Here is a 54144-nt window from a genome sequence, read left to right on the forward strand (position 1 = left end):
AAGAAGAGCGGCTGAAGTCGTACCTGCTCGCGAAGGCAGAAGACGGCGAGATGTACTTCAAATCGAAGTTCATCGCCGACGAGGTCGGCCTCTCGCCGAAGGAGATCGGCGCGCTGATGGTGAAACTGAGCGACTCCGCCTCCGAACTGACCGTCGAGAAGTGGTCGTACACGAGCGCGACCACCTGGCGGATCGAACCCGCAGGAAACTCGGCGTAACGCTCCCACCGACCGCGGTGTGTTCGTCCTCGCACCGCCCTGGTCCCCCCTTTTCCCCCGTTTCCACCTGGTAGCCACCGGCTCGCCCTCTCGTGTCGTCCGCTCCTTCTCTGTTGGACCCGACAGCCCCGCTGTCGTGGCGTTTATCCGGACGTGTGCCGTATCTGGTGGTGATGGAATCCCCGGAATCGGCGGCCGAACCGCCGATCGAGGCCCTGCAATCGGTCTTTCACCTCCACGAGACCCGACGCGACGGCGACCGCGTCCTGATCTTCGGGGAGTCGCTGGTCCCAGAGCGGATGCTGATCGAGGAGGCGTGGACGCCGTTCCGCGAGGCCGGATACGAGATACAGGTCACCTCGACGCGGGACGGCCGCGAGGACGTCGTCATCGCCCGTCCGGTCGGTCAGGGCATCGACGGCGTCCCGTGGAAGAACCTCGCGCTCTTCGCGGCGACGATCGTCTCGACGCTCGTCGTCGGCTCGCTGACGTGGTATTACACCCCGCTTTCGGAACTTCTCGCCGACCCGCTCCTGCTCTTTCGGGCGTGGCCGTTCACGGCGGCTATCCTCGGCGTGCTCGCGACCCACGAACTCGGTCACTACGCGATGGGGCGCTATCACGGCGTCGACGTGTCGCTGCCGTACGTGATCCCCTTCATCTTCCCGTTCGGGACCCTCGGTGCAGTCATCCGGATGCGCGGACAGATGCCCGACCGGAAGGCGCTCTTCGACATCGGCGTCGCGGGACCGCTCGCCGGGCTCGTCGCTACGGTCGTCGTCACCGCTATCGGGCTCTCGCTGCCGCCGATCACGGTTCCGGAGTGGGCGATTCAGGGCTCCGGGCAGGTGATCGTGTTCAACAACCCGCCGCTCTTGGACCTCATCGCCGGCGCGCTCGGCCGCCCGACCGAGTACACGGACCCGACGACGGCGGTCAACCCCGTCGTCATCGGCGGCTGGGTCGGGATGTTCTTCACCGTCTTGAACCTCCTGCCGGTCGGTCAGTTGGACGGCGGCCACATCCTCCGCGCGATGGTCGGTGAGTCCCAAGAGCGCGTCGCGGCGATCGTTCCGGCGGTCCTGTTCGGTCTCGCGGCGTACCTCTACTACGGCCTCGGCTACGCGCTCAACGAGTCGGTCGGGCTGTGGGGCTTCTGGGGGCTGCTCTCGGCGCTCGTGGCGTTCAAGGGGCCGGCCCACCCCGTCGACGACTCACCGCTCGGAACCGCGCGGATCGCCCTCGGGGTCGCGACCTTCGCCCTCGGCGCGCTCTGTTTCCTCCTCGTTCCCGTCGAGATTATGTCGGTGTGACCCGCCGACGGCGTGTCTCACTCGTGCGTGTACCCCTCGTCGGCCAGCGGCTCGCCGTCCATCCGGACTCCCTCCTCGACGACGTCGCCGACGACCGTCAACGGCACGCCGAGGGCGTCTCGCGCGTCGTCGACCGCCCCGGCCGGTAGCGTGCAGACGAGTTCGAAGTCCTCCCCGACCGTCGTCGCCATCCGTCGTCGATCCGCCCCGTCGTCGGCGTAGTCGTCGACGGCGTCGTGAACCGGGACCGCCTCCCACGAGACCTCGAACCCGACGTCTGAGGCCTCCGCGAGCTGGTGGAGTGACCGTGCGAGGCCGTCCGAGGAGTCCATCATCGCGGTCGCGTGCGGCGCGAGCGCGACGCCAGCGGCCACGCGCGGCGAGAACTGAAAGAGGTCGTTCCCGCGCTCGACGTCGTCGGCGTCGAAGGCCCGCAGCCCCGCTGCAGTCCGGCCGAGCGCGCCGGTCACGCAGACGACCTCACCCGGGTTCGCCTCCGAGCGGCGGACAGGCGCGTCGGTCTCGCCGAGCGCCGTCGTCGACACGGTGAACTCCGCGGTGGTGTCGAGGTCGCCGCCGACGTACTCCGCGTCGACGGACTCGCAGACGTCGACCGCGCCGTCGAGGAACGCGTCGAGTTCGGACGCCTCCAGCGTCGGTGCTGCGTAGGCGGCGACCGCCGCGGTCGCCGTCGCTCCCATCGCGGCGACGTCCGAGAGCGACGCGCCGACGGCGCGCCAGCCCGCGGTGTAGCGGGTCGTCCCCGGCGGGAAGTCCGCCGACTCGTGGAGCATATCGATCGTCACGACGAGGCCGTCCACGACGGCGGCGTCGTCGCCGGCGGCCGGGAGCAACGCCGCGATCCGGCGGAGCGCCGAGCGTTCGTCCATAGCGGTTCCTGCGATGCGGGCGGGCAAAAAGCCGACGTCACGGGTTTCGTGCCACTGTTTCGATGGCTTGATGCCCCGAGGACCGGACGGTAGACCCATGATCCGCGAGAACCTTCCGGCGACGATCCTCGGATTCCTCGCGGCCGTCGGCGTCTTCGCGCTCCTGTTTTACTTCGCGGGCGTCGACGAACTCGTCTCGACGCTCGCCCTCGCGGATCCGGTCTACGTGGGACTGATCGTCGCCGGGACGCTCGCGTGGCTCGCGGCGTGGAGCGTCTCGCTGAACACGGTCCTCGAGGTCCTCGACGTCGACGTCTCGTATCTGTCGTCGTTTCTGGTGTTCGCCGGGGCGACGTTCTCGAACAACATCACGCCGTTCGGGCAGGCGGGCGGCGAACCGGTGACGGCGTATCTCATCTCCCGCGTCGCCGACGCCGAGTACGAGCGCAGCCTCGCGGCCATCGCCAGCGTCGATACGCTGAACTTCGTGCCCTCGATCACGATCGCGCTCGTCGGCGCGGGCTACTTCGCCTCGGAGGTCGCGCTCGGCACGAACGAGAACCTCATCGGGGCGATCGCGGCCGTCGGCGCGCTCGCGGTCGTCGTCCCGACGCTCGTCTACGTGGGCTGGAAGCGACGCTACCGCCTCGAAGCGCGCCTCATCGACGCCTTGACGCCGGTAATCCGGTCGCTCGCGGGCCGGATTCCGCGGGTCCCGGTCCCGACGCCGGAGGGGATCGAACACCGGATCAACGGCTTCTTCCGCGCGATCGAGCGGGTCGCCTCGAACCCCCGTGGACTCGCGCTCGCGCTCGCGGCGTCGACGGCCGGGTGGCTGTTTCAGATGCTCGGGCTCTGGCTGGCGTTCGCCGCGGTCGGCGTCGACGTGCGGCTCTCGATCGCGCTCGTCGTCGTCCCGATCGCGGCGATCGCGGGCGTCACGCCGCTCCCCGGCGGTGCCGGCGGGATCGAGACCGTGCTCGTGTTGCTGCTTTTGGCCGCGCCGCTCCCGCAGGTGACCGAACCGATCGCCGTCGCGGCCGTGGTCATCTTCCGCGGAGCGGTCTACTGGATCCCGACGGTCATCGGCGGTCTCGTCGTCGCGTGGATCGGAAGCGGCGTCGGAATCGGCCGCAGCGGGTCGTGACGCCGAGCGTCTCGCCGGCGCCTCGCGATCCCGTATCGCCGAGTCCGCGGTCGTTCCCAGATCGTCTGAGAGTCCGTCTCACGCGCCGTAGGCCCGATACGATGGCTTTAAACGACGCGGACAGGAACGAGTACCTATGGTAAGTGTCTACGACGTTCCGGCCGACGCCCTCATCGAGGACGTCGCCGACCGCCTCGCGGATCGAATCGAGGAGCCCGACTGGATCGAGTTCGCCAAGACCGGCGAGACCCGCGAACTCCCGCCCGAACAGGAGGACTTCTGGTTCGTCCGCTCGGCGTCGCTGCTCCGCAAGGTCGCGAAGGAAGGCCCCATCGGCGTCGACCGTCTCTCGACGGAGTACGGCGGCCGCAAGCGCGGCTCGAACCGCTACCGCGTCTCCGGCAACAGCTCCGCCCCGGGAAGCAAGAAGATCATCCGAGAGGCGCTCCAGCAGCTCGAAGAGGAAGGGCTCGTCGAGACGGCGAAGGGGCAGGGCCGCCGCATCACCAGCGAGGGCCAGAGCTTCCTCGACAACGCCGCCGCCGACGTGATGGACGAACTCGATCGGCCGGAACTCGAACGCTACGCGTAAGCGCCCGTTCGCGAGTCGAGACAGAACGACGTAACCGTTTTTAGCGCTGCGACGGAACCATACGACGATGAGTGGAACCCCCGACGACGACCGACTGGAGGAACTGCGCGAAAAGAAGATGCAGCAGCTCCGCGATCAGGCCGAGGGGCAGGGCGGCGGATCCGACGAGGCCGCCCAGGAGGCCGCCCGCGAACAGGCGGAGGCCCAACAGGACGCGATGCTGAAGCAGTACCTGACCGACGGGGCGCGACAGCGGCTCAACGCCGTCGAGATGTCGAAGCCCGACTTCGCGGAGTCGGTGAAGAAGCAGGTGCTCGCGCTCGCACAGAGCGGCCGCATTCAGGATCGCATCGACGAGGAACAGATGAAGGACCTGCTCCGGGAGCTCCAGCCCGAATCGAAGAGCTTCGACATCCGCCGCCGATAGCCGAGTCGTGGACCTCGCACTTCTCTACAGCGGCGGGAAGGACTCGACGCTCGCCGCGCTGTTTCTCGACTCCTTTTACGACGTCCGACTCGTCACCGGCCGCTTCGGAGTCACGGACGACTGGAAACACGCTGAAGCGGCCGCAGAGCGTCTGGAGTATCCCTTCGAGGTCGTCGACCTCGATCGCGCCGTCGCCGAGGCGGCCGTCGAGCGGATGCGCGAGGACGGCTACCCGCGGAACGGCATCCAGCGCGTCCACGAGCACGCGCTCGAACGGGTCGCCGAACTCGACGTCGACGCCGTCGCCGACGGGACCCGACGCGACGATCGGGTTCCGACCATCTCACGGGCGCAGGCGCAGAGCCTCGAAGACAGACGCGGGGTCGACTACCTCTCGCCGCTGGCCGGACTGGGCCGGAACGCGGTCGACCGCCTCGTCGAGGAGCGGCTGACGGTCGAAACGGGACCCTCCGCGGAGATCCCCAAAGGCGATTACGAGGCGGAGTTGCGCGCGCTCCTCGAAGCGGACGGGGGCCAAGAGGCGATCGACGCGGTGTTCCCGGAGCACGATCAGTCGTACGTCCGCGGCCTAGCCGACAGCGACTGAGAAACCAGCCGGGGGTGGCGAACCGGCAGACGGCGGGTCCTCGAAGCCGCTGTCGCGTCGGGAATCGAAGCGGTCACCGACCGCGAATCCGAACACATTTCTCCCGGTGCCGGCCACCTCCGAACGTGTTCTCGCTCTCTCCCGGCATCGGCTACTCTCTCCTCGCGGCGCTCGTCTGGGGGACGTACATCTTCATCCTCAAGCAGTACTTCGAGGGGTATCCGAGCACGGTCATCACCGTCGGCGTCAACGCGGCGGCGGTGCTGTGGTACCTCCCGCTGACGGTCTCGCGGACGGCTCCGGCGGACGTGCCCGACGTCTCGTCATTCGGCGTCCTCGAGGGGCTGCTCGTCGTCGGGACGATCGTCGCGACGGCCGCGGCGTTTCTGGTGTTCCTCGGCGCGCTCGAACGCGGCGAGGTCTCCTACGTCGCGCCGATCAGCAAGATCGTCCCCGTGTTCGTGCTCCCGATCGAGGTCGTCTTCCTGCACGAGCGGCTCACGCCGCTGCAGGTGACTGGGGTCGTGGTGGCCACGCTCGCGGTCTACGTCGCGAACTACCGAACCGGCTCGCTGCTCGACCCGATCCGGAAGGCGGCGACGTCGCGGGCGGCCCAGCTCGGACTGTTGAGCGCGGCGTTCTTCGCCGTGAGCGACGTCGGCAAGCGGGTTGCGCTCCAGGAACTCGCGCTCCCGCTGGAACTGTGGGTTCCGACGGTGCTCGGCGGCGTGCTCGTCGTCGTGCTGCCGCTCGCGGTCCGCGAGTGGGTCCCGATCCGCGACGCCCTCCCGAAGTTCCTCCTCGCTGGCGGGGGCGTCGCGCTCGGCGAGCACGTGACGTCGCTGGCGCTCTCGACCGTCCCGGCGTCGATCGCGTCGCCGATCATCAACACGCAGGCGGTCGTCGCGGTGCTCCTCGGCGGCGTGCTGCTGCGCGAGGACTCGTTCGGGATCCGACTCGCCGCCGCCGCGCTCGCCGTCGTCGGCGTCGGCCTGATCGCGGTCTGAGCGCGGCCGACGGTTTTGTTGGGCCCCTCCCTCAGGGTTCGCTCACGCGGAGCACCGGCTTGATGCTGCTGCCCTCCTCGGAGTCTTCGACGGCCTGCTCGATCTCCTCGAAGTCGTAGTACGTCACGAGCTCGTCGAACGGGAACTTCCCCTGTCGGTACAGCTCGATCAGGTCCGGGATGAACTCCTTGGGGTTGCTGTCGCCCTCGACGACGCCCGTGATCGACCGACCGTTCAGGATGAGGTCGTTGACGTCGTAGCTGGCGCGGGTGCCCAGTGCGGGAGCGCCGACGACCGCGAGCGTGCCGCGCTGGGTGAGCGTGTCGACGGCCTGTTCGGCGACGTCGGCGACGCCGGTCGTCTCGACGGCGTAGTCGGGGCCGCCGTCGGTGACCGCTCGAACGGCCTCGACGACGTCGTCGACGGACTCCGGATTGACCGTCGCCGTCGCGCCCAACTCCTCGGCCTTCTCGAGGCGGTTGCCCTTGATGTCGATCGAGACGATGTCGGTGCAGCCCGTGAGGTTCGCCGCCATCACCGCCGAGAGGCCGACAGACCCCGCACCGAAGACGGCGATCGACGAGCCCGCCTGCGGGTCGAGCGTGTTGATCACCGCGCCGGCCCCGGTCTGGATGCCGCACCCGAGCGGGCCGAGCAGTTCGAGCGGGACGTCGTCGTCGACGGCGACGACGTTCCGTTCGGTCGCGATCGCGTGCGTCGCGAACGACGACTGTCCGAAGAAGCGCCCGCTGAGCGCTTCGCCGTCGCGAGAGAGCGGCGACGTCCCGTCCTCCGGCCGCCTCCCGCCGAAGTTGTGCGCGAAGAAGTCCTCGCAGTACGCCGGGTGTCCGGCGTGACAGCTGGGGCACTCGTCGTCGTAATCGAAGCTCAGCACGACCCGGTCGCCCGGTTCGACCTCGGTGACCGCGTCGCCGACCGCCTCGACGACGCCCGAGCCCTCGTGGCCGAGCACGGCCGGAAGCGGCGTCGGATACAGCTGGTCCCGGACGATCATGTCCGTGTGACACACGCCGGCACCGACGATTCGAACGAGTACCTCGTTGGCCTGCGGTTCGCTCAGTTCCACGTTCTCGATCGTGAACGGTCCTCCTTCCTCGTTGATGACGGCGGCTTCGATCTCCATCGGTACATACCACCGACGGAACTTCCATAAGCGTTCCTTCCAATTCGATCGCCGTCCCTCCGATTCCGCGGTCGCCACCGGCGGGCTTCAACAGTTTCAAGCGCGCCACCGTCGAACCCCGGCGTATGTACGACCGACTCAAGGGCTTTCGGGACTTCTACCCCGAGGAGATGGCCCCCCGGCGGGAGGTCATCGACACGCTGGAGGACGCCGCCGCCGGCTACGGCTTCCGCGAGATCTCGACGCCCGCGCTCGAACGGACGCAGATGTACGTCGACAAGAGCGGCGAGGAGATCGTCGAGGAGCTGTACGCCTTCGAGGACAAGGGCGGCCGCGAGGTGTCGCTGACGCCGGAGCTGACGCCGACCGTCGCGCGGATGGTCGTCGCGAAGCAGCAGGAACTCTCGAAGCCGATCAAGTGGTACTCGACGCGGCCGTTCTGGCGCTTCGAGCAGGTCCAGCAGGGGCGGTTCAGGGAGTTCTACCAGACCAACGTCGACATCTTCGGCTCCGCCGAACCCGAGGCCGACGCGGAGATCCTCGCGTTCGCCGCCGACGCGCTCACCGATCTGGGGCTGACCGGCGAGGACTTCGAGTTCCGCGTCTCCCACCGCGACATCCTCGGCGGCCTCCTGCGCGCCTTCGACGCCGACGTCGACGTCCGCGCGGCGATCCGCGCGGTAGACAAGCGGGCGAAGGTCGAGGAGACGGAGTACCTCGGCCTGCTCTCGGACGCCGGACTCGCCTACGACGAGGCCGAGCAGTTCGACGACCTCGTCGCTACCGGAGACCTCGACGAGATCGCCGAGTTCGGGGGCGAGGACGTCGCAAGCGCCGTCGAGAACCTCCGGGAGGTGCTCGATGCGGCCGAGGACTTCGGCGCGCGCGAGTTCTGTGACGTCTCGCTGACGACCGCCCGCGGGCTGGACTACTACACGGGCGTGGTCTTCGAGTGCTTCGACTCGACGGGCGAGATCTCCCGCTCGGTGTTCGGCGGCGGCCGCTACGACGACCTCATCGAGAGCTTCGGCGGGCAGTCGACGCCGGCGGTCGGCGTCGCCCCCGGCCTCGCTCCGCTCTCGCTGCTCTGTCAGCGCGCGGGCGTCTGGCCGGAGGAGGCGCTCGCGACCGACTACTACGTCCTCACGGTCGGGGACACCCGCGACGTCGCCTCGCGGATCGCCCGCGACCTCCGCGCGGGCGGCAACGTCGTCGAGGTCGACGTCTCCGACCGGAGCTTCGGCGCGCAGATGGGCTACGCCGACGGCGTCAACGCCGAGACGGTCGTCATCGTCGGCGAACAGGACCTCGCGAACGGCGAGGTGACGGTGAAGGACATGGACTCCGGCGAGCAGACGACGGTGCCGGTCGAGGCGTTCCCCGGCGACCGCGCGTCGCCGACGCTCGACGATCTGGTCTGAGTCGGCCCGCGCCGCGGCGGGGTCGGTACCGCAACTCGCGGTGATATTTTACCGCTGCTCGCGAATGAAGGCGTATGTACGAGACGATCCTGGTTCCCGTCGACGGGAGCGCACCGAGCGACGCGGCCGCCGAGCACGCCATCACGCTGGCTCGGGACGCCGGGGCCACTCTCTCGGTCCTCTCCGTCGTCGACGTCCACGCGCTCGAAGCGGCGAAGTTGGACGCCGAAGAACTCGTCGAGAGGTACGAGGCGGAGGCCGAGAAACACGCCGCCGCCGTCGCCGAACGCGCTCGCGAGGCCGGCGTCGACGTCGAGACCGCCGTGGTCCGCGACGCGCCCTACCGCGCGATCCTCGACCGGATCGGCGCCGTCGGCGCGGAACTCGTCGTGATGGGCAGCCACGGTCGGCGGGGCCTCGAACGCTACCTGCTCGGGAGCACGACGGAGCGCGTGCTCAGACTCTCGCCGGTCCCCGTGCTCGTGCTCCGCAGCGACGAGGGCGATTACCGCGACCCCGACGAGGCGGCCACCCCCGACGCGACGGATGCGTAGCGACGGCGACGGGGTCGAACCCGAAGGCGACGGGCCCGACGGTCGCCTGAAACGCGCCTTTCGGATCGCGTACGACGGCCGACAGTTCCACGGCTTCCAGCGGCAGCCGTCGGTGCCGACCGTCGAGGACGCGATCTTCGACGCGCTCGTCGACCTCGGTCTCTTCGACCGTGACGAACGCCACCGGCCACGCGGCTACGGGCCGCCGGCCGGACGGACGCGGGCGTCTCCGCGCTCGCTCAGACGGTCGCGTTCGAGTGTCCCGAGTGGTGCCGCCCGCGGGCGCTCAACGGGGCGCTCCCGCCGTCGGTCCGCGCGTGGGCCGTCGCCGACGTGTCGACGGATTTCCACGCGACGCACGACGCGACCCGCCGGGAGTACGTCTACGACCTCTACGCTCCCGACCTCGACGACGACCGCGCCGCCGACGCGGCGGCGGCGCTGGACGGGGAGCACGACTTTCACAACCTCTCGCTCGACGACTGGGGGACGGTCCGCGACGTCTCGATCGACCTGCGGCGCGACGGCGACTTCCTGTCGATCCGCGTCGCGGCCGGCGGGTTCCCGCGGGAACTGGTCCGGCGGCTCGCGTCGGTGATCCGGAGCGCGGGGACGGGAGAGCTGTCGCTCTCGGCCGTCGAGGGGCTTCTCGGCTCGGAACCGCTCGACGGCCCCGACGGTGTCCCGTCAGCGCCGCCCGAGCCGCTCCTCTTGGCTGCCGTCTCCTACGCCGGTGTCGACTTCGACTGCGATCCGCGCGGCGTCGAGAGCGCGGCGTCGGTCTTCGGGGAGCGACGGCGGGACGCGCTCGTTCGCGCCCGCGTCGCGGGGCGGATCGTCGACGGCGTCGCCGACGGCGAGACTGAAGACTTATCACGCGTTTGACCGACTGCGGAGGTATGAGCTCCCGCTCGCTGCTTCCCTCCACGGGCCAGGCGCACCGCGACGCAGCCTACCGATTCGCCGTCGGCGCGCTCTACTTCGCGGTCATCTCCGGCGTCGGATCGCTGATCGCGCTGCTGTTCGGACCGTTCGGCATCGTCGTGAGCGTCCTCGTCTCCCTCGTCGGCGTCTACTACGGCGGCATCGAGGTCGCCCGCGGCGTCGACATCGTGGTCCGGTACGCACTCGCGGAGTCTCGGGCCGGTGCCGACTCGTTGCGCCGTGGAACCGCCGTCGACGATACGGTTCGAGGCGACGCGGACCAACCGGACGAACCCGATACGCGCCGATCGGCGGGTGACGATGAATTCCCCGACAGCGCCACCGACGACTCCTCTGACAGCGCCACCGACGACTCCTCTGACAGCGCCACCGAGGACTCCTCCGACAGTGCTACCGACGACTGACCCCACGGAGATCCGGTGCGGTAGCTCGATCCGCCCGTAACGATCCCGTACGAACGTTATGTTTCTCCCTAAATATTATCTCGATTCAATACAATCTCCCGAGCGATGCCGAACTGCGAGAACTGCGGGTCATTTGTCACTGCGGAGTACGTGCGCGTGTTCGCGCCGAACGGGATGGAGAACCCGCGGGTCTGCCCGAACTGCGAGGACAAGGTCCGCGACGGGGCCGACGTCCGCGAGGCGCGTGCGACGAGACACTAGCGGATAGCGGCGATTTCACTCGTCTTTTAGTTCTCCGTGCCCTCTCGACGCTATGAGCAAACTCGATGAGTTTCTGGCGGGCGAGCGCCACGACGACGTCGCGCTGTTTCTGACCGAGGCGTATCTCGACAGCCAGGGGAAACTGCCGAAGATGGGCGAGACGGTCGAGTCGGGCTACGTGCTCGTCGTTCCGGGCGACGACGGCCGCCGGGCGTTCGCCTCGGGAACCGGAATGGACGCGATGGAGTTCGCCCGCGGCGCGATGAACGAGCGCGGACACGTCTCGCGGACGCTCGACGGCGGCGAGTGCCCCGAGGCCGACGCCGACGACGCCGGCGACCACGAGGTCGAGTTCATCTTCGCGTTCTCGGAGGCGCAGAACGAGGAGGTCGGCGGGCTCTACGAACGCGGCGAGGTCGTCCACGCCTACGCGCACTGCGCCTGCGGCGCGAGCTACTCGGACAAGTGGGTCGTCGGCGAGGAGACGGAGACGGGCGTCCAGCCCGGGGGCTCCGAGCCGGTCGAAGGGTCCGAGTAGGGGCGGGGAGACGATCGAATAGGGCGAACAGCCGACACCCGCGTTCGACCCGCCAGCGTCGCCGCGGCCCGCGGCGCTGTCGGATCACGTCCGCGTCGGTGGTGTCGGGCAACCGCTGGCCGACGCGGGGCGATCGTCACGTCACGGGGCGTCTGGCCCCGCGATGGGATATAAACGCTCGCCCGGCAGTCCCGTTACTCGCCGTCGGCGTCGCCCTCGCCGTCTTCTGATTCGGCCTCGACCTCGGCGGCGACGCGCTCGAACGCGTTGAGGATGACGCGCTTCGTCGTCGCGCCCTGCGTCGTCCAGTGGTGGGCGTAATCCAGCATATCGTCGTAGATGTCGGGCTTACAGCCCGCGGCCCGCGGGTGGCCGCCGCCGTTGACGTGTCCGGCGACCTCGTGGGCGCGCTCGAACCCCTCCGAACCGCGGATGCTCGCGCTTCCGGCGGGCTTGACGACGACGGCCGCGTCCGCGCCTTGCTCGCGCAGCGCGTCGGCGACCTCGTTCTGCGAGCAGCGGCCGTAGGTGACGCCGACGGTCCACGGGCCCACTCGCTTGATCTCCGCGCGCGACACGGCGGCGTCGATCAGTTCGCGCTTCTCGACGCGGCGCAGTTCGATGTACCGCTCGACGGCTTCGGGGAGGTCGACGCCGAAGTTGCCGACGGCGGCGACGTACTCCTCGGCGTCGGTCCAGTAGGCGTAGTCCGCGAGGTCGTCGCTCCGGGGGTCCTCCTTCAGCCAGAGGTCGTGATCGCGCGTGACCGCGGCGAGTTCGACCCACCGCTCGTCGAAGTCGTGATCGAGCGACCGGAGCGTCACGTCGACGGTGCACTCCTCGTCGGACTCGCCGATCACGAGGTCGACGCCCGCCTCGCGGACGGCCGCGGCGGTCTCCTCGCTCCACTGGTGGTGGTCGAACCACGAGACCGACTCGGCGATCGCACTCGCCGCCGCCAGTTCCTCGGCGATCCACTCGTACTCGTCGGGGCAGAGGTCACAGACGTAGAGGTCGATCCCCTCGGGGGCGTATTCGGCGACGTTCTCCAGCGCCTCGTCGAGCGAGTACGGACCGGCACCGACCAAGGCGACCGTCGAGCGCGGACCCTCGTCCTCGGGTTCGAGGACCTCGTCGGCGACGTCTTCGACCGCGTCGTCGGGATCGTCTTCCTCGGCGGTCTCACCGTCCGGGCGCTCCCAGCGCTCGACGCGCGCTGTCACGTCTTCCTCGAACGCGTCCCACTCGACCGTCGCGCCGTACAGTTCTCGGATCAGCGCGACGCAGCCCAGCCCGTCAGCGTCGGTGTCGGCCACGACGACCGCCTCCGCGCCGTCGACGGCTTCGGCGACGCGTTCCTCGGATCGGTCCTCGTCGAGCGAGTCGGGATAGAAGAACCCCGTTCCCGGAAGCTGCGACTTCCGAGACAGCGAGAGGCTCGCGCTATCGATGAGTTCGTCTTCCATACCTACTCTCGACGACGCCCCCGGTGAAAACGGACGTGGTTCTACCGCCGGCCGGCCGAGCCGCCGGGGCAACGGTCCGAACGCGTGCTGTCAGCCCATCTCCGGCGTTCCGGCCAACTCCGACTCGCCCTCGTCGGCGGCGAGTTGGCGAACCGTCAGCACGGGGATCGGACACGTCCTGACGACGCGCTCGGCGACCGAGCCGATGAGAAACCGGTTCTCGCCGTGTCGCCCGCGGGTGCCCATCGCGACGACGTCGGCGTCGACCTCGCGGGCGTACTCGTCGATGACGGAGGCGGGCCGTCCCTCCTCGATCGCGGTGACGACGTCTCTTCCCGTCGACTCGCGGACCTCGTCGATCGCTTCCTCGCCCCGTTCGACCAGCGCCGCCTGCATCTCCTCGCGGAGTCGCTCCGGCGCCGAGGCGACGTCGCCTTCGTCGACGACGTACAGGCAGTGGACCTCGGCGTCGAAGCGGTCGGCGAGATCGAGCGCCACGTCGACGGCCCGTCTGACGCTCTCGGAACCGTCGGTGGCGATGACGATCGTCTCGAACATACGCGACCGTTCGCCGCCGCCCGAAATAAAGCCCGTCGGCTCGGTGCGACCCCGCCGCGTCTCGCCGAGGCGGTTCTGTCTCCCGCGGACGGTCTCACTCGGAGACGCCGTCCCCGCCCCGCCACTTGCGGAAGGTGTCCGTGAGTCGCCCGTCCTCGATGCGGATCGCGATCTCGACGCTCGCGACCGCGGTGAGGATCCCCCCGACGACGTCGGTCGCCCAGTGGATCCCGAGGTACATCGTCGAGACGATGATCGAGACCGCCAGCACGGCCGCGATCGGGAGCCACCGCGGGTAGGCGGCGCGGAAGCGGTAGGCGACCAGTGCGACCGTCGCCGACAACGAGGTGTGCAGCGACGGGAACACGTTCGTGTTCACGTTCACCTGCTGGACGAGAAGCTGCGACTGCGGCCAGCTCTGGTACAACAGCGGTTCGACCAGTTCGGGCATGAAGTTCCGCGGCCCGTACGCGACGAACAGGACGTAGCAGACGAAGCCGACGCCGTAGTTGAGGATGTAGGTGAGAAACAGCACGCGAAGCGGGCGCACTCGCTCGTACACCGCGTAGGCGAGGACGGGGAAGGTCAACAGGAACGTGTACCCGAAGACGTACATAAAGCCGAAGTACGCGGTCAACGTCGGATTCGCGTAGCTCTGTACGACCGCGACGAACTCCGACTCCAGCAGGTAGATGTACCCCGTCAGGTTGATCCCGATGAGCCACGAGAGCTCGACGCCGACGTCGCGGACGACCTTGTTGATCGTGAGAACGATCGCGAGGACGCCGAGCGTCGGTATCACTTCGCGGAGGTTCCGCCGCAGTCGATGCCGAAGCAGCGGCGCTCCGGCGGCTGACGGCCGAGGATCCCATCCGACGACGACGAGGAACGCGACGAGGTGGCCGAACGCGACCACGATACCGACCTGGAACAGTACGTCTGCGAGCGCCATTTAGGTTCCCCGCACGAGCTTCCCGTCTTGGTACTGGAACCCTGCGTCTCTGAACTCCGACCGCACCGCTTCGAGGTTCAACTCCCCGTCGACGCCGAGGAACGGCGTTATCGGATCGGACCCGCTCCACTCGAGGTCGTCGGGGGACCACTCGGTCCCGTCGAGGAGGGTCACGGCCGGGCGCATATACCCGTCGAACACGTCCGCGAGGAGAGACGACCGATCCACCAACCGCGCGAGCGTGTTCCTGAATCGCGGGTTCGTGAGCGGCGCGCGCTGCGTGTTGTATCCGAGCAGGTACGCCGCCGACGACCGGTCCACGACGAGGTCGAGACCGCCGGTGCGACCGATCCGCGGGACCAGATCCGCGCCGATGGGCGTTCCGGTCACGTCGCGTCGCCGTCGTCGACGACGCCGACTGCCGCGTCGTCGGATCCGACGACCTGTATCGTCAGTCGATCGAACTTCGGCGGATCGATCCGTTCGGTCCCGCTCCCGTCCGATTCGTCGAACAGGAAGTGGTCCTCGAACGGTTCGAGGACCAGCGACTCTCTGGGGGTGTTCTGGCCGAACCGGATCGGGCCGCTCCCGACGGGCTCGATGTTGTTCGTCACGAGCGCCTCCGTCGCCTCGCCCACTTCGATCCCGCTGACCGAGACCGGAGCCGTCCGGTCCTCCCAGACGTGCTTCGGCAGGATCGGCACGGTGAATGCCCGCACCGCGACGTCCGTCGAACAGTCGGTGAACTGGACGGCGACCGTCGAGGAATCGACGACCACGACGTCGTCGACGAGGTCGGTTCGGCCCTGGAACCGCGGCGCGGGAACGCGAGTCTCCGCCGCGGTCTCGCCCTCCTGCCCCGCCGCGGAGCCGAGAGACGTGTCCGCGAGCATCGCGTACGTGAACTTCACGTCCTCGGCGGTCAGTGGTTCCCCGTCGTGCCACGTCTGGTCGGGGCGCAACCGGACCGTCGCCCGCGGATCGTCGTCCGCGTTCGCGAACTGCCACGACTCCGCGAGCCACGGCCTCATTCCGCTCGGCGTCCGGTGACCGATCGAGTCGTACAGCAGCCCGGTGATGACTCCCGACCGCCGGTACTCGACCGACAGCGGGTTCAGGTTCTCCGTCGGTCTACGGTCGGTTCCGACCACGCGGAGGACCGTCGGATCGTCTCCATCGTCGGTCCCGTCGCCGTTGGTCCCGCCGTCGCCCCCATCGTCAGTTCTCGTTCCGGCGGCTCGGTCGAGCCGCAGATACCCGTATTGGGACTGCACGTCCGCCCCTCGCCAGTTCGAGAAGTTCTCCCGATGTGCGGCCCGGATCTCGTCGGGGAAACCGAGGACCGTGAAGGGCTGGGAGCGCGCGACCGACTCCAAGAGGTCGTCGACGACGTCTCGCCGCCGCTCGCCGGTCTCCGCCCGTTGCTCTTCGAGCCACTCGTCGACGTCGAGGTCGGCGAACCCGAACGGGTTCTGCCAGCCGCGCGTGTCCGCGTACCTCGAGTGCAACAGTCCGTATAAGACGTCCGGGTCGACCTCTAAGCTGGTCGTCCGCGCGAGGAAGATGTCGAAGTCCTGGCCCAAGAGCACCTGTCTGAGGAGTTCCTCCTCGGACACCGGAACGACCTGCGCGTCGATCCCCGCCTCCTGGAACCACGACGTGATCATACGGGCGGCGTGAAGGGCGTAGGGGTCCGCGTCCGCGGGGAGCGTCTTGATCTGCAGGGACACCTGCGTCCTCGAATCCCACCCCGCGACCGACCGGGCGCGTCGAAGACAACCGCCGACGCTCGCCGTCGCTCCTGCCGTGAGCGTGCCGAGGAGGGCTCGGCGTCGGATATCGGGGCCCTTCGACGACTTCACCATACCCGTTCTGTAGCCGCACGATGCTAATAGCCCTTGGGACATCGCGGCTCCACTCGGGTGTCCATCCCGAGACCCATTCCAGACGGTATATTACTCTCTGCCACGATACCCCTCTATGGCTCTCCCGCTGCGGACGACCCGTGCCCTTCTCTTGGTCGTCGTCCTGCTCTCCGCTGCCGTCCTCGTCGGCGGCTACGTCCACGCCGAGCGGACGAACGATCAGGTGACCGGCGATCCGCGCGTCGAGCAGGCGTTCCGGAACGGCGAGCGCTCGCCCGTCGTCGCCCCCCGGCCGAACGGCACCGTCGTCGCGACCGACTCGAACGCGTTCGTAGCCGACGAGAACGACGCACCGCGCGCGCAGGCGGAACTCGTCGCCTTCGCGCCGGACGGCCGGATCGACTACTACGAGAACCGACACACGCGCTACTGGGACGTCGACCCCGTCTCCGGGACCGACGCCACCGTCGAGTTCGTCTACGCCGACCACCTCGACGCCTCCGAGTGCGGCGGTGAGTCCGTCTGCACGCGCAACGGCGTCGAACGCGTCAACCTCACGACCGGCGAGCGGACGGACGTCTTCAGCCGGATCACGCCCGGGAAGCACTCCACGCGGTGGCACGACGTCGATCGCGTCGACGACGAGCGCCTGCTCGTCGCCGACATCGACCGCGACCGCGCGTTCGTCGTGAACACGACGACCGGCCTCACCGAGTGGGAGTGGGACGCGCAGTCGGACTTCGACGTCGAGAGCGGCGGCCCCTACCCCGACGACTGGACGCACATCAACGACGTCGAACACGTCGAGATCGACGGGCGCGACGCCGCGATGGTCAGCCTCCGAAACCACGATCAGGTGGCCTTCGTCGACTTCGAGCGCGGCCTGATGGACGAGTGGACGCTCGGGTCCGACGGCGATCACGACACGCTGTACGAACAGCACAACCCGGACTACATCCCGGCGGAGCGCGGGGGCCCGGCGGTGCTCGTCGCCGACTCCGAGAACAGTCGGATCGTCGAGTACCAGCGCGTCGACGGCTCGTGGGAACGCTCGTGGACGTGGAGCGACGAGCGGATGCAGTGGGCACGCGACGCCGACCGCCTGCCGAACGGGCACACGCTCGTCACCGACTCCAACGGCGACCGCGTCTTCGAGATCGACACCGAGGGCGAGGTCGTCTGGTCGGCGACGGTCGGCTTCCCCTACGAGTCCGAACGCCTCGGGACGGGCGACGAGAGCGCGGGCGGGGAGAGCGCGGCGGCGCTCGACCTCCCGTCGCGAACCGCCGACTCGACCGACGGTTCGGTCCTCGGCCGGATCAGCGACGCGCTCCCGTCGAAAGCCATCAACGGGATCTCGTACCTGTTCCCGCGGTGGGTCGGCGTCGTCGAGGGGGTCGCGGTGCTCGTGCTCCTCGTGACGCTCCCGGCGTGGGGGATCGTCGAGTGGCGTCGGTCCGGGCGGACGCTCGAACTCCAGTCACCGATACGTCTCGGGCGAAAATGACCGGGGACGCCTCCGACTCCCCACCGGACGGGCGGCCCCGTTCGCCGGTAGCGGCGGCTCGAACTGCCCTCGCCGACGCGCGAGCGGCCGCCCCGTTCGACGCGCGGGACCGCCCGTGGCTCGCGCTCGCCTTCCTGCCGGGCGTCGTCGCCGTCGCGGTCTACCTCGCGACGAACCAGTATCCCGCCTACGGCGCGGGGCTGTACGCGAAGATCGCCGCGGAGATCGCCGCGAACGGCTATCTCCTCCCGTCCCGGATTCCGGGCTACACCGCCGACGGCGTCCCGTTCGCCTACCCGCCGCTGCAGTTCTACCTGTACGCGGCCCTCCTGGACCTCGGCGGCGACCCGGTCACCGTCTCCCGGTTCCTGCCGAGCGTCGGGTTCCTCGCGGCGCTGGTGCCCACGTACCTGCTCGGCCGCGACGTCGCCGAGTCCCGGCCCGCGGGGGCCGCGGCGGTCGCGCTGGTGGCGTTGAACCCTCAGATTCTGGAGTGGCACCTCTCGGCCGGTGGCGTCGTCCGCGCGTTCGCGCTCTGCTACGCGATGGTCGCGGTGTACGCCGGATACCGGATCTACGCCGGCGACGACCCCCGCGGAGCGGCAGGTGCACCGCTTCCCCTGCGGCGTCGCCGCGCCCCGATCCTCCTCGGCGCGTTCGCGTTCGGCCTGACGGTGCTCACGCACCCGGTGTACTCGCTGTTCGTGGTCGCGAGTTACGTGCTCCTGTGGCTCTTGGTCGACCGATCCCTCTCGGGGTTCCTGTCGGGGCTGGCGGTCGGACTGGGCGGAGCCCTGCTCGCGTCCCCGTGGCTCGCGTGGGTCGTCGCGACGCACGGCATCGAGATCTTCACCGCGGCGTCGGGAACGCACGGCGGCGTCGGCGGCGGCGCGAGCGCGCTCGCGGGCGAGGTTTCGCCGGGTATCGCCGTCGCGCTGGTTCCCGCACTCTACCTGCTCGTCCGCCGGGAGTACCTCTTCCCGGCGTGGCTGATCGTCGCGGAACTGCTGTTCAAACAGCCGCGGTTCGCCTACACGGTAGCCGCGATTCTGGTTCCGCTGGTCGTCGTGACGGTCGTCCGTGCCCGAGACGACGGCGGTGAGCGCCCCCGACTCGCTACCGCGTCGGAAGCGTTCGACCTCGACGTCGACCGCCGGGCCGCGGCGGCCGCGGTCGTGATTCTCCTCGGGACGGTCGTCGGCGGCGGGTACTTCGCCTACGAGGCGACGCTCGCGACCGATCCGTCGACGCCGGAGTTCCTCGACGCCGACGCGGTCGACGCGATGGCGTGGGCCGCGTCCGAGACCGACCCCGACGCGCGGTTCGTGGTCCTCGGCGACGCCGCCGAGTGGTTCCCCGCGCTCACGGACCGGACGCTGCTCGTCGGCTACTGGGGGGTCGAGTGGGAGGGCCCCGAGGCGTTCGATCGGCAGGAATCGGCCTACGAGTCGGTTTCGTCGTGCCACAGCGCCGCTTGCGTCGAACGCGTCACGGCCGAGGTCGGCGACGAACGGCCGACGCACGTGTACGTCCCGAAGGGGCAGTACACGATCCGCGGCGACCCAGCCGTGCAGTTCGGGACGATCGAACGCTCCTTCGAGCGATCCGAGCGCTGGGAGCGGGCCTACGAGAACGACGGCGTCGTGATCTACCGATCCACCGTCGGTCCGGGCGCTCCTTAGACGAGCCCGAAGAGCGTCGCCACGAGAACCGCCACCCACAGGACCATCCCGGCCCCGGCGAGCGTGCGGTTCTCGTCGGCGACGCCGAGCGTGAACAGCCCGAAGATCCCGACGAGCGCGAACCGGTGCAACACGAGCCGGATCGGGACTACTCGCACGCCCACGCTGCCCCAGTCGAGGACGAACGCGGCCCCTAACCCGGCGGCCGCGAGGAGCGCGATCCGCGTTTCCGGCCTGCCCCGAGCCAGGATCCAACTGGCGACGAACGGGCCCGAGATCAGTATCGGGTAGAGCACCCCGGCGAATATCTTGGGGTTCGTCCCCGGGAAGACGCCCTCGGCGGCGATCCCGGCCGCACGAACACCGAGGACGATCGCGACGGCCGCGACCGGGAGCGTGAGGTCCCGCAGATCGCGCCGCCGGACCGGTGTCGCGGCGACCGCGAAGACGGCCGCGGCGGGGACGAGGCCGGCGACGCCGAGCGTCGTCAGTCGCGCCGAGGCGTCGCCGGCGCGTCGGCGGACGCCGACGGAACCAGTGTCCAGTTCGCCGACGTGATCCGGATCACCGACATCCAGCCGTCGCTCCCGCCGCCGGTGTAGCCGTGGTACACGCGGCTGACGTCCGTGACGAAGGGCTCGTCCCGGAGGTCACGCTCGACGGTCCGTCCGCCGCTCTCGACGCCCGTGACGGTGTGCCGGAGGCGGAACCAGTCCCAGTACTCGGTGTGCGCCTGCAGCGCGGTCCAGTTGTCCGACGGTCCCGGATACGCCCGAATGTGAGTCCGGCTGCCGAGATACGTCCCGGTCGCGAGCTGGTACTCGGACTCGACCCACTCCCCGGAACTGAGGTTGTCCGCGACGTACGTATAGCGCGAGGAGCCGCGCGCCGACTGCCACGGCGAGAGGTCGATCGACTCGTTGAGCTGCGCGAGCGAGTCCGACCCGTTCCGCTGTTCGGTGGTCTGCGCTTCCGTGGTCTGCGTGGCAGTTTCCGTTTGCGCCGTCTGTGGGCTGGACGTCGCTTCGGGGCTCTGGGTCTGATTCGCCCCGCCGAGCGATCCATTGAGCGCCTCGGCCGCCACCGAGCTGTTGACGCCGTGATCCTCGTCGGCCTCCGTCCACTCCAGTTCCGACCGGTCCGTGAGAATCGCGCGGACGTCTTCGGGCGTCCCGACGATCACGACGTTCAACGCGAGAGTCCGACCGTCCACTGAACGGCTTCGGCTCGTGTAGGGCCAGACGTAGCTCTCGGCCTCAGACGGTCGCAACAGCTGTTCCGGTGGGGGATCCGCGCCGCTGACGACGCCGTCCGAACCGACGAATCCGCTCCCCACCGCCCCGGCGGCGACGATCACGACGAACAGGAGCGCCCAGCGGTACCGCACGCTCTCTCTTCAATCGTCTCGCTAATGAGCGTGTCGCCGCGTCACACACCGTCGGTGGCGGTCCGTTTTCTGTCGGTCCGTCCTCGCCCTCGAAGTGAGGATTTTTGCTGCCGGCCGTCACACGTGGTCATATGACCGAACGCCGACCGCTGTCTGTCGACCTCGTGCTCGCTCCCGTCGACGCGAGCGACGAGTCGGCCGACGCGGTAGCGCACGCCGCCGCGATCGCAGCCCAGTACGACGCGACGGTCCACGTCGTCCACGTGCTCGGAGAGAAGGTCGTCCAGGCGATCGAGGACGGCGACGTCGACGACGCGCGCGTCGCCGCCGACGGCGAGGCGATCACCGAGACCGCAGAGCGCATCGCCGGCGAGTACGACGTCCCGCTGTCGACGTCGGTGGCGTACGGCTTCTCGACGACGATGAAGCTCAGACACCCGGGCAGCGTCGTGCTCGACACCGCCGAGGAACTCGACGCGGACTTCCTCGTCGTCCCGCGGGAACCGGTCTCCGGCGATCCCGGCGAGGTGCTCGCGAAGGCCGCCGAGTACGTCCTGCTGTACGCGAGCCAGCCCGTGCTGTCCGTTTGAGATCGGGTTCGCGGCTGCGACAGTCGCTCAGCCGGATTCGCCGTCGCCGAGCCGGATCGCCATCTCCATCTCGAAGCTCTCGGAGTCGCTGATCTCGAAGCCGATCTTCTTGTACAGCCCGACCGCGGGTTGGTTCCACCGCTCGACGGTGAGCCACACCTTCTCGACGCCGGACTCCGCGCCGTAGCCGAGCAGCGCCTTCATCAGCCGCGTGCCGATCCCGGCCTCCTGATACGCTTGGAGGACGAAGATAGCCAACTCGGACGCGTCGCCGTCGGGGACGAGCGTGGCGTGGCCCGCGGCCGTCTCGCCGTCCCACGCGATGACGTTCAGGCAGTCGCCGCCGAGGATGTTGTCGAGCCACTCGCGGATGCGCCGCTCGTCGCTCGGCGGGATCCCCTGCGCGCGGTCGGCCGGGTCGAACTCGTCGTACATCGACGCGAGGGCCTCGTACTCGCGGTCGCTCCCGTCGTATGCGCGGATCTCGATCTCGCGCCCCGCGCCGTCGGTGAACCGAACCGGCGGGCTCTCAAAGGGGCCGGCGACCGTGTCGGGAAAGCGGCGATTGGCACTCATCTGATGAGGGTGACGCTGACGTGGGAGTTCAGGAGGACGAACTCCGCGGTGCTACTGAGCTGGATCTTTCCCATCGGGCTGGTGGTCCCGCCGCTGAGCGTGATCCCGTCGAAGCCCTCCGACTCGGCGATCGAGACGAGTTCGCTCCCGGCGTTTCCTTCGATGTGTCGGATTTCAGCCTCCAGATCGTGCGCGTCGAGCTCGGCTTCGACGTCGGCCTCGATGTCGTCGGCGGAGCGCTCTCCGGTCACCTCCTCGAGGATCGCGACGGTCAGGTCGTCTCCCGCGGCGACCGCGCGCTCGACCGTTTGCTGCAGCGCCTGGAGCGACTCCTCAGATCCGCCGACGCCCAAGAGAATTCTCATATGCTCCGGTGTCGTGGCCGGAGTAGAAAAATCGTCGGGTGCCCGCCACTCGTCGGTCTGCGGGTTTCACGCCCGTCGAAGACCCGAGCGGCGTCGACTGCGCCCGACAGAACCCTTTTTTGCGTCGGCGCGACACGCGGCAGTATGAACGACGACGACGTGGACGGGTCTTCGCCCGGACCCTCGGACGCTGACCCGGACGGTTCCACCCCCGACGCCACAGAACCGGACGCAGACGCGTCGCGGTCAGAAACCGAGGTGTCGGACGCGGACCGATCGGATGCGGACCGATCGGACTCTGAGCAGTCGGACGACAAGAACCCCGGAAACGCCGGGTCCACCCGGGCCCCGAGCGACGACGCAGACGGCGATGGCGTTGGCCCCGACGATGCTGCCGGAGACGACCCGCCGTCGGACGTTCAGAAGTACGCGCGCTTCAAGAAGGTCGACGGCGCGCAGTACGACCGCGTCAACGACTTCCTCCGGGACCGGACGTACATCACGGCCCGCGAGTGGGCCATCGCCCGACTGTGCGCGGACTTCCGCACGGAGACGGGCGTCGAGATGACGAAGATCGGCGAGAACCTCCCGGAACTGGTTCCGTTTATGACCGACACCTACACGCCGCAGGCGGTCAATCAGGCCCGCTCGTCGTTCGAGGGAAAGATCCGGAAGTCGGGCGCGACATTCCTCTACGGGGCGATGTCGGGCTTCTTCACCGCCGAGGAACTCGACGAACTGATGTACGAGGTGAGCGAGATCGCGAAGTTCCTCCTGGAGGTCGAGGGCGTCGACCTCTCCGTCGAAGAGGAACTCGAAGCCGAAGAGCGGATCTCGAGCGTGATGCGGGAGGTCAGAGAGGCGAGCGCGGACCTCCGCACCGAGGAGCTGACCGGGCAGGACGAGGCGGACGCCGGGGCGGACGGGGCCGACGACGAGTGAGCGCCGCCGCCGCGCTCACCAATCCCCTGTTTTCCGCCGCGCTTGGTTGCGTTTACTCCGAATAGCAGAACGACTATTTCCGGACAGCCCGGTCAGTACGTATGCGGATCTCGGAGTTATCGGACTACCTCGAAGCCGAATTCGAGTACCCGATCGACCAGCGGTCGGTGATCGAGCGGATCGGATCCGTCGAGCTCGACTCGCCGGACGTCGACCACCCGGAGACGGTCGAAGGGGTCGTCGGCCCCGTCGGGGAGGAGACGTACGACTCGGCCGAAGAGCTGTTCGCCACGATCGTCGGCAACGTCAGCGACGAGTACATCGGGCGGAAGTTCTACGACGACCGCGGTGGCAACCCGCCGGAGACCGCCTCGGCACCGCGAGACGAGGAAAACGTCTCGTTTTGAGCGCCGGGTGGCCGACGCCGCCCACGGAGAAGCACACAACTGGCTGCGGCCCCGAGAGGGGGTATGGACGTCACGGTGTACGGTCCGCTCCGGAGTGCGACGGGCGGGAAGCACGTCAGCGTCGACTTCGACGGCGGAACGGTGAGAGCGGCCGTTGAGGCGTTCGTCGACGCCTACCCTCGGGCGAGGAACCACCTCTACGACGCCGAAGGACGGCTCGCGTCCAGCGTCCGGCTCGCTGTCGACGGCGAGTCCGCGGGCCTCGACGATCCGTGTCCGGGGGACGCGTCGCTCAGTGTCCACCCGGCGATGCGGGGCGGCTGACGGGGGCGGGTTGTTCGCGGTGACCCGTGCGGCCGCCCTGTTCGCGGCGCTCCTCAGAGCCCGTACTGCTCGCGAACGAGGTGTTCGAGCCCGCGGTCGGCGAGCACGTCCATCGGCGCGAGCATCGTGAGCTGGACGACGCCGGGGAGCCGCCCGATCTCGACGCCGCCGGTGAACGTACACCGGGTCCGGACTTCGCCCTCGCTCATCCCGAGGAGGTCGCCGGCGCGGTCGAAGGCGTTCTCGGTGGCGTCGTTGACGGTCGCGCCCGAGCCGATCACCTGTATCGGGCCCATGTCTGTCTCGACGTCGACGCCGTACTGCTCGCCGAGTTCCCGACCGCGCGCTTTGTCGTCGTCGGTGTAGGGCTTGCTGATGTGCGGCAGGTCCTCCTCGTTGGGGAGCAAGATCGGGCCGTCGATGTCGAGGCCCTCGACCACCTCGACGTCGAACTCGGTGTAGCCGCTGACGTCGGTCGTGTGTAGCGCGAGTTCGCCGTCGCCTTGGTTGGCGTGCAGATCGCCGACGTAGATGCCGCCGCCGTCGACCTTCACCGGACAGACGAGGATCGCGCCCTCCCGGACCGCGTTGACGTCCATGTGGCCGTCGGTGCGGGCGGCGAGTTCCTCCTCGCTGTCGAGGCCCCACTCGTGGCTCGCGCCGATGAGGAACTGCCCGAAGTCGCCCGCGTTGTGCGAGTCGGGTAGTTCGATCGGCGGCGTGGTGCCGATGTTGCCGACGAACGGCCGCAGGTGCCCGAGCGTCCCGGGCATCTCCGCGGGCTCGTAGAGGAGGATCGGGTGCTGTCGGGAGTTCTCCGGGAGCGCGCTCGCCTCCTCGGCTCGTTCTGCGAGGTCGTGTGCGGCTTCTTTATCGACCGTGATGCCGACCTCGTAGTCGTCGTCGAAGGCGGTCGTGATCCCGTACTCGAAGCCGAACGAGGAGGCGTTCGCGCCGCACTCCGCGCAGCGGATCGACTCCTCGCCGGTCCCCTCGACCACGCTTTCCGGCCACTCGGCCCCGCACTCGGGGCACTTGTGATCGACGAACGGGTCGTCGCCGAACGCGCCCTCGCGCTCGGCCATCGAGCCGGTGCTCGTCGCGACGCTCGTCACCTCGATGTCGCGAATTTTGATCGCGATGGCGTCGCCGACCGACGCGCCCTCGACGGCGATGGGCTTGGTCACCTCGTGACCGCCGCGGAACTTCGGCGTGATCATCGGCCCCCAGCACGCCGGCGGGGTGTGCGTCCTGACGGTGCCGCCGTCGGCGACGGTTCCCGCCCACTCCTGGTCGGGACCGACCAGCCCGAGCGTGTACTCGTCGACGTCGAGTTCGCGAACGACTTGCTGAGACATAGTGTATAATCTTTCGTGTGAGATCGGTTAAGCGTTGGCGTGGCGACTGGCGGTTGACGCCATCCAGTCGGGACGTTTGGGTGTTTAGGCAGGTGTACCGGCCTTCCAGTGCCGTTCGGAGTGGGTTTCGGATACAGGCTCGATCCCCGATCGACGGCGTCAAACCGCCCGGGCCAGTTTCTTCTCGCAATGGAGCTCCGGTTTCTGGGCGGCGCACGCGAGGTCGGGCGGAGCGCGATCCTCGTCAACGACTCGCTGCTGCTCGACTACGGGATGCTCGCGGGCACGCCGCCGCAATTTCCCGTCGACGCACCGGAACCCGACGCGGTCGTCGTGAGTCACGGCCACCTCGATCACGCCGGGTTGATTCCCTCGCTGCTCTCGGGCACCAACCGACCGACGATCCACTGGACGCCGCCGACGCGCGAACTCGCGCTGACGCTCGCGCGCGACACGCTCAAACTGCACGGCGGGACGTTCCGCTGCCCGTTCACCGAGACCGACGTCCAGCGCGTCACGCAGGTCTCCGAGACCCACGGCTACGGCGAGACGTTCGAGGCGGCGGGCCACGAGGTCACGTTCTACAACGCGGGGCACATCCCCGGGAGCGCGCACGTGCTCGTCGACGAGGCGGGACGGAGTCCCGCCGGCAGCCGGACGCGGTCCGGCGACGACGGCGACGCGCGACTCCTCTACACCGGCGACTTCCACACCGACGACCAGCGGCTGGTCGCCGGCACGACCGCGCGCCCCGACGCCGACGTCGTCGTCTGCGAGAGCACGTACGCAGACGTCGAACACGACCCGCGCGCGGACGTCGAGTCGCGATTCGTCGAGAGCGTCGAGACGACGCTGTGGGAGGGCGGATCCGTGATCGTCCCGGCGTTCGCCATCGGCCGCACGCAGGAGTTACTGCTGGTCTGCGAGGCCAACGACATCCCGTGTTACGTCGACGGGATGGGCAAGTCGGTCACGAAGATGCTCGGCCGACACCCGGAGTTCGTCCGCGACGCCGACGCGCTCCGCCGGGCGAAGTCGCACGCGCGGTTCGTCACCGGTCGCAACGGCCAGCGCGAGCGCATCGTCGACCAGCAGGCGGCCATCGTCACCACCAGCGGGATGCTCTCGGGCGGGCCGGCGATGACGTACGTCCCGAAGGTCCGTGCGAACCCGACGAACAAGATCACGCTGACCGGGTACCAGGTCGAGGGGACGCCCGGTCGGGACCTCGTCGAGACAGGCAGCGCCGAGATCGACGGGCGGACGATGACCGTGAGCGCGCGCGTCGAACAGTACGACTTCTCGGCACACGCCGACCGCTCCGGCCTCCGCGCGTTCCTCGACGACTACCGGGACGCGGAGATACTGATCAACCACGGCGACCGCTGTGCGGACTTCGCGGCGGAGTTAGAAGCGGCGGGGTTCAGCGCGGACGCGCCGGCGGTCGGTGAGACGCGCTCTTTGTGAGTCGGTTCCGTCGACCGGGCCCCAGCGACCGCCGGGTCACTCCTCGGTCGGAACCGCGCGGACCTCGAACTCGCGGTAGCCGCCGTAGGCGGTCTCCAGCGCGCCGAGCCACCAGTTCCAGCGGTCGGCGACGCTCGAATCGTCGGGCGCGTCTCCGAGGTTGTCGACGATCTCCGCGACCGTCAGCGGTTCGCCGCGGTCCTCGGCGACGATCCCGGCGTCGGCCAGATCGCGGGCCTGTCTGGCGACGACGCGGAACTCCGCGGTTTCGCCCTCGAACGCGGCTTCGAGCGCCTCGGCCAGTTCCTCGGCGGTGAAGCCCGCCGTCTTCAGCGGGAGGTCGCCGCCGGCGTTGCTGTGCTCCGTCATACCTGCAACTACGTTCTCCACCGAAAAGAATCCGCCGCTCGCCCCGGTCGGTTGAGCCGCCGTCGAGACTACTCCCACCACTCGCTGCGGCGCTCCTCGTAGGAAGCGTCGCGGAACGGTGACGGCTTGTCGGCGTCGTCCTCGGCTCCGAGCCCGTACGCGAGCCAGTAGCCGACGTGCCAGCCGACGGCGTCGGTGTCGAGGTCGACGAGCGAGATCCGCATCGACGTGTACGTCTCGATCGCGCCGTCGCCGTCGGGGTCTTCGCCGGCCGTCGCCCCGCAGGACGCCGCCCGGTCGCCGCACGGCGACGACTCGACGGGGCGAATCACGATGTCGGCATCGTCGGGGTCCTCGACCGTCGTGAACGAGAGGTTCGAGGGCATCCCCTCCGGGGCGTCTTCGCCGTCGGGCCCGTCCTCGTAGTACTCCAGGGCGTGCCGGACCTGCGTTCGCATCCCGTCGGGGTCGCTCGCGTTCTCGTCGTCGACGTAGACGGTGAAGTCGGCGTCTCTCCACGGGAAATCGCGTTCTGTCGCGTCCGTCTGTGGCTCGGTGTACAGCACGGTCTGGCTGGTCATTATCTCCGCTGGCTCGTCGTCGTGCGTGAGTCCGAGCGTGTGGCCGAACTCGTGTTCGAGCACGCGGACGGTCGAGTTGTCCGAGAACCCCGTTCGAACGTAGACGGTCTCCGGGCGGTCGATCTGTCGGGAGTCCTCGATCAGCGGCGCACAGCCCGCCGCGTCGGTCGAGTCGTCGCACTCGGGGACCTCGTCGACGAATTCGACGACGACGTCCGGGTCCGACGCGTCCGGTCGGACCTCGTAGTCGACGGGGAAGCCGGCGAAGCGATCGGCGTTGGTTTCCCAGTAGGCGGTCGCCTCCGCGACGAGCGGCGTCCACTCCCGGTCGGTCCCCGCCGTGTCGCAGACGGCGACGACCACCGGCTCAGTGCCCCACGGGTTCGATCCGTCGGGAATCGCCGTCGGCGTCGCGCTGGGCCGATCGGACGTCGAGTCCGCCGTTTCTGTAGCCTGTCCGACAGGTAACGTCGACGTCCCCTCGTCGCCGCCGATTCCTGTCGACGGGAGATCCACCGCCGAACCCGCACAACCGGCGATCGCGATCAGAAGCGCCAGCGAGACGACGACGAGTCCGCGCGACCGCTTCGGCATATACTGTCGGAAGGGAGCTCTCCGACAAGAATGTTCGCTACTGACCGGTTCGTGTCTTCTGATTGTCACTAACTCTCCTGACGAAGCCGTCGCTGGCGAACGTGAGCGGCTGAGAGGAGTAAGCCCCCTTCTGTTCGGCTCGGCATTCGGCTGAGCGGCCGCGCCCTGTCCGGACTACCTTTGCGGCGCGGACTTGCACCGGTGAGGATTCGCCGTTCCATCCGTTCTCGGCCGTTCGCGGCCGCGCTGCGACCGCGCTGTTCGCGGCTGACGCCGCTCACTTTCGGCGATCACGTCGTGATCGCGCTTCCCTCGACGGGTCAACTCCCTCCCCTTACGGGTCGGTTCGCGCGCCCGCGGGTCGCCCCGCGGACGCCGGCGGCGGGAATCCGCCGCTCGCGTCTCATCGGTCGGGCCGAGGGGTCTCGTTTCTGTTCCAGAGCCAGTCGTCTCCGACTCCGGGCTTGCGCCCGGTCACCTGTCCGGACGGTGGGGGGACTTTCCTCATCAGCCTGACGGACCGACGGGAGCCGAGCTCTCTCTGCCACTTACCCGGAGGGGAGAGCGTCCAATAAGCCGTTCGGTCGAACCGCTATCGGATCGCTTGCCGAGCGACGGGATCGCGCAGCGATCGTACATCTATCCTGAATATTTTGGTACATTCCGGCGGCGAACGCGCGTCCGACCGCCGATCCGCTCCAAATGCGGGCCTCGGGGCGTTTAGCCGCCGGAAAGAAGGGAAGCGTTCAAGTCGGACGGGTTCCTGTACGGACATATGTCCGAGGCGCAGACCGTTCGTCTCACCTACGAGGATGGGGCGAGGGCGGTCGAGCTAGCGCGTGAATCGGTCGAATCGTACGTTTTACACGGACAACGCGAGCAGCCGGGGAGCATGCGTGATGCCTTCTACGCACGGACCGGCGCGTTCGTCCGGATCCGATCGACGCGCGGACGCGGTCGACTGCGCGGGTGCGCCGGCGCGTATCGCGGGAACGATCAACTCGGCCACGCCATCGTCGACGCGGCGATCCAGGCCGCATCGGAGAACTCCTGTGGCTCCGAAATCGAGCAACCCGAACTGTCCAACCTCACGATTTCCGTCTGTGTCGTCTGCGATTACACCCAGACGGACCGCCCGCTCGACGACATCGAACTGGGCACGCACGGCGTCGTCGTCGACAAGGACGACAGCCACGGGTGGCTCTATCCGACGATCCCGGTCGAGAACGGCTGGAACGAGGAGCAGTTCCTCACGCACGCCTGCCGGAAGGCGGGGCTCTCGCCGCTGGCGTGGCAGGACGAGGACACGACGGTCACGCTGTTCGACGGGCAGGTATTCCGCGAGCGCGCCGACGGCGGCAGCGTCGAAGAGTTGAACTGACCGACCGCGCTGCGTCCGACTACTCGCTTCTCGCGTCGTCGGCCCCGTACGCACACAGCTCCGCGTCCCGAGCGGCCCGTTCGGCGGCCGCGTCGATTCCGAGATCGACGTCGCCGACGACCTCCCCGTCGCGGATGAGCGGTTCGAGCAGCGCCTCGCCGTCGTCCGGGGCCGACTCTGCGCGCCGCTTCACGTGATGGCCGCCGTCGGGGGTCCGATAGACGGCCTTCGCACCGGTGAGCTTTCCGCGCTTCGCGGCCGGTTCTCCGTCGAGTTCGACGATGTCGAGGGCGAAGTCGACGGGGTCGGCGTTGGAGACGTAGCCCCCGACGCCGAAGCCGTCGGCGACGTCTTCGAGCTTGCGGAGGTCAGACGGCCCGAGCCCGCCGGAGACGAAGATGTCGACGTCCTCGTGGCCGTAGGCGTCGAGCGTCCAGCGCACTTCCTCGATGATGTGCCGGAAGTCGCCGCGCCGTGATCCGGTCGTGTCGAGCCGCACGCTGTCGAGGCGGTCGCCGAGCGCCTCGGCGGCCCGCAGCGCCTCGTCGGTCTCGTCGGAGTAGGTGTCACACAGCGCCACGCGCGGGACGTCCTCGTCGACGGCGTCGTCGAAGGCCTGCCACGCCCGCTCCTGGTTGCCGCGACCGAAGCAGATGAGCAGCGCGTGCGGCATCGTCCCGCCCGCCTCCCGGCCGATCACCTCGCCGGCGGCGACGTGCGAGAAGCCGTCGAGTCCCGCGACGAGCGCGCTCCGCTCGACCATCGCCGCGATCGAGGGGTGGACGTGTCTCGCGCCGAACGAGAGGACCGTCGAGTCGGGGGCCGCCCGGCGCACGTCGAGCGCCGCGGTCGCGACGCCCGAGGCGTGCGAGAGAAATCCGAGCAGCGACGTCTCGAAACGCGCGAACTCGAGGTACTCGCCCTCGATCCGCATCACTGGACCGCCGTCGAACAGCCGCCCCGGGGGGACGACGTCGACGTCGACGTCTCTGCCTTCCAAGAGCGCGGCGGCGTCTTTGACGCCCGCCAGCAGTTCGTAGTCGCCGTCGGGGAACTGATCGGCGGTCACCTCCGCGACGACGCGGGGGTTCCGCCCCGCGTGACGGAGCGTCGTCTCCGTCCGATCGAAGTACGCGTCGGTCGCCGACCCCGCTTTGATGGCGTCGGGACCGACGATGTCGAACTCCATACGCGGCGTTCGCGCGGCGCGTTGAAAAACGCACTCGTTCGCTCCGGGGTTCCGAAGGGGATTCCTCTTCAGTCTCCGGCGGACCCGGTCGTGTCGCTGCCGACTCCCGTCCGCAGTTCAGGACCGTCGCGGCCGGATGTCGTCGAGGTCCTCGACGGTCGGCCCGTTCACGATCGTCACGCGCGTTCCCGAGCGAGTGACGCGGAACGCGTCGGCGAACTGCCCGTCGGGCACGACGTAGGTGTTCGTCGCGCGCTCCTCGGCGTCGTGGGCGTCGAGGATCGCCCGGTAGGCGCGCTGGAACTCGCGGGCGTCGCGCTCGGTGTCCCACTCGGTCGCCCAGACGTAGCCGTACTCGGTCCCCGAGTCGGTCGCCTGCTTGTACGGGAACAAACGGTCGTTCGCCCACCCGGCGGACGGCTCGGCGTCGTAGTTGTAGGTGTCGTAGCGGTTCTCGACGTCGCCGATGGTGCGCGGGTCGATCGTCTCCGCGCCGCTCTGGCGGGCCTGGTACCAGAACATCACGTACATCGACGCCTCGCCCACGGTGTCGGAGCCGTCCTCGCCCTGGTCGGGGAACGTCTCCCAGCCGTTCCGCGCTCGGTCGCGGTACTCGATGGGGACGGGTTCCTCGTCCGTGCGGTGGATGATCTGCTCGGAGGAGGTCGGCGGCGTCTCGAAGCGCTCGTCGATCGCGCTCCACCCCTCGCGCTCGACGAGGTCGTGGACGTACACCGGGCCGTCGGAGTACGGCTGGAAGATCGTCAGGAAGATGCCGAGGTTCGGCTGCCCCCCGCCACCGCCGCCGCTCCCGCCGCTCGACGGCGTTCCGACGCACTCCCACGACTCGCCGCAGCGCTGGCTGTAGCGCTGTTCGACGTACTTCGCGTCGCCCTCGACGAGCCCGTCCGCCGCGAGCTGTTCGTCCTGCGTCTGCCCGCCGTACTTCGCCTTCGTCAGGTCGTACTCCTGGTCCTGTAGCGCGTGGACGAGTTCGTGGACGAGCGTCGCGTTGTTGATCGTCGGCGACTCGGGGGAGTCGGTGATGATCTTGATCTCGTCGTCCGACGGCGAGTAGAACCCGGCGACGGCGGCGCTTCGGGTCTCGCCGATCGCCTCGCCGCTGCTCTCGGACTCGCCGGTCACGAACAGCGCCTCCCACACCTGATCGTTCCAGCGCTCGTATTCGTTGGCCTCACCGTCGCTCGACCCGCCGGACGAGCGGTTTCGGTACTCCTCCCGGGAGATCACGTTCACGGGGACCTGCGAGTCGAACTCCTCGCCGCGGATGTACTCGACTCTGGCCATCGACCGCGCGACGTAGGCCTCCAGTTCCGCGTCGGAGAGTCCGTCGGACTGGTCGACGTCGATCGACTCGTTGTGCCAGTAGCCGTTCTCCCAGCCGAGGACGTCGCGGTCGGGATCGTCGAAGTCGGCGTTCGGCGACGCCGCGGCGTCGCCGCCGGCGGGTGCGACGGGGTCCGATTCCATCACCGGGGCGCTGCACCCCGCGAGGACGAGCAACAGGGCGAGGGCTGCGGCCAGAACGCCGCGGTTCTTCGTCATTGCCGGCGAAAAGGACCACGCAGGGAAGTACCTTTCCGCAGCGATTCGGTCACCGTTCGCGTCGCTCCCGGCTCGCACCTCGTCGCCCGCCGCTCGTCTCCTGACTTCACCTCGCCGCACGCCGTCGACCGAACGCCTTTCTCTCCCGCAGCGCTACGGTACCGTATGCCGATCGAACCGTTCGATCCCGACCGCACAGCCGTCATCGTCGTCGATATGCAGAACGGCTTCTGTCACCCCGACGGGAGCCTCCACGCTCCCGCGAGCGAGGCTGTCGTCGACGACGTGGTCGACCTCGTCGCCGACGCCCGCGACGCCGGCGCGCGGATCGTGTACACCCGCGACGTCCACCCGCCCGAGCAGTTCGAGGACGCGCACTACTACGACGAGTTCGACCGCTGGGGCGAACACGTCGCCGAGAACTCCTGGGAGGCCGAACTGGTCGAGGAACTCGACGTCCACGAGGAGGATCACGTCGTCGAAAAGCACACCTACGACGCCTTCTACCAGACGGAACTCGACGGGTGGCTGTCGGCGCGCGGCGTCGACGACCTCCTCGTCTGCGGCACGCTCGCGAACGTCTGCGTCCTCCACACCGCGGGCAGCGCCGGACTGCGCGACTACCGCCCGGTACTCGTCGAGGACGCCATCGGAGCCATCGAGGACGACCACAAGGAGTACGCCCTCGATCACGCCGACTGGCTCTTCGGCGAAGTCGGGACTCGGGACGAGGTCGTCTTCGAGTAGCCCGGCGTTTCGAGGGACCGCCGGTCACCCACGAAACAGCCGGTAGGACGCCTGTCCCGTGGCGACGGCCTCGCCCGAGGTCGTCCCCTCCCAGCGGCGCGAGGCGTCGTCGTCGACGTCCTCGGGGATCCGGCTGACGACCGTCACCGTGCTGACGCCGATGGTCCCGCCCGCCCGGACGACCTCCGCGGTCGCGGTCAGGTCCCCCGAGGCGCGCCGGAGGTAGTTGACGTTGAGGTTCACGGTGGCGACGTTGCCGTCGATGGGATCGTCCAGCAACGTCCGCTGGGCGATGCCCCCCGCCGTGTCGATGAGCGTCGCCGCGATGCCGCCGTGGACGGTCGGCGGATTCGTCGTGTTCGTCAGTTTCTCGTCGTACGGAATAGCCATCACCACGCGCCCCGGTTCGAGCGTCTCGACCGTCGTTCCGAGCCACGAGAGGTAGCCGTGCTCGCGTTCGATGTGCGCCTGGACGAACGCCGCCGCGTCGTCGGGAAGTTCCGACAGCCCATCGCCCTCGCCGGTCGCCTCGCCCTCGTCGGTCATACCCACTCAGGGCGGGGCGTGCGTATAGTACCCGACGGTCTCGCCGCGGTGCCGGCGACGCCCGTCTCTTTCCCCGGCCTAGCCGAGCCTGATCGGGTCGTCGCTCTCGCGGACGGACACCTCGACGCGCTCGCCGACCCGGAACGAGCGTTCCGGACAGACGAGTTTGGCCCCGAACTCGGGGTCCAGCGCGGCGAAGAGCGAGAGACCGGTGATTCGGTCGCCGTTCGCGAGCACGTCGATAGCGCGCCACGCGACGTTCCGCCCCGACGCGTCGCCGACGTGGTGGCCGAGGAACGACACCGGTGCGGCCGCGTTCCGCCCCGCGCCGCGCTCGCTCCGCAGCGCACCCCCTCCGGCGTAATGCGCTAGTCCGCCGTCGAGGACGACCCGTTCGCCGTCGCCGAGGACCCCCGAGATCCCGGCGAACCGCTCTCCCGGTGCCGGGTGCGTCGGCGCGTCGAGGAGCGCGTAGGTGTCGCCGGTCTCGACGACCGTGCCGACGCCGTCCCACGCGAGCGGTTCGACGTCGACGTCGGCGACGACTGGGAGCGACCCGCCGGCGCGGTGGAGGTTCTGTCCGGCGCGTCGGAACCCGACGTGGACGTGGTTCGCGACCCACGGCGCGAAGAAGCCCGAGCGGACCATCGGTCCGAGCGAGTCGCCGACGTCGACGGTCTCGCCGGCCTCGACCGTCGGTCGGACGTGGAGGACGCGCGCGACGAGGCCATCAGCGGCGTCGATTTCCTCGCTAACGATCCCGCTCCGCTCGCAGTCGACGTCGACGAGAATCAGGTGCTCCTCGTCGTGCGCGTAGGACTTCGGCGGCGCGCGCACCGTCTGCGTCTCCAACACCTCGCCGCGACGGGGGAGAGTCCCTCGTTCGTCGCCGGATAGAGGTCGATCGCACAGCCCGCGCCGTGTGCGGGATACGGCGAGTTGTAGAGCGAGAACTGCCGGTATCGGCGGAGCGTCGACAGGGGGACGCGGACGCCGCTGTCGGCGGATCGTGGGTCGCCGGTCGTCTCCCGACGCCCCCGATCCGCATCCGGCGTCACGTCGAATCACCGGCCATACCGCCCGGCGGGACCGAGAGCGCTTAGGTGCGTCGGCACCGACTCCCGAGCGTGATCGACCGCCTCGCCTCCGACTGTGAGACCGTCCGAACCGTCCGCGGGCGCGCGCCGTCGCTGGACGCCGATCGGGCGGTCGTCGAGGAGCTCAGCGACGCAGTCGCGACGACTGGGGTGCCCGCGGTCCGCGTCTGGACGCCGCACCGCCAGGTGGCGTTCGGCCGGCGCGACGCGCGTGCCGAGGGGTACGAGCGGGCCCGCCAGCGGGCGGACGCGAACGGCTACCCCGCGATCGAACGCAGCGTCGGGGGCCGTGCGGTCGCGTACACCGGGACGACGGTCGCGTTCGCGGCGGTCGTCCCGACGGCGACGCCGCGGCAGGAGACGACGGCGCGCTACGAGGCAGCGACCACGGGCGTCGTCCGCGCGTTGCGGTCGTTGGGCGTCCCCGCCCGCCGCGGTGAGCCGGACGCGTCGTTCTGTCCCGGCGAGCACTCGGTGCAGGCGCGCGGGAAGATCGCCGGACTCGCCCAACGCATCCAGCGGGAGACGGCGCGCGTCTCGGGCATCGTCGTCGTCGACGGCCACGAGGAACTCGCGACGGTCCTCGACGAGGTCTACGACGCGCTCGGCGTTCCGTTCGCGCCGGAGTCGGTCGGCAGCGTCGCCCGCGGCGGCGGACCCGCTGACTCGGAAGCGGTCGTCGACGCGCTGTTCGACGCATTTTGCGGTGATCTCTCGACAGAGTCGGTCTCGGTGGAGGACGTTCTCGCGGACGATCCCACGCGCTGAACCGTCGGGCTTAGGTCGCCTCCGGGTGAGACGGAGGTATGTCGATGCTCTTTCGCGACGCGCGTCTCGCCGACGGTCGAGTTCGCGACGTCCGAGTCGAATCGGGTCGGATCGCCGCCGTCGATCGCTCACTCGCAGCTGCGGACGACGATCAGATCGTCGAGGCGGACGAACGGCTGCTGCTCCCGGGCGCGATCGACGCCCACGTCCACTTCCGCGAACCCGGCCACGCACACAAGGAGACGTGGGCGACAGGGTCGCGGAGCGCTGCCGCTGGCGGCGTGACGACCGCCGTCGATCAGCCGAACACCACGCCGCCGACGATCTCCGGGGAGGCGTTCGACGAGAAGGCGTCGCTCGCGGCGGGTTCGTGCATCGACTACGGTCTCAACGGCGGCGTCACGCCCGAGTGGGACCCCGACTCGCTGTTCGACCGTCCGCTGTTCGCGCTCGGCGAGGTCTTCCTCGCGGACTCGACCGGCGATATGGGCATCGACGCGGACCTGTTCGCGGACGCGGTCGAGCGGGCGGCCGACGCGGACGTCGTCGTCACTGTCCACGCCGAGGACGCCGACCTGTTCGACGAGTCGGCCCGCGAGCGCGACGCCGGCGGGGTCGGTCGCGACGCCGACGCGACGTCTGGAGTCGGTACCGCCGCGCCGAGGCGGAGGCCGCGGCCGTCGAGCGCGCAGTCGACGTCGGCGCGGCGTCCGGTGCCGACGTCCACATCGCACACACGAGTACGCCCGAGGGCGTCGACGCGGCCGTCGCTGGCGGCGCGACCTGCGAAGCGACCCCGCATCACCTCTTTCTCTCCCGCGAGGACGCGACCGAACTGGGAACGTACGGGCGGATGAACCCGCCGCTCCGGAGCGAGGAGCGACGCGAGAAGCTGTGGCAGCGGCTCGTCGACGGCGGCGTCGACATCGTCGCGACAGACCACGCGCCGCACACCGTCGAGGAGAAGGAGGTCGGTCTGTGGGACGCCCCGAGCGGCGTCCCCGGCGTCGAGACGATGCTGCCGCTGCTGCTGGAGCGGGCGCGGCGGGGAGAGATCTCCTACGAGCGCGTCCGCGACGTCACGTCGACGAACGTCGCGGAGATCTTCGACCTCCCGCAGAAGGGCCGCGTCGCCGAGGGCTACGACGCGGACCTCGTGCTCGTCGATCCGGGGGTCTCACGGGAGATCCGCGGGGAGGATCTCCACTCGAAGTGCGGGTGGACGCCGTTCGAGGGATTCGACGGCGTCTTCCCGGACCTGACGCTGGTCCGGGGAGAGGTCGTCTACGACGGCGACGACGTCGTGGGTGACTCGGACGGACAGAACGTCCGGCGATAGCCGTCGCTGCACGGGTTTGGCGAACAGCCGGCACCCGCGCGGACGACGTGTGAAGAGACGCGTCGCTGCCGCCTCGGTGTCGCCGATTCCCCCGCGTCGGCGTGCCGGACAACCGCTGCCCGACGCGGGACTACACTCAGATCACGGCGACGTTGGTCCCGCGATCTTATATAAACGCTCGCGAGGGTAGCGCCGGCTCCGCCCGGCAGTCCGACACCTCCGGTTCAGAGTCGCCGGTCCGCGAGCGCCGGGAACGACTCGCGCGTGTCTCGAACCTCGTCGAGGCCGACGTCCGCGTGAGCGACGCCCGGACCCCGTCCCGCGTTCGCGCGCTCGACGCCCCACGGGTCGACGACCAGGCTCTCGCCGCCGAGTTCGACGCCCTCGACCGCTCCGGTGAGGTTCGCCGCGACGAGGATCGACTGGTTCTCGACGGCCCGCGTCCGGGCGAACAGGTGCCAGTGGTCGAGTCGCTCGCGGGGCCACGCGGAGGTGACGAGCAGCGTCTCGACCCCCGAATCGACGAGCGAGCGGTAGAGCGTCGGAAACCGGAGGTCGTAGCAGGTCGTCAGTCCGACCGTTCCGAGGTCGGTTTCGACGGCGCAGGGCTCGGTGCCCGGCGAGAGCAGGTTCGACTCCTCGGAGTCGTACCCGAACAGGTGGACCTTCCGGTAGGTCGCGAGCAGGTCGCCGTCCGGGCCGAACAGCAGCGACGTGTTGTACAGGTTCTCGCCGTCGCGTTCGACGAGACTGCCGCCGTGCAGGTGGATCGAGAGGTCGGCCGCGAGCCCCGACAGCCAGTCGGTCGTTGGACCCGGAACCGGTTCCGCGGCGTCCCGGTAGGCGTCGAACGCGAAGTAGCCGACGGGCCACAGTTCGGGGAGGACGAGAAGCTCCGCCCCGTCGGCGGCGGCCGCACGGACTCGCGACTCGACCCGCTCCCTGTTGCCCTCCGGGTCGTTTCGGGCCGGGAGTTGGACGGCGGCGACGCGCATCCTCACTCCTCGTCTCGGGCCCAGTCGAGCGAGCGCTCGACGGCCTCCTGCCAGCGACCGTACCGCGTTTCGACGTCGGCGGCTCGTTCCGGCTCGAACTCGCGGTCGACGCGCCAGTTCTCGCGGAGTTCGTCGAGCGAACCCCAGTAGTCGACGGCGAGCCCGGCGGCGTAGGCCGCGCCGAGCGCGGTCGTCTCGTCGACCTCGGGGCGGACGATGTCGGTGCCGACGACGTCCGCCTGGAGCTGACAGAGGAAGTTGTTCTTCACCGCGCCGCCGTCGACGCGGAGCCCCGACAGTTCGATGCCGCTGTCCTCGGTCATCGCCTCGGCGACGTCGCGCGTCTGGAACGCGATCGACTCCAGCGTCGCGCGGACGATGTGCTCGCGGCGCGTGCCGCGGGTCATCCCGACGATCGTCCCCCGGGCGCGCTGATCCCAGTGCGGCGCGCCGAGGCCCGTAAAGGCGGGCACGAGGTAGACGCCGTCCGTCGAGTCGACCGAGCGGGCGAGCGCCTCGCTCTCGGCGGGGTTGTCGATCAGCGTCAGGTCTTCGAGCCACTCGATGGCCGCGCCGGTGATGAAGATCGACCCCTCCAGCGCGTACTGGGCGGGCTCGCCAGAGCGCTGGAAGCCGACGGTGGTGAGCAGCCCGTTGTCGGAGCTGACGGCGTCCGGTCCGGTGTTCATCAGCATGAACGAGCCCGTCCCGTAGGTGTTCTTCGCGTCCCCGGCGTCGAAACAGGTCTGGCCGAACAGCGCCGCCTGCTGGTCGCCGAGCGCGCCCGCGACGGGGACCGACGCGCCGAGGAACCCCTCGGGGTCGGTCGTGCCGTAGTGGTCGTCGTCCGAGGAGGGGCGGACCTCGGGGAGCATCGCCGCGGGGACGTCGAACTCCGCGAGCAGGTCGTCGTCCCACGCCAGTTCGTGGATGTCGAACAGCATCGTCCGCGAGGCGTTCGTCACGTCGGTGACGTGCTCGCCGGTCAGTTTGTAGATCAGCCACGAGTCGATCGTCCCGAAGCAGAGCTCTCCGGCCTCCGCGCGGTCGCGGACGTCTTCCGGGCGCATCCGCTGGAGCTTGATCGGGTCGGCGTTGTCGAGGAGCCACTCGGCCTTCGTCGCCGAGAAGTACGCGTCGGGTTCGAGGCCGGTTCGCTCGCGCACCCACTCGTCTTTGCCCGCTCGCTCCAGCGCCTCGATCCGGTCCGTCGTCCGGCGGTCCTGCCAGACGATGGCGTTGTACACCGGCGTCCCCGACTCGCGGTCCCAGACGACGGTCGTCTCCCGCTGGTTCGTGATCCCGATCGCGGCCAACTGCGAGGCGTCGATCCCGGCGTCGTCGAGCGCGCGTTCGATGACGGCGGTCGTGTTCTCCCAGATCTCCTCGGGGTCGTGTTCGACCCATCCCGGTTCGGGATAGAGCTGTTCGTGCGTCTCGTAGGCGTTCGCGACGGGTTCGCCGCCGTAGTCGAAGACGATGAACCGCGTTCCGGTCGTTCCCTGGTCGATCGCGCCGATGTACGTGCGTTCTTTCATACTCGTGTGTCTGAAGTGCTCGTGGCCCGTCCGTTCGGTTCGTTTCCGCCGCCCGGAGTCCGTCGGGAAACGACGGCGATCCGGCGGCCTGTTCTGCGAGTTGTCGGTGTAGTTCGGAGGTGGAGGGTGCTAAAACCCCGCGTTCTCAGCGCGGTGGTGCGCGTCTCACGCCGTCCGGCGAAAGCTATCTACCGTCGGCGACTGCAAGGTAGTCGTATGTCCGATCCCTTTGTGGTCGTCGGCGGTGACGCCGCCGGACTCTCGGCGGCGAGCAAGTGCCTGCGAACCGATCCCGACCGCGAGGTCGTCGTCTTCGAGAAGGGCGAGTGGGTCTCGTACGCGCACTGCGGCACGCCGTACTTCGTGAAAGGCGAGGTCGACCGGCTCTCGGACCTGCTGTCGCTGTCGCCGGAGGCGGCGGAAGAGCGCGGCATCGACCTCCGGCGCGGCCACGAGGTCCGCGCGGTCGATACCGACGCGAAGACGGTCACCGTCGCGGCCGACGGCGCGACGTTCGAGCAGCCCTACGGCGACCTGCTCGTCGCGACCGGCGCGCACGCGGTCTCCGAGCCGATCGAGGGCGCGACGCTCGACGGCGTCTTCACCCTCCACGGACTCGACCACGCCGCGGCGATCCGCGCGTACCTCACGCCGCCGGAGGAGTTCGACGTCGACGCCCTCGGCGGCGGCGACGCCCTCGACCCGGCGGTCGTCGAACGCTACGGGGCGATGACCCCGCCCGAGACGGTCGCGGTCGTCGGCGCGGGCTACGTCGGGGTCGAGATGGTCGAGGCGTTCGACGCGTGGGACCTCGACGTCCACCTGTTCCAGCGCTCGGAGCGTCCCGTTCCGGGCTTCGGCGAGGCGGTCGGCGACGCCGTCACCGAGCACCTCCGCGAGTCGGGCGTCACCCTGCATCTCGGCGAGGAAGTGAGCCGCCTCGACGGCGACGGCGGGCACGTCGGTCGGGTCGTCTGCGAGAGCGGCTCCGAACTCGCGGTCGACGCCGCGCTCGTCGGCATCGGCATTGAACCCAACACCGACCTCTTGGACGGAACCCCGGTCGAGATCGGCGACTCGGGGGCCGTCGTCACCGACGCGTACGGCCGGACGTCCGTCGAGAACGTCTACGCCGCGGGCGACGTCGCGGAGATGCCGCATATGGTGACTGAGGACCCCACGTGGGACCCGCTCGGGCTCCCGGCGAACCGCGCCGGCCGGGCCATCGGCGCGACGGTCGGCGGCGACTCCACGCCCGTCGGCTCGGTGGCGGGCACGGCGATGGTGAAGGCGTTCGACCTCGAGTGCGGACGGACCGGCATCCTCGATCACGAGCGCGCCCGCGAGGCCGGCTTCGACCCCGTCTCGGAGACGATCACCGCCGGCTCCCGGTCGGGCTACTACCCCGGCGCGGCCGAGACGACCGTCACGCTCGTCGCCGACCGAGACTCCGGTCTGCTCCTCGGCGGGAGCATCGTCGGCACCGACCGCGCGGCGGTCCGGATCGACACGGTCGCGACGGCGCTCGGCGGCGAGATGACGGTCGCGGAACTCGAACGGCAGGATCTCGGATACGCGCCGCCGTTCAGCCCCGTCTGGGACCCCGTCCTCGTCGCCGCCAAGGTGCTGAACGGGTCGCTCCCGTAACTGGGCGCGTACGACGAGACGGGATTCCTACCGAGGCGAGTGCTGGCGGGCGCTCCGTCGCCCGGCACACGCACGCGAGGGGCGACGAGCGAGCCCCGCGAGCGAGGAGTCGGCTGGGGAGGGTGAGGCGGTGCGGTCGGGTGGGATCGCAAGGGGCCGGTAGGCGGACGAGCGAGGCGACGCCAAGCACCGCAGGAGCGACCGCCGGGAGCGACGAGGCGCGCAGCGAGCCGCAGCCGTCCACCGACCGGGGGCTTGCAGGTGCTTCGCGGTTTTGCGACGTAGCGTTGCCCGATCAATTCATTGAGCGAACTCGCCGCTCGCGACGTTGCTCGCGGCGAGAATACGGGCCGGACGCGATTTGAACGCGCGACCGTCTGGTTAAAAGCCAGACGCTCTGCCGGACTGAGCTACCGGCCCGCACCGACTGCTAACTGTCCGCCGGTGATAAGCGTTTACTCTCGGGTTCACCCGATCGACGCACCGAGGTAGAAGCATCTATACCTTCACCCCTCGACGTGTCTTTCAATCGCGTGGTGGGGATCTACTTCGACTGGCAATTCGTCGAGCGGGTCACGGAGGAACGCACTCGGGACAGATGAGCACTGATACGTCACACTCTTCGACCGTCCTCGTCGTTTCCGACGACGCGCTGGCGTCGTCGATCAGGGCCGTTGCGTCCGGCGCTTCCGAGCCGTTCGCGGTGTACTCGGCGACGACCGGCACCCAACTCCGACACCTCCTCGACAGGAAACAGATCGACTGCGTCGTCTCTCGGACGCCGGTTCCGGACGCGACTTGTCCGGTGATCCTCTATCCGAAGACCCCCGACTCCGACCTCGCCCGGGCCTCGACCGGCGACCGATCGGTCCGGTACCTCCCGCAGTCGATCGACACGGCGGACCACGCACTCCTCGTCGACGCTATCGACACCTGTCTCGACGGCCGCGAATCCCCCAACGAACGCGCGGACCACGAGGTCGAGCGCGACCTCCTCGCTGAGATGTCGAACTCGCAGACGTGGGGGGATGGGAGTTCGACGTCGCCGACGTGAGGCTCACGTGGACCACGGAGACCTACCGGATCCACGGCCTGCCGACGTCGTTCGAGCCGACGGTCGAGGTCGCGATCCAGTTCTACCACCCCGACGACAGACCCGACGTCCGGGCGGACGTCGAATCCGCGCTCGCGGGAGAGAGGTTCGACTCGACGTACCGCCTCTACCGCGCCGACGGCGAGATCCGGTGGGTCCGGTCGATGGGGGTGCCCGTGTACGAGGGGGAGGACGTCGTCGCCGTCCGGGGGGCGTACCAAGACGTCACCGAGCAGAAGGAGCGCGAGGACGCGATCCGGGAGTTCGAGCAGGCCGTCGAGTCCGCGGGGCACGCGATCTTCATCACCGAGCGGAACGGAACGATCACCTACGTCAACCCCGCCTTCGAGGAGGTGACCGGCTACGCGGCCGAGGAGGCGATCGGCCGCGATCCGTCGCTGCTCAAATCCGGCCAGATGGACCAGGAGTACTACCGGCACCTCTGGAGTACGATCCTCTCGGGCGCGGTGTGGTCCGAGCCGATCGTCAACAAGCGCAAATCCGGCGAGCACTACCACGCCTCCGAGACGATCGCGCCGATCGAGGGCGACGACGGGACGGTCCGCGGCTTCGTCGCCATCCAGACCGACGTCACCGAGCAGGTCCACACCAAAGAGAAACTCGAGACGTTCCGCGAGATCGTCCAGCGGCTCGAAGACCCGATCATGCTGCAGGACGAGTCCGGGGCCTTCGAGGTCGTCAACGACGCGGTCGGCGAGTACGCCGGGCTGCCGAAGTCCGACCTGATTGGGCGCGACGAGTTCGCGTTTATGGACGACACCGCCGCGCGGCGCGTCTCGCAGATGAAAGAGCGGGCGGTCGAACGCGAGGAGACGGTCACGTACGAACTCGATCCGACGTTCCCAACGAAAGGCCGCCGCTCGTTCGTCACCACCCGCTATCCCCACTACGACGAGGAGGGCGTCGTCGACGGCACGGTCGCCATCTGCCGCGACGTCACAGAACAGGCCGAGCGGGAGCACCAGCTCCGCGTCCTCGATCGGATCCTCCGGCACAACCTCTACAACAAGATGAACCTGATCCTCGGGCACGCCGAACTCTTGGAGGGACAGGTCGGGGCGGACGCGCGGCGCTCCGTCGAGAAGATCACGGAGACCGGCAACGACCTCGTCGACCTCGCGGACAAGGAGCGTCGGATCGTCGAGCTGCTCACCGACGATTCGGCCCCCGTTAGACTCGACGTCGCGGAACTGCTCGACGACCTGCTCGAATCGCTCCGCGAGTCGCACCCCGACGCCGAAATCGACGTCGACTGTCCGGCGACGGTCGAGGTCGAGGCGATCCCGGAACTCCGCGAGGCGCTCGCGGAAGTGCTCGGGAACGCCGTCGACCACGCCGGTGCGACCCGCGGGTGTCGGTTCGAGTCGTTCGCGCGGACGACACGGTCGTCGTCTCTCTGGCCGACGACGGCCCGGGGATCCCGGAGATGGAGCGGGAGGCCGCGGGCGGCGCGACGGGGATCACCCCGCTGTTTCACGGCTCGGGGCTCGGTCTCCAGTTCGTCTACCACGTCGCGAAGCGCTCTGGCGGGACGGTCCGCTTCGATTCGGCCGACGGTGACGGCGGGGGGCGGGACGAGTTCGACGGCGCACACGGGGAACTCGACGGCGCGCTCGTCGTCCTCACGCTTCCGGCGTGGGACGCGGAGAACCCGTCGGGGGACGGAGAGCGCGAGACGTAGTCGCCGGCGGTGGCGGGGCGGAGTCTCACCCCGTCCCCGCGACGGCGTCACTCCTCCGCGAAGTGCTGTTCGAGCGCCTCCGCGACCATCTCGCCGGGGTCGCGGTTCTCGATCGACGCGCGCCGCCTGAGTTCTCGGTAGGTGTCCAACGGGAGCGACAGTTCGATCCGGCCGAGTTCGATCCCGCGAGCGCGCAGCGCGTCGGCGGCGCTCGTCTCGTCGTCGACCTCGCTGGCGAGCCGACGGACCTCCCGGACCGTGAGGTCGGCGTCGACGACTGCCCACGCGAGGTCGAAGCGGTCGACGCCGGCGACGCGGGCGATGTGCTTCGCGGCGGTCGGGGCGATGTCGCCGCGGGCGACGTGCCGGCGGATCGCCTGCGGGAGGTCGTGCACCCGCGCCCACTTGCGGACGAAGGAGACGCTCACGTCGCCGCCGGCGCGCTCGACGGCCTCCTTGTAGGAGCCGACGCCCCTGACGAGCGCCGCACAGGCGGCCGCGCCGCGGAGCATGTACACGTTGTCGGCTGCGCCGACGGTGTTCTCCGAGAACGCCCGGACCGTCCGGGCCGCCTCGGCGACGCTCTCGGGATCGTCGGGGTCGAAGCCGACGGCCTCCTTCGCGCGCTCGCCGGTGACCGCGGGGTCCGCGCGGACGACCGGCTCTCCGATCGGCTCCTCGCGGTCTGCGGGGAGTCTGGGGCTGCGCCGCGGTCGACGACCGCCGTCGGGTTCGGGCGACCCGGCGCGGTCGTCAGCGTCGTCGGTCATCGTCGACTCCACCTAGCGAGGCGGCGAGTAAAAGCCTCTCCCCCGACCACCGTGCGCGGGAGACCAGTCTCGGTCACTCTCCGCGGCTGTCCGAGAGGTGCTCCCAGATCTCGGTGCAGCCCGCGCCGTCGGCGAGGTCATCGAGGTGACCGTACTCGTCGCTCTCGGCCGTATCGGTCGAATCGGACGCCTCGGCGGCCGTCTCGGGAGCTTCGTCGACCGTTCGGGTCGCCTCGTCGTCGGTGTCGCGGTCCATCGTCAGCGTCATCGTTCCTCCGCGTTCGCGGGCGGCCGTTCGCTCGTCGGTCGACGCTCGGTCCGTCTCGGCGGTTCGTACAGTTCCGGCGCGGCGTCCGCGGGAGCGTGCTGCCGCTGCTCGACAGTCCGCTCGTTCGGTCGGCGACGGAGGGGCTGCCGGCGGTTGTCTGTCATCGGACCTCCCTATGGAGTGTCACCCCATAAGGGCCGCTTCCGGAGTAAATCGGACCACTACTCCCGGATACCGGAAGTCGGTTCCGGCTTCTATGACGTCCGATATCGGACGAAACCGACCGACTGCGGCGGCGTAGGGATCGGACCCGGCGTCGCCGACAGCGTCGCGGTTTGTGACCGCCGTCAGAGATGGGGTGCTCCGGTGCGTACGACCGGACGTGACGACACGACTTCGCATCCTCGACGACGGCGCGTGGCTCTCCGTCGACGACACCCGGCGCGTGAGCGTGAGCGAACTCTGGCGGCTCGAATCGGCAGATTTCTGCGAGTGCGACCTCGCGGATCTGGTGGTCGAAAACCTCCTCGAAACGGGCGTCGAGGGGCGGACGGTTCAGGTGCGAGCGTACGGTCAGTGCATCGCCTGCGGCGCGAAGTCGACGACCGGGTGGGTCCCCGTCGGCCGCGTCGTAGACGGCGAGTTCGTCGATATCGACCGCGAGGGCGTCCTCACGTCGACCTCCGATCGATAACCGGCAACAAATTCCGCTTAGCGGGAGCAGCGGGAAGGGTTGACGGCACGCGTTCGCCTTTGAAGGTGGGGGCTCTGTACCCGATAAGGATGCCAACGGACGTCGAAAAGTGGAAATCCGAGGTATACGGCAACGAGATACGCGAACACCTGTTCAGGTTCGCCGAGGAGGGGTACGAGACGATCCCCGACGACGAGCGCGACGCGTGGTTCGAGCGCTTCAAGTGGTGGGGGCTGTACCACCAGCGGAACGGGCAGGAGGGCTACTTCATGATGCGGATCGGGACGCCGAACGGGCGGCTCGAACCCGGTCAGTTGCGCGTCGTCGGCGAGATCGCCGACGAGTACGCGAGAGGCCCGGGGACGAACCCGATCTTCGGCGACGCCTACGCCGACTACACCACGCGGCAGGCGATCCAACTGCACTGGATCGAACTGTCCGACGTGCCGGCCATCTTCGAGAAGCTCGAATCGAACGGGCTGTCCACCCAGCAGGCCTGTGGCGACTCCTGGCGGAACATCGTCGGCAACCCCGTCGCCGGCAAGGACGGACAGGAGGTCATCGACGCCTGGCCCGTCATCCGCGAACTCAACGAGACGTTCAAGGGCGACGACGACCACTCGAACCTCCCGCGGAAGTGGAAAGTTTCCGTCACGGGATCGGCGGACGGCTCCGGGCAGGGCGACATCAACGACCTCGCGTTCGAGCCCGCGTACAAGGAGGTCGAGGGTGAGGACGTCGTCGGCTTCAACGTCCGCGTCGGCGGCGGCCTCGCGCGCAACGAGCCGCGATTCGCCCGCGACATCGACGTGTGGGTCGCCCCGGAGCGCGTCCCCGACGTCGCCGGCGGCATCTCGGCGCTGTTCCGCGACAACGGCGACCGCGAGGACCGCTACAACGCGCGGGTCAAGTTCCTCGTCGACGAGTGGGGCCCAGAGAAGTTCCGCGAGACGTTACAGGAGGAGTACGTCGACTTCGAGCTTCACACCGCGGGTCGCGACGTCCGCGAGGAGTACACCTACAACACCGGCGAGGGCGAGCGCAACGACCTCGTCGGCGTCCACGAGCAGAAGGACGGGACGAACTTCGTCGGCCTGAACGTCCTCACCGGGCGGATGGGCGTCGACGACGTCCTCGAACTCGCCGACCTCGCCGAGGAGTACGGTTCCGGCGAGGTTCGGCTCTCCCAGCGGCAGAACGTCATCGTCACCGACGTCCCGGACGCCGACCTCGAGGACTTCCTCGCGGAGGACCTGCTGGAACACTACTCGCCGGACCCATCGCCGTTCATGCGCGGATCGATCGCGTGTACCGGCACGGAGTTCTGCTCGCTCTCGATCGTCGAGACGAAGAACCGGCAGGTGCGCTTCGCGCGCTGGCTGAAGGAGAACGTCGACCTCCCCGAGGACGTCGAGGAGTTCCACATCCACCTCTCCGGCTGCACCGCCTCGTGCGCGCAGCCGCAGATCGCCGACGTGAGCCTCCGCGGGATGAAGACCCGCAAGGACGGCGAGGCCGTCGAGGCGCTCGACGTGGGCCTCGGCGGCGGCCTCGGCGCGGAGCCGCAGTTCGCCCGCTGGGTCACCCAGCGCGTCCCCGTCGACGAGGTGCCCGGCGCGATCGCGAACCTGATCGAGCGCTTCGCGGCCGAGCGCGAGGACGGCGAGTCCTTCCGCGCGTTCGTCGACCGCCACGACGACGAGGAGCTCGACGCGTTCGTCGAACCCGAGGAGACCGACTACGAGGACCCGATGATGCACAACACCAAGATGACGTGGTACCCCTACGCCGAGGACGACTCGATGGACGCCGCGCCGCCGACCCCCGCTGACGACTGATCGACGATGCCCGACAGACTGCTCAGAGTGAACGCCTACACGACGCTCGACCTCGTCGACGCCGCGGCGCGCGGCCACGACTTCGAGGACGAGGCCGTCGCGGTGCTGAACGTCACCTCCCCGCGCGAGAACCCCGACCGCGTGACGCTCCAGTTGGAACTGGACAACGCGCAACTGGAGTCGGTACCACCCCACGCCGACGAGGTGACCCTCTCGGCCGAGGAGGCCCGCACGCTCGCGTCGGCGCTGGAGTCGCACGCGGAGAAGGTTGAGGCGGCCAACGGCGACGACACAACGGAGTGAGGCGACGGCGGCCACGTCGCCGTCGGCGGGATCAGACTCCCCACATCACCGCGATACCGGCCGTGCCGACGACCGCCAAGAGCAACTGCAGCGGCCCGCCGACGCGGACGAAGTCCCTGAACTCGTACCCGCCGGGACCGTACACCATCAGATTGGTCTGGTAGCCGATCGGCGTCACGAACGACGTCGCCGAGGCGAACATCGCCGCGAGGAGGAACGCGAACTCGTTCGCGCCGAGGCGGGCGGCCCCGTCGACGGCGACCGGGATCGCGAGGACGATCGTCGCCACGGGGGTGATGACGCTCGCGAGGAGCCCGACGGCGACGTAGAGGGCGAAGAGGACGCCCACGAGCGGAAGGACGCCGCCGAGGGCGACGAGCAGGTCGGCCATCAGCGCCGCGCCGCCGGTTTCGTTCAGCGCGAGTCCGAGCGGGATGACGCCCGCCAAGAGGAAGATCACGTTCCACGAGACGGCGTCGTAGGCGTCCGCGGTGGTGAGACAGCCCGTGGCCACCATCGCGACGACGCCGCCGAGCGCGGCGATCACGATGGGGAGCAGATCCAGCGCCGCGACGGCGACGACACCGAGCAGAATCCCGACCGCCAGCGGTGCCTTCGGCGAGACCGGCGGCCGCTCGGGATCGACGTCGCCGCTGTACCCCGAGCGGGCCTCCCGGTCGACGACGATCAGGTCGCCGGTGTCGTCGAAGTAGCGGACCGACGCGGGCGTGGTTCGGAGCAACAGCAAGTCGCCGGCTTGGAGGGCCGTCTGTGGGATCTCGGTCCGGATCAGTTCGCCGGCCCGTCGGATCGCCAGCACCGTGGTCCGGTGGTACTCGTGGAACCCCGCTTCGGCCACCACCTCACCGGCGTACCGGGAATTCTCCGGAACGATCGCCCGCGCCAGCGTGCCCTCGGTCGCCGGCGACTCGAACGTGTCCTCGGTGACCGGCTCTCTGAGGAGGTGGCTCACGCCCGCTGCCTCGCGGAACCGATTGACCGCTTGGACCGATCCGTGGACGACGAGTACGTCGTCGGCCTCGATCGGGACCTCCGAGTGAGGGCCCGCATACCCCGCGCCGTCTCGCCGCAACTGGAGCACTCGGACGTCCGGGTGTTCGGCGTCGAACGCCTCGAGGGAGAGTCCCACCGCGGGCGACTCCTCGCGAACCCGCATCAGCGCGAGGTGGTCGGCGAGGTCGAACTCCGAGACGCGGTCCGCGTCGACGGGGATCCGCGCGGGCGTGAGCCACCGGCCGACCGTCAGCAGGTACGCGCTCCCGACGAGCAACAGCACGACCCCCAGCCCGGTGAACTCGAACATCCCGATCCCGTCGCGGCCGTCGATGAGCAGTCGGGCGAAGTCGCTCGCGAGGATGTTCGTCGATGTGCCGACGAGCGTGAGCGTCCCGCCCAGGATCGCCGCGTACGACAGCGGGAGCAGGAGCGTCGAGGGGCTGGTGTTCGTGCGCTCTGCGAGGTCGGTTATCATCGGGATGAACACCGCGACGACGGGGGTGTTGTTGACGACGCCGGCGATCGGCCCGGTCGTGCAGACCGTCGCGACCAGCGCGCGGAACTCGCTGCCGTCGGTGAACTCCGCGAGCAAGACGCCGAGTCGGCGGATGATCCCCGTCTCTTCGACGCCGGCGCTCAGCATGTACATCGCGATGATCGTGACGGTCGCGGGGTTGGCGAAGCCCGAGATGGCGTCGCGAGCCCCGACCCCGGTCCACGGTTCGAGGACGGCGAGCGCGGTGACGATCCCGATCGCGGTGACGTCGTTGGGGACGATTTCGGTGACGAAGGCGACGAGCGCGAGGCCGACCAGCGCGAACACGACGGCCACGCCGGAGACCTCGAAAAGCGGCATACTCGAAGTGACTCTCTCCGCTCGCGCAAATACGTTTCGTCGGATCCAGCGACGGATCCGCTGTCGGGACGACGAGCCACTGACCGGAATGCGTCGCCGGTGACTTGGTGGCGTTTTGCGTGCAGCTCTCGATTGACTCGCGTCAGCCCACGGCCGCGCCGTCGCGGCCTGACAACCAAACCCGGCCGGACCTTCGAATCTGAACGAAAAACGAGGTAAGTACGGCAAACGTAGGATACTACGGTGAGAACTATGGGACGACAACCTGCCACGCGGTGGCTCGTCGGCGCGCTCATCGCGCTCGCCGTCCTGCTCTTCGTCTGGCCGCTCCTGTTCGGAATGGGGGGCGGAATGATGGGATGGGGCGGAACGACCGGCGGGATGTGGGGCCCGATGCACGACGGCTGGATGGGCGGCACCGACGCCGGTTCGACGTGGTGGTGGCTCCTCGCCTTCCTGTGGCGGTTGCTCTTCCTCCTCGTCATCGTCGGTGCGGGGTATCTGCTCTACCGCGCCGTGAGCGACGGGGAATCGAGCGATCCGGCGCTCGACGAACTCCGGAGCGCCTACGCCCGCGGCGATCTCTCCGAGGAGGAATTCGAGCGCCGCCGCGAGCGGCTCGAAGAGTAGGCACCCCTTCCCCTCTCATCCTCGAACTGTTCCGCAGGTTGAAAATGTTCAGTTGAAGCTCTATTGGACTTTCGAAACGAAACCCTGACGGCAACCTACTTCTGTATCGAGCGCCAAACTCGGATATGTCATCGCTCGACGAGACCGACGTCCGGATCCTCGAACTCCTCGTCGAAGACGGCCGCCGCGCCTACAGCGACATCGCCGAGGCGGTTGACCTCTCGCCGCCGGCCGTCTCCGACCGGATCGAACGGCTGCGCGAGTCCGGGGTGATCCGGCGGTTCACGGTCGACCTCGACCGCTCGCAGCTACGGGCCGGCGTCCCGGTGCTCGTGACGCTTGAACTCGCGGCCGACGCGGTCGATGAACTCCGCGAGGACGTCGTGAGCGCGGACGCCGTCGAGCACGTCTTCGTCACCGCCGAGGGCGACGTCGTCTTCCACGCGCGGCTCCGCGCGAACGCCGTCCGCGAACACCTCGATCGGCTCGTCGACCTCTCGCGGGTCGAGGACTACGAGGTCACCATCGTCGGCGACGTCGAGTGGTCGCCGGCGGTCGGCGGCGCGGAGTTCGCTCTCTCGTGTGCGGAGTGCGGCAACACCGTCACCAGCGAGGGACGCAGCGAGCGCATCGGCGGCGAGCGCTATCACTTCTGCTGTCCGTCGTGTCTGTCTCGCTTCCGCGAGCGCTACGAGCAGTTCGAGGCGGACGCCGAGTGAGTGAGACGGCTCCCGCGCGTCGCCGTCACTGCGCCCGCCGCATCACGAACAGCGACATCGGAAGGCTGGCGGCGACGAGCCCGTAGACGCCGCCCATCAGGGGCTCGACGCCGACCGACGGGGCGAGGAGATACCCGGCGAGGAACCCGATCGGATCGAGGACGACCGCGAGGACGAGGATCTGCTGTTGGAAGGGCTTCACATCGAACCAGCGTGAGAGTCCGGGGAACATCGGCGACGGTCGCTCGGTTTCGACCTCCGAACTAAAGGTGTTCTGTGACCGGCCGTGACCGCCGTGTCCGATCGGGTCACTCCCTTCGGAGAAATGCGCCAGTCGGGAGTCCCGTGAGCCGCGCGAACGGGACGTCGGCTGACGATTTTCCTCACTTCGTTCGGAAAAATGCGCCAGCCGGGAATTGAACCCGGGCTAGTGGCTTGGGAAGCCACTGTCCTACCACTGGACCACTGGCGCGCGGACGACTCCGCGCCGTCGTACACTCGAAACAGAGCCCCAGCCCGGACTTAAGGATGACGGAACATCGCACCGCGCCGACGCCGGTCGGCCCCCGCCGATCAGGCGTCGAGTCGGTAGAACAGCGCCTCGAAGTCCTCGTCGTCGAGTTCGGACAGGTGCGCCTCCGACTCCCGGCGCAGCGTCTCGATCTCGGCCTCGAGCCGCTGGTACCGCTCGTCGGCTTCGAGCTCGAACTGCGGTTTTTCCTCCGTCAAGGCCTCCCGCTTCGAGAGCTTCGCGAAGAACGCCCGAAGCGTGTCAGTGTATTCGGACCGCCGGAGCAGCCGATCGACGACGCTCCTGAGCTCCGTCGCACCGACGGGCTTCGTGAGGTACGCGTCGAATCCCAGCTCCAGAATGTCGAAATCGGGGTCGACGGCGGTGATCATTGCCACGCTGCAGTCCGCTTGTCGATCCCGGAGCGCTTCGAGTACCTCGTCGCCCGACATCCCCGGCATCCGTCGGTCCAATAGCGCGACGTCGACCGGCCGCGAGAACTGTTCGAGCGCGGTCGCTCCGTCGTACGCCGTCTCGACGTCGTACTCGTCCCCTAACCACGAGGCGTACAACTGCGCGAGGTCGGGCTCGTCGTCGACGATCAGGACGGTAGGAGGGGCACTCATACTGGCCAGTTAGTCGAGTGACAGTTAGGTCCTGAAACTGATAAGTGTACTCCTCGACGGCGTTCCGCGCTAGAGACGCTCGTATCAAGATTTATTATTCGAGTGTAGTAGTATCACGTATGGAACACGGCGAGGACGAGTCGTCGACCGAAGACGACGACCCCTCCTCGTCGCTCGCTGACCTCGCCGACCGACTCGGCGGCGATTCCACCGCGAACTCGTCGGGACCAGACGGCGGGTCGTCGCTCTCGGACCTGGCCGAATCGATCGAAACGCGCGGCGGCTCGATGTCGACCGAGGAGATCGACGACAGCGACCTCGGCCGATGGGAGTTCGTCGACCGCGACGCCGGCGGGTCCGCGGCCGATCCCAAGACCGAGGCGCTGCTCGAACTGACCGGCGGCGCCTCGAACGTGTTACTCAGCGGCCCCGGGGACTGCCCTGCCGAACAGGACCTCTGCGCTCGGCTGATGGAGTCGGGCACTGACGACCCCGTGAACCTCCTCGTGGTCTCGATCTCGGAGACGCCGAGCCAACGGCTCTCGACGCTCGAAAGCTACCTCGAAGGGCCGGTGGGGGAGACGGCCGTCGTCGACGTGCGAAACTACAACCGCGAGACGAGTTACGAGAACTACGACGGTCCCGTCGACGTCCGCACCGTCTCGAACGCCCAGGACCTCCGGCGGATCGGCATCGTGACCAGTAAGCTGCTCACCGAGTGGGACGACGTGTCGGGCCCGGTGACGATGTGCGTCCACTCGCTGTCGGACCTCCTCGACGTCAACGAGGACCACCAGCAGGTGTTCCGCTTCCTGCACGTCCTCCGTGGCCGCGTCCAGTCGGCCGGGGTGCGGGCGCACTATCACTTCGACCCCACGCGCTACGAGGGACAGACCGTCCGGACGTTCGAGTCGCTGTTCGATACGGTGCTCCAGTTCGACGAGGACGGCTCCGTGGGGATCGACTAACTGTCCTCGTTGCGTTCGAGTTCCGACAGGTCGCCGAATGGCGAATCTCGCGACGCCGACTCGTCCGCGGAACCGCCGGTCGATTTGTCGCCGTCGCCTGCTGCGGCACCGAACTCGAACGACCCCGAGTCGAATTCGTCGTCGTCTCGTTCGGGTGCCGACTCCCCTTGCGGACGTTGGTTCTCGACTCGGTCGTCCCCGTCGCGACGATCGGAACTCGGCTGCGACGCGGGGCGGGTCGATTGCGACGCGTGACCGGCTGTTTCGTTCGACCCCGTCGACTCTGGCGGGGCACGCGAGCGGGGCGGTCGGTCCGGTTCGTCGGATCGGGCGGCGTCTTTCGATTCCGTGACCCGTGCGCGCGGGTTCGATTCCGCCCCCCGCGAGGGGCTCTCGTTGGTCGTCGTGACCACGGCGTCGGAGAGGAACAGCCACTTCCTCCGCTCTTCGACGCCCGACAGCGAGTTCTCGCAGTTCGGGCAGTACGGGCGGGAGAGAAGGTCGATGTCGATCGTCGCCTCGCAGGACTCGCAGTCCCCCTCGTGGACCCCGAGCTCCGCGGCGTCGCGCTTGACCGACTGCAGCGCGTCGCGCTCCCACCGGAAGTTCGCGAGCGCCTCCCCGTAGCGCGCCTCGACGCCCTCGACGCTCGCCTCGAGGCCGTCGGTCCGTGAGACGAGGTACCTGAGGATCGTTTCGAGGTTGCCGAACTCCTCGTCGATCCGCGACCACATCCGGTCCTGTTCGGACGCGAGATCCGCCTGCTCGGCGGCGAGTTCGGTCTGTCGGTTGTCGAACTCCGCTTCGATCTCGTCGATGCGGTCGGTGAGAGAGTCGTACCGATCCGCGGCCGACTCCTGCGTCGCTTCGACGTCGTC

57 protein-coding genes, 2 tRNA genes, 1 other RNA gene and 4 pseudogenes (2 of these 64 cut by a window edge) are annotated in these 54144 nt (G+C 69.0%); 34 read left to right on the forward strand and 30 right to left on the reverse strand.

Annotation, left to right across the window (positions count from 1 at the left end):
* Window positions 1-218, forward strand: partial view of a DUF7123 family protein gene (locus tag ACP99_RS03530; RefSeq protein WP_049985350.1) — the 3' portion only. The gene continues 52 nt to the left of window position 1, outside the view; the window shows 218 of its 270 coding nt (coding positions 53-270); its start codon lies off the left edge, out of view; the stop codon is at window positions 216-218.
* A 173-nt stretch (window positions 219-391) separates the two neighbouring features.
* The gene (locus ACP99_RS03535; protein WP_049985280.1) at window positions 392-1531 is read left to right on the forward strand and encodes a site-2 protease family protein; all 1140 of its coding nucleotides are present in this window, start codon (window positions 392-394) and stop codon (window positions 1529-1531) included.
* Between the two features lie 17 nt (window positions 1532-1548).
* Here ACP99_RS03535 and thiL read toward each other — a convergent pair whose 3' ends face one another.
* Window positions 1549-2421 (reverse strand): thiamine-phosphate kinase, encoded by an 873-nt coding sequence (thiL, locus tag ACP99_RS03540; RefSeq protein WP_049985281.1) that lies wholly within the window; start codon window positions 2419-2421, stop codon window positions 1549-1551.
* 97 nt (window positions 2422-2518) lie between these two features.
* Between thiL and ACP99_RS03545 the strand changes: the two genes are divergently transcribed.
* The 5 genes from ACP99_RS03545 to ACP99_RS03565 all read left to right on the forward strand — a co-directional run bounded on the left by ACP99_RS03545 (window position 2519) and on the right by ACP99_RS03565 (window position 6201).
* On the forward strand, window positions 2519-3568 hold the full coding sequence (locus ACP99_RS03545) for a lysylphosphatidylglycerol synthase transmembrane domain-containing protein (protein WP_049985282.1): 1050 nt from the start codon (window positions 2519-2521) through the stop codon (window positions 3566-3568).
* Between the two features lie 136 nt (window positions 3569-3704).
* Complete coding sequence (locus ACP99_RS03550) at window positions 3705-4160, forward strand: 30S ribosomal protein S19e (RefSeq protein WP_049985283.1); 456 nt, start codon at window positions 3705-3707, stop codon at window positions 4158-4160.
* A gap of 67 nt (window positions 4161-4227) precedes the next feature.
* On the forward strand, window positions 4228-4587 hold the full coding sequence (locus tag ACP99_RS03555; RefSeq protein WP_049985284.1) for a DNA-binding protein: 360 nt from the start codon (window positions 4228-4230) through the stop codon (window positions 4585-4587).
* Between the two features lie 7 nt (window positions 4588-4594).
* The gene (locus ACP99_RS03560) at window positions 4595-5194 is read left to right on the forward strand and encodes a DUF7411 family protein (protein WP_049985285.1); all 600 of its coding nucleotides are present in this window, start codon (window positions 4595-4597) and stop codon (window positions 5192-5194) included.
* Between the two features lie 125 nt (window positions 5195-5319).
* Window positions 5320-6201 carry an EamA family transporter gene (locus ACP99_RS03565; RefSeq protein WP_049985286.1) on the forward strand — a complete coding sequence of 294 codons (882 nt, stop codon included), beginning with the start codon at window positions 5320-5322 and terminating at the stop codon, window positions 6199-6201.
* 31 nt (window positions 6202-6232) lie between these two features.
* Here the strand turns inward: ACP99_RS03565 and ACP99_RS03570 are convergent, their stop codons facing one another.
* A complete protein-coding gene (locus ACP99_RS03570) occupies window positions 6233-7345 on the reverse strand; it encodes an NAD(P)-dependent alcohol dehydrogenase (RefSeq protein ID WP_049985287.1) in 1113 nt (370 codons plus the stop codon).
* 125 nt (window positions 7346-7470) lie between these two features.
* Here ACP99_RS03570 and hisS point away from each other — a divergent pair, with 125 nt between their 5' ends.
* The 6 genes and pseudogenes from hisS to ACP99_RS03595 all read left to right on the forward strand — a co-directional run bounded on the left by hisS (window position 7471) and on the right by ACP99_RS03595 (window position 11468).
* Window positions 7471-8766: a histidine--tRNA ligase gene (hisS, locus tag ACP99_RS03575; RefSeq protein WP_049985288.1), complete on the forward strand. Its 1296-nt coding sequence runs from the start codon at window positions 7471-7473 to the stop codon at window positions 8764-8766.
* 74 nt (window positions 8767-8840) lie between these two features.
* A complete protein-coding gene (locus tag ACP99_RS03580; RefSeq protein WP_049985289.1) occupies window positions 8841-9320 on the forward strand; it encodes a universal stress protein in 480 nt (159 codons plus the stop codon).
* Window positions 9313-10205: pseudogene (truA, locus tag ACP99_RS03585) on the forward strand (tRNA pseudouridine(38-40) synthase TruA). Before ACP99_RS03580 ends, truA begins: the two are co-directional and overlap by 8 nt.
* A gap of 14 nt (window positions 10206-10219) precedes the next feature.
* On the forward strand, window positions 10220-10669 hold the full coding sequence (locus ACP99_RS03590) for a hypothetical protein (RefSeq protein WP_049985290.1): 450 nt from the start codon (window positions 10220-10222) through the stop codon (window positions 10667-10669).
* 105 nt (window positions 10670-10774) lie between these two features.
* Window positions 10775-10930, forward strand: a complete 156-nt coding sequence (locus tag ACP99_RS20360) for a DUF7563 family protein (protein WP_197052342.1) — start codon at window positions 10775-10777, stop codon at window positions 10928-10930.
* A 52-nt stretch (window positions 10931-10982) separates the two neighbouring features.
* Window positions 10983-11468: a DUF5807 family protein gene (locus ACP99_RS03595; RefSeq protein WP_049985291.1), complete on the forward strand. Its 486-nt coding sequence runs from the start codon at window positions 10983-10985 to the stop codon at window positions 11466-11468.
* A 194-nt stretch (window positions 11469-11662) separates the two neighbouring features.
* On the opposite strand, the gene ACP99_RS03600 is transcribed toward ACP99_RS03595, so the two are convergent.
* From ACP99_RS03600 to ACP99_RS03620, 5 genes are all read right to left on the reverse strand, one after another.
* Entirely contained in the window at window positions 11663-12934 is a 1272-nt protein-coding gene (locus tag ACP99_RS03600) for a DHH family phosphoesterase (RefSeq protein ID WP_049985292.1), read from the reverse strand.
* 90 nt (window positions 12935-13024) lie between these two features.
* Complete coding sequence (locus tag ACP99_RS03605; RefSeq protein ID WP_049985293.1) at window positions 13025-13492, reverse strand: universal stress protein; 468 nt, start codon at window positions 13490-13492, stop codon at window positions 13025-13027.
* Window positions 13493-13586: 94 nt separating this feature from the next.
* The gene (locus ACP99_RS03610; RefSeq protein WP_049985294.1) at window positions 13587-14444 is read right to left on the reverse strand and encodes a phosphatase PAP2 family protein; all 858 of its coding nucleotides are present in this window, start codon (window positions 14442-14444) and stop codon (window positions 13587-13589) included.
* Entirely contained in the window at window positions 14445-14834 is a 390-nt protein-coding gene (locus tag ACP99_RS20775) for an ABC transporter substrate-binding protein (protein ID WP_049985295.1), read from the reverse strand.
* Window positions 14831-16309: an ABC transporter substrate-binding protein gene (locus tag ACP99_RS03620; protein ID WP_049985296.1), complete on the reverse strand. Its 1479-nt coding sequence runs from the start codon at window positions 16307-16309 to the stop codon at window positions 14831-14833. The genes ACP99_RS20775 and ACP99_RS03620 overlap by 4 nt, the downstream gene beginning before the upstream one ends.
* Before the next feature lie 115 nt (window positions 16310-16424).
* On the opposite strand from ACP99_RS03620, the gene ACP99_RS03625 reads away from it, so the two are divergent.
* Together ACP99_RS03625 and ACP99_RS03630 are read left to right on the forward strand one after the other, a co-directional pair.
* Window positions 16425-17816, forward strand: coding sequence for an arylsulfotransferase (asst) (locus tag ACP99_RS03625; RefSeq protein ID WP_049985297.1), 1392 nt, complete (start codon window positions 16425-16427; stop codon window positions 17814-17816).
* The gene (locus tag ACP99_RS03630; protein ID WP_049985298.1) at window positions 17813-19498 is read left to right on the forward strand and encodes a hypothetical protein; all 1686 of its coding nucleotides are present in this window, start codon (window positions 17813-17815) and stop codon (window positions 19496-19498) included. The genes ACP99_RS03625 and ACP99_RS03630 overlap by 4 nt, the downstream gene beginning before the upstream one ends.
* Here ACP99_RS03630 and ACP99_RS03635 read toward each other — a convergent pair.
* Together ACP99_RS03635 and ACP99_RS03640 are read right to left on the reverse strand one after the other, a co-directional pair.
* Window positions 19495-19794, reverse strand: a complete 300-nt coding sequence (locus ACP99_RS03635; RefSeq protein ID WP_049985299.1) for a hypothetical protein — start codon at window positions 19792-19794, stop codon at window positions 19495-19497. The two genes, ACP99_RS03630 and ACP99_RS03635, sit on opposite strands and share 4 nt — an antisense overlap.
* 191 nt (window positions 19795-19985) lie before the next feature.
* The gene (locus tag ACP99_RS03640) at window positions 19986-20885 is read right to left on the reverse strand and encodes a hypothetical protein (RefSeq protein ID WP_049985300.1); all 900 of its coding nucleotides are present in this window, start codon (window positions 20883-20885) and stop codon (window positions 19986-19988) included.
* Between the two features lie 131 nt (window positions 20886-21016).
* Between ACP99_RS03640 and ACP99_RS03645 the strand changes: the two genes are divergently transcribed.
* On the forward strand, window positions 21017-21475 hold the full coding sequence (locus ACP99_RS03645) for a universal stress protein (protein ID WP_049985301.1): 459 nt from the start codon (window positions 21017-21019) through the stop codon (window positions 21473-21475).
* A gap of 27 nt (window positions 21476-21502) precedes the next feature.
* Here ACP99_RS03645 and ACP99_RS03650 read toward each other — a convergent pair whose 3' ends face one another.
* Window positions 21503-22051: a GNAT family N-acetyltransferase gene (locus ACP99_RS03650; RefSeq protein WP_049985302.1), complete on the reverse strand. Its 549-nt coding sequence runs from the start codon at window positions 22049-22051 to the stop codon at window positions 21503-21505.
* The gene (locus tag ACP99_RS03655; protein ID WP_049985303.1) at window positions 22048-22416 is read right to left on the reverse strand and encodes a universal stress protein; all 369 of its coding nucleotides are present in this window, start codon (window positions 22414-22416) and stop codon (window positions 22048-22050) included. Before ACP99_RS03655 ends, ACP99_RS03650 begins: the two co-directional genes overlap by 4 nt.
* A gap of 144 nt (window positions 22417-22560) precedes the next feature.
* Between ACP99_RS03655 and ACP99_RS03660 the strand changes: the two genes are divergently transcribed.
* From ACP99_RS03660 to ACP99_RS03670, 3 genes are all read left to right on the forward strand, one after another.
* The gene (locus ACP99_RS03660) at window positions 22561-23358 is read left to right on the forward strand and encodes a DUF5806 family protein (protein ID WP_049985304.1); all 798 of its coding nucleotides are present in this window, start codon (window positions 22561-22563) and stop codon (window positions 23356-23358) included.
* Window positions 23359-23459: 101 nt separating this feature from the next.
* Entirely contained in the window at window positions 23460-23765 is a 306-nt protein-coding gene (locus ACP99_RS03665; RefSeq protein WP_049985305.1) for a DUF5789 family protein, read from the forward strand.
* 63 nt (window positions 23766-23828) lie between these two features.
* Window positions 23829-24089, forward strand: coding sequence for a thiamine biosynthesis protein ThiS (locus ACP99_RS03670; RefSeq protein ID WP_049985306.1), 261 nt, complete (start codon window positions 23829-23831; stop codon window positions 24087-24089).
* Between the two features lie 53 nt (window positions 24090-24142).
* Here the strand turns inward: ACP99_RS03670 and ACP99_RS03675 are convergent, their stop codons facing one another.
* Window positions 24143-25447: an acetamidase/formamidase family protein gene (locus tag ACP99_RS03675; protein ID WP_049985307.1), complete on the reverse strand. Its 1305-nt coding sequence runs from the start codon at window positions 25445-25447 to the stop codon at window positions 24143-24145.
* 189 nt (window positions 25448-25636) lie between these two features.
* Here ACP99_RS03675 and ACP99_RS03680 point away from each other — a divergent pair, with 189 nt between their 5' ends.
* A complete protein-coding gene (locus tag ACP99_RS03680; RefSeq protein ID WP_049985308.1) occupies window positions 25637-26914 on the forward strand; it encodes an MBL fold metallo-hydrolase in 1278 nt (425 codons plus the stop codon).
* A 36-nt stretch (window positions 26915-26950) separates the two neighbouring features.
* Here the strand turns inward: ACP99_RS03680 and ACP99_RS03685 are convergent, their stop codons facing one another.
* The 3 genes from ACP99_RS03685 to rnpB form a co-directional block, all read right to left on the reverse strand.
* Complete coding sequence (locus tag ACP99_RS03685; protein WP_049985309.1) at window positions 26951-27283, reverse strand: hypothetical protein; 333 nt, start codon at window positions 27281-27283, stop codon at window positions 26951-26953.
* 68 nt (window positions 27284-27351) lie between these two features.
* Window positions 27352-28458: a matrixin family metalloprotease gene (locus tag ACP99_RS03690; protein WP_049985310.1), complete on the reverse strand. Its 1107-nt coding sequence runs from the start codon at window positions 28456-28458 to the stop codon at window positions 27352-27354.
* Between the two features lie 107 nt (window positions 28459-28565).
* Window positions 28566-29004: RNase P RNA component (gene rnpB, locus ACP99_RS03930), an RNA gene on the reverse strand.
* 229 nt (window positions 29005-29233) lie between these two features.
* On the opposite strand from rnpB, the gene ACP99_RS03695 reads away from it, so the two are divergent.
* The gene (locus ACP99_RS03695) at window positions 29234-29839 is read left to right on the forward strand and encodes a TIGR00296 family protein (RefSeq protein ID WP_049985311.1); all 606 of its coding nucleotides are present in this window, start codon (window positions 29234-29236) and stop codon (window positions 29837-29839) included.
* A 19-nt stretch (window positions 29840-29858) separates the two neighbouring features.
* On the opposite strand, the gene ACP99_RS03700 is transcribed toward ACP99_RS03695, so the two are convergent.
* Together ACP99_RS03700 and ACP99_RS03705 are read right to left on the reverse strand one after the other, a co-directional pair.
* Window positions 29859-31028: a nicotinate phosphoribosyltransferase gene (locus ACP99_RS03700; protein WP_049985312.1), complete on the reverse strand. Its 1170-nt coding sequence runs from the start codon at window positions 31026-31028 to the stop codon at window positions 29859-29861.
* 117 nt (window positions 31029-31145) lie between these two features.
* Complete coding sequence (locus tag ACP99_RS03705; RefSeq protein ID WP_049985313.1) at window positions 31146-32594, reverse strand: Hvo_1808 family surface protein; 1449 nt, start codon at window positions 32592-32594, stop codon at window positions 31146-31148.
* A 165-nt stretch (window positions 32595-32759) separates the two neighbouring features.
* Between ACP99_RS03705 and ACP99_RS03710 the strand changes: the two genes are divergently transcribed.
* The gene (locus ACP99_RS03710) at window positions 32760-33341 is read left to right on the forward strand and encodes a cysteine hydrolase family protein (protein ID WP_049985314.1); all 582 of its coding nucleotides are present in this window, start codon (window positions 32760-32762) and stop codon (window positions 33339-33341) included.
* Between the two features lie 24 nt (window positions 33342-33365).
* Here the strand turns inward: ACP99_RS03710 and ACP99_RS03715 are convergent, their stop codons facing one another.
* Both ACP99_RS03715 and ACP99_RS03720 read right to left on the reverse strand, forming a co-directional pair.
* Window positions 33366-33887 carry a PaaI family thioesterase gene (locus ACP99_RS03715; RefSeq protein WP_049985315.1) on the reverse strand — a complete coding sequence of 174 codons (522 nt, stop codon included), beginning with the start codon at window positions 33885-33887 and terminating at the stop codon, window positions 33366-33368.
* Between the two features lie 78 nt (window positions 33888-33965).
* Window positions 33966-34867 (reverse strand): annotated as a pseudogene (locus ACP99_RS03720) (hypothetical protein).
* 147 nt (window positions 34868-35014) lie between these two features.
* Here ACP99_RS03720 and ACP99_RS03725 point away from each other — a divergent pair.
* Window positions 35015-35752, forward strand: a complete 738-nt coding sequence (locus ACP99_RS03725) for a lipoate--protein ligase family protein (protein ID WP_231554204.1) — start codon at window positions 35015-35017, stop codon at window positions 35750-35752.
* A gap of 44 nt (window positions 35753-35796) precedes the next feature.
* A pseudogene (locus tag ACP99_RS03730) lies at window positions 35797-37091 on the forward strand (dihydroorotase).
* Between the two features lie 224 nt (window positions 37092-37315).
* Here the strand turns inward: ACP99_RS03730 and ACP99_RS03735 are convergent.
* The gene (locus tag ACP99_RS03735; RefSeq protein ID WP_049985316.1) at window positions 37316-38086 is read right to left on the reverse strand and encodes a carbon-nitrogen family hydrolase; all 771 of its coding nucleotides are present in this window, start codon (window positions 38084-38086) and stop codon (window positions 37316-37318) included.
* Window positions 38087-38088: 2 nt separating this feature from the next.
* Complete coding sequence (gene glpK / locus ACP99_RS03740) at window positions 38089-39624, reverse strand: glycerol kinase GlpK (RefSeq protein WP_049985317.1); 1536 nt, start codon at window positions 39622-39624, stop codon at window positions 38089-38091.
* Window positions 39625-39840: 216 nt separating this feature from the next.
* On the opposite strand from glpK, the gene ACP99_RS03745 reads away from it, so the two are divergent.
* Window positions 39841-41271 (forward strand): FAD-dependent oxidoreductase, encoded by a 1431-nt coding sequence (locus ACP99_RS03745; protein WP_049985318.1) that lies wholly within the window; start codon window positions 39841-39843, stop codon window positions 41269-41271.
* Window positions 41272-41617: 346 nt separating this feature from the next.
* Here ACP99_RS03745 and ACP99_RS03750 read toward each other — a convergent pair.
* Window positions 41618-41691, reverse strand: a tRNA-Lys gene (locus ACP99_RS03750).
* A 178-nt stretch (window positions 41692-41869) separates the two neighbouring features.
* Between ACP99_RS03750 and ACP99_RS03755 the strand changes: the two genes are divergently transcribed.
* From ACP99_RS03755 to ACP99_RS21495, 3 genes and pseudogenes are all read left to right on the forward strand, one after another.
* Window positions 41870-42325 carry a hypothetical protein gene (locus tag ACP99_RS03755; protein WP_049985319.1) on the forward strand — a complete coding sequence of 152 codons (456 nt, stop codon included), beginning with the start codon at window positions 41870-41872 and terminating at the stop codon, window positions 42323-42325.
* Window positions 42322-43341 (forward strand): annotated as a pseudogene (locus ACP99_RS21490) (PAS domain-containing protein); the annotation flags it as partial. The gene ACP99_RS03755 and the pseudogene ACP99_RS21490, both read left to right, overlap by 4 nt.
* A gap of 395 nt (window positions 43342-43736) precedes the next feature.
* Window positions 43737-44066, forward strand: coding sequence for an ATP-binding protein (locus tag ACP99_RS21495; protein WP_394324855.1), 330 nt, complete (start codon window positions 43737-43739; stop codon window positions 44064-44066).
* A gap of 47 nt (window positions 44067-44113) precedes the next feature.
* On the opposite strand, the gene ACP99_RS03765 is transcribed toward ACP99_RS21495, so the two are convergent.
* The 3 genes from ACP99_RS03765 to ACP99_RS19815 all read right to left on the reverse strand — a co-directional run bounded on the left by ACP99_RS03765 (window position 44114) and on the right by ACP99_RS19815 (window position 45268).
* Window positions 44114-44836, reverse strand: coding sequence for a DUF7119 family protein (locus tag ACP99_RS03765; RefSeq protein WP_049985321.1), 723 nt, complete (start codon window positions 44834-44836; stop codon window positions 44114-44116).
* A gap of 73 nt (window positions 44837-44909) precedes the next feature.
* Window positions 44910-45104, reverse strand: a complete 195-nt coding sequence (locus ACP99_RS03770; protein WP_197052344.1) for a hypothetical protein — start codon at window positions 45102-45104, stop codon at window positions 44910-44912.
* Window positions 45101-45268, reverse strand: coding sequence for a hypothetical protein (locus ACP99_RS19815; RefSeq protein ID WP_156105585.1), 168 nt, complete (start codon window positions 45266-45268; stop codon window positions 45101-45103). Before ACP99_RS19815 ends, ACP99_RS03770 begins: the two co-directional genes overlap by 4 nt.
* A 218-nt stretch (window positions 45269-45486) precedes the next feature.
* Between ACP99_RS19815 and ACP99_RS03775 the strand changes: the two genes are divergently transcribed.
* The 3 genes from ACP99_RS03775 (at window position 45487) to ACP99_RS03785 (ending at window position 47939) form a co-directional block, all read left to right on the forward strand.
* Window positions 45487-45798, forward strand: coding sequence for a hypothetical protein (locus tag ACP99_RS03775; protein ID WP_049985322.1), 312 nt, complete (start codon window positions 45487-45489; stop codon window positions 45796-45798).
* A gap of 89 nt (window positions 45799-45887) precedes the next feature.
* Window positions 45888-47636 (forward strand): nitrite/sulfite reductase, encoded by a 1749-nt coding sequence (locus tag ACP99_RS03780; RefSeq protein ID WP_049985323.1) that lies wholly within the window; start codon window positions 45888-45890, stop codon window positions 47634-47636.
* A gap of 6 nt (window positions 47637-47642) precedes the next feature.
* Window positions 47643-47939 (forward strand): DUF6360 family protein, encoded by a 297-nt coding sequence (locus ACP99_RS03785; RefSeq protein ID WP_049985324.1) that lies wholly within the window; start codon window positions 47643-47645, stop codon window positions 47937-47939.
* A gap of 31 nt (window positions 47940-47970) precedes the next feature.
* Here the strand turns inward: ACP99_RS03785 and ACP99_RS03790 are convergent, their stop codons facing one another.
* On the reverse strand, window positions 47971-49812 hold the full coding sequence (locus ACP99_RS03790) for an SLC13 family permease (RefSeq protein WP_049985325.1): 1842 nt from the start codon (window positions 49810-49812) through the stop codon (window positions 47971-47973).
* 252 nt (window positions 49813-50064) lie between these two features.
* Between ACP99_RS03790 and ACP99_RS03795 the strand changes: the two genes are divergently transcribed.
* On the forward strand, window positions 50065-50442 hold the full coding sequence (locus ACP99_RS03795; RefSeq protein WP_049985326.1) for an SHOCT domain-containing protein: 378 nt from the start codon (window positions 50065-50067) through the stop codon (window positions 50440-50442).
* 125 nt (window positions 50443-50567) lie between these two features.
* The gene (locus ACP99_RS03800) at window positions 50568-51161 is read left to right on the forward strand and encodes an AsnC family transcriptional regulator (protein ID WP_049985327.1); all 594 of its coding nucleotides are present in this window, start codon (window positions 50568-50570) and stop codon (window positions 51159-51161) included.
* Window positions 51162-51186: 25 nt separating this feature from the next.
* Here the strand turns inward: ACP99_RS03800 and ACP99_RS03805 are convergent, their stop codons facing one another.
* From ACP99_RS03805 to ACP99_RS03815, 3 genes are all read right to left on the reverse strand, one after another.
* Window positions 51187-51393 (reverse strand): hypothetical protein, encoded by a 207-nt coding sequence (locus tag ACP99_RS03805; RefSeq protein ID WP_049985328.1) that lies wholly within the window; start codon window positions 51391-51393, stop codon window positions 51187-51189.
* 169 nt (window positions 51394-51562) lie between these two features.
* Window positions 51563-51633: transfer RNA gene (locus tag ACP99_RS03810), tRNA-Gly, on the reverse strand.
* Between the two features lie 101 nt (window positions 51634-51734).
* Window positions 51735-52298: a response regulator gene (locus ACP99_RS03815; RefSeq protein WP_049985329.1), complete on the reverse strand. Its 564-nt coding sequence runs from the start codon at window positions 52296-52298 to the stop codon at window positions 51735-51737.
* A gap of 119 nt (window positions 52299-52417) precedes the next feature.
* On the opposite strand from ACP99_RS03815, the gene ACP99_RS03820 reads away from it, so the two are divergent.
* The gene (locus ACP99_RS03820) at window positions 52418-53266 is read left to right on the forward strand and encodes a DUF7504 family protein (protein WP_049985330.1); all 849 of its coding nucleotides are present in this window, start codon (window positions 52418-52420) and stop codon (window positions 53264-53266) included.
* On the opposite strand, the gene ACP99_RS03825 is transcribed toward ACP99_RS03820, so the two are convergent.
* A protein-coding gene (locus tag ACP99_RS03825; RefSeq protein ID WP_049985331.1) for a hypothetical protein crosses the window boundary here: on the reverse strand, window positions 53263-54144 show its 3' portion. It continues 450 nt past the right edge of the window; only the last 882 of its 1332 coding nucleotides appear in the window; its start codon lies beyond the right edge, outside the window; its stop codon occupies window positions 53263-53265. The genes ACP99_RS03820 and ACP99_RS03825 overlap by 4 nt on opposite strands.

The organism is Halobellus rufus, assembly GCF_000739575.1.
Taxonomy (GTDB): domain Archaea; phylum Halobacteriota; class Halobacteria; order Halobacteriales; family Haloferacaceae; genus Haloquadratum; species Haloquadratum rufum.

Bases quoted from the DNA above. Each gene is read 5' to 3' on its own strand.
- ACP99_RS03535 (WP_049985280.1), top strand. From the start codon at position 392: ATGGAATCCCCGGAATCGGCGGCCGAACCGCCGATCGAGGCCCTGCAA.
- thiL (WP_049985281.1), bottom strand. From the start codon at position 2,421: ATGGACGAACGCTCGGCGCTCCGCCGGATCGCGGCGTTGCTCCCGGCC.
- ACP99_RS03545 (WP_049985282.1), top strand. From the start codon at position 2,519: ATGATCCGCGAGAACCTTCCGGCGACGATCCTCGGATTCCTCGCGGCC.
- ACP99_RS03550 (WP_049985283.1), top strand. From the start codon at position 3,705: ATGGTAAGTGTCTACGACGTTCCGGCCGACGCCCTCATCGAGGACGTC.
- ACP99_RS03555 (WP_049985284.1), top strand. From the start codon at position 4,228: ATGAGTGGAACCCCCGACGACGACCGACTGGAGGAACTGCGCGAAAAG.
- ACP99_RS03570 (WP_049985287.1), bottom strand. From the start codon at position 7,345: ATGGAGATCGAAGCCGCCGTCATCAACGAGGAAGGAGGACCGTTCACG.
- hisS (WP_049985288.1), top strand. From the start codon at position 7,471: ATGTACGACCGACTCAAGGGCTTTCGGGACTTCTACCCCGAGGAGATG.
- ACP99_RS03580 (WP_049985289.1), top strand. From the start codon at position 8,841: ATGTACGAGACGATCCTGGTTCCCGTCGACGGGAGCGCACCGAGCGAC.
- ACP99_RS03590 (WP_049985290.1), top strand. From the start codon at position 10,220: ATGAGCTCCCGCTCGCTGCTTCCCTCCACGGGCCAGGCGCACCGCGAC.
- ACP99_RS20360 (WP_197052342.1), top strand. From the start codon at position 10,775: ATGCCGAACTGCGAGAACTGCGGGTCATTTGTCACTGCGGAGTACGTG.
- ACP99_RS03595 (WP_049985291.1), top strand. From the start codon at position 10,983: ATGAGCAAACTCGATGAGTTTCTGGCGGGCGAGCGCCACGACGACGTC.
- ACP99_RS03600 (WP_049985292.1), bottom strand. From the start codon at position 12,934: ATGGAAGACGAACTCATCGATAGCGCGAGCCTCTCGCTGTCTCGGAAG.
- ACP99_RS03605 (WP_049985293.1), bottom strand. From the start codon at position 13,492: ATGTTCGAGACGATCGTCATCGCCACCGACGGTTCCGAGAGCGTCAGA.
- ACP99_RS03610 (WP_049985294.1), bottom strand. From the start codon at position 14,444: ATGGCGCTCGCAGACGTACTGTTCCAGGTCGGTATCGTGGTCGCGTTC.
- ACP99_RS03620 (WP_049985296.1), bottom strand. From the start codon at position 16,309: ATGGTGAAGTCGTCGAAGGGCCCCGATATCCGACGCCGAGCCCTCCTC.
- ACP99_RS03625 (WP_049985297.1), top strand. From the start codon at position 16,425: ATGGCTCTCCCGCTGCGGACGACCCGTGCCCTTCTCTTGGTCGTCGTC.
- ACP99_RS03630 (WP_049985298.1), top strand. From the start codon at position 17,813: ATGACCGGGGACGCCTCCGACTCCCCACCGGACGGGCGGCCCCGTTCG.
- ACP99_RS03645 (WP_049985301.1), top strand. From the start codon at position 21,017: ATGACCGAACGCCGACCGCTGTCTGTCGACCTCGTGCTCGCTCCCGTC.
- ACP99_RS03650 (WP_049985302.1), bottom strand. From the start codon at position 22,051: ATGAGTGCCAATCGCCGCTTTCCCGACACGGTCGCCGGCCCCTTTGAG.
- ACP99_RS03655 (WP_049985303.1), bottom strand. From the start codon at position 22,416: ATGAGAATTCTCTTGGGCGTCGGCGGATCTGAGGAGTCGCTCCAGGCG.
- ACP99_RS03660 (WP_049985304.1), top strand. From the start codon at position 22,561: ATGAACGACGACGACGTGGACGGGTCTTCGCCCGGACCCTCGGACGCT.
- ACP99_RS03665 (WP_049985305.1), top strand. From the start codon at position 23,460: ATGCGGATCTCGGAGTTATCGGACTACCTCGAAGCCGAATTCGAGTAC.
- ACP99_RS03670 (WP_049985306.1), top strand. From the start codon at position 23,829: ATGGACGTCACGGTGTACGGTCCGCTCCGGAGTGCGACGGGCGGGAAG.
- ACP99_RS03675 (WP_049985307.1), bottom strand. From the start codon at position 25,447: ATGTCTCAGCAAGTCGTTCGCGAACTCGACGTCGACGAGTACACGCTC.
- ACP99_RS03680 (WP_049985308.1), top strand. From the start codon at position 25,637: ATGGAGCTCCGGTTTCTGGGCGGCGCACGCGAGGTCGGGCGGAGCGCG.
- ACP99_RS03685 (WP_049985309.1), bottom strand. From the start codon at position 27,283: ATGACGGAGCACAGCAACGCCGGCGGCGACCTCCCGCTGAAGACGGCG.
- ACP99_RS03690 (WP_049985310.1), bottom strand. From the start codon at position 28,458: ATGCCGAAGCGGTCGCGCGGACTCGTCGTCGTCTCGCTGGCGCTTCTG.
- ACP99_RS03695 (WP_049985311.1), top strand. From the start codon at position 29,234: ATGTCCGAGGCGCAGACCGTTCGTCTCACCTACGAGGATGGGGCGAGG.
- ACP99_RS03700 (WP_049985312.1), bottom strand. From the start codon at position 31,028: ATGGAGTTCGACATCGTCGGTCCCGACGCCATCAAAGCGGGGTCGGCG.
- ACP99_RS03705 (WP_049985313.1), bottom strand. From the start codon at position 32,594: ATGACGAAGAACCGCGGCGTTCTGGCCGCAGCCCTCGCCCTGTTGCTC.
- ACP99_RS03710 (WP_049985314.1), top strand. From the start codon at position 32,760: ATGCCGATCGAACCGTTCGATCCCGACCGCACAGCCGTCATCGTCGTC.
- ACP99_RS03715 (WP_049985315.1), bottom strand. From the start codon at position 33,887: ATGACCGACGAGGGCGAGGCGACCGGCGAGGGCGATGGGCTGTCGGAA.
- ACP99_RS03735 (WP_049985316.1), bottom strand. From the start codon at position 38,086: ATGCGCGTCGCCGCCGTCCAACTCCCGGCCCGAAACGACCCGGAGGGC.
- glpK (WP_049985317.1), bottom strand. From the start codon at position 39,624: ATGAAAGAACGCACGTACATCGGCGCGATCGACCAGGGAACGACCGGA.
- ACP99_RS03745 (WP_049985318.1), top strand. From the start codon at position 39,841: ATGTCCGATCCCTTTGTGGTCGTCGGCGGTGACGCCGCCGGACTCTCG.
- ACP99_RS03755 (WP_049985319.1), top strand. From the start codon at position 41,870: ATGAGCACTGATACGTCACACTCTTCGACCGTCCTCGTCGTTTCCGAC.
- ACP99_RS03765 (WP_049985321.1), bottom strand. From the start codon at position 44,836: ATGACCGACGACGCTGACGACCGCGCCGGGTCGCCCGAACCCGACGGC.
- ACP99_RS03770 (WP_197052344.1), bottom strand. From the start codon at position 45,104: ATGACGCTGACGATGGACCGCGACACCGACGACGAGGCGACCCGAACG.
- ACP99_RS19815 (WP_156105585.1), bottom strand. From the start codon at position 45,268: ATGACAGACAACCGCCGGCAGCCCCTCCGTCGCCGACCGAACGAGCGG.
- ACP99_RS03780 (WP_049985323.1), top strand. From the start codon at position 45,888: ATGCCAACGGACGTCGAAAAGTGGAAATCCGAGGTATACGGCAACGAG.
- ACP99_RS03785 (WP_049985324.1), top strand. From the start codon at position 47,643: ATGCCCGACAGACTGCTCAGAGTGAACGCCTACACGACGCTCGACCTC.
- ACP99_RS03790 (WP_049985325.1), bottom strand. From the start codon at position 49,812: ATGCCGCTTTTCGAGGTCTCCGGCGTGGCCGTCGTGTTCGCGCTGGTC.
- ACP99_RS03795 (WP_049985326.1), top strand. From the start codon at position 50,065: ATGGGACGACAACCTGCCACGCGGTGGCTCGTCGGCGCGCTCATCGCG.
- ACP99_RS03800 (WP_049985327.1), top strand. From the start codon at position 50,568: ATGTCATCGCTCGACGAGACCGACGTCCGGATCCTCGAACTCCTCGTC.
- ACP99_RS03805 (WP_049985328.1), bottom strand. From the start codon at position 51,393: ATGTTCCCCGGACTCTCACGCTGGTTCGATGTGAAGCCCTTCCAACAG.
- ACP99_RS03815 (WP_049985329.1), bottom strand. From the start codon at position 52,298: ATGAGTGCCCCTCCTACCGTCCTGATCGTCGACGACGAGCCCGACCTC.
- ACP99_RS03820 (WP_049985330.1), top strand. From the start codon at position 52,418: ATGGAACACGGCGAGGACGAGTCGTCGACCGAAGACGACGACCCCTCC.